Raw genomic sequence first — 48516 nt, forward strand, 5'->3', positions numbered from 1 at the left:
GCGCGTGATCGGACTGGGCGCCGTCGGTCCTACGTCCTTCCGGGCGCCCCCGACGCAGCACATCCCCGCCCCGGGGCGGGGGCGGGGATGTGGGCCGGTGTTCGTGTCGGTCAGGCGGTGACCGTCTCGCCCGGCAGGGCCAGGTCCAGGTCGATCGCGCGGTCGTCGCCCGCGTGGGTGGCCGAGGAGGCCAGGGGGCCGTGGCCGGTGGCGCGGGCGGCGAGGACGTAGGCGCCCTGGGCGGGGACGGTCAGGACGTACGTGCCGTCGTCACCGGACAGGGTCGCCCCCGCCTGCCGTCCGCGCCGGTCGATCAGCGTGACCTTGGCACGGGCGACCGGAGCGCCGGACGCGTCGAGGACACGGCCCCGGAAGCCCCGCAGAGCCTTCTCGGCCCGCTCCAGGTTCGTCTCCTCCTCGCTGCTCGCCCGCAGCTGCGGCGCGCGGTTCGGCTTCGGCAGGAACAGGGCCATCAGCAGCCCGACCGCCACCGCGCCGGTCGCGATCAGGAACGACACCCGGAAGCCGTGCATGGTCGGTACCGCGACGCCCCCGACGTTGTTCGCCGTGTTCGCCAGCACCATCCCGATCACGGCGCTCGACACGGACGTACCGATGGAGCGCATCAGCGTGTTGAGCCCGTTCGCCGCACCCGTCTCCGAGGCGGGGACCGCGCCGACGATCAGGGCGGGAAGAGAGGAGTACGCGAGACCGATGCCCGCGCCCAGCACCACCGCGATGACCAGGCTCTGCCAGGCGGCGCTCATGAGGCCGAGGCCCGCGCCGTAGCCGATCGCGATGATCAGCATGCCGAGGATGAGGGTGACCTTGGGGCCGTACTTCGCCGACAGCCGGGCGTACACGGGCGCGGTGAACATCATCGTCAGGCCCAGCGGCGCGACCAGCAGGCCGGCGACGACCATCGACTGGCCGAGGCCGTAGCCGGTCGCCTTCGGGAGCTGGAGCAGCTGGGGAAGGACGAGCGAGACGACGTAGAAGGAGACACCGACCATGATCGACGCCAGGTTGGTGAAGAGGACCGCCGGGCGGGCGGTGGTGCGCAGGTCGACCAGGGGGGCCTTCACGCGCAGCTCCATGACGCCCCACAGGAGGAGGACGACGGCCGACGCGGCGAACAGGCCGAGCGTGGTGCCCGAGGTCCAGCCCCAGTCGCTGCCCTTGGTGATCGGGAGGAGGAAGAGGACCAGGCCGATGGAGAGGCCGATCGCGCCCAGGACGTCGAAGGTGCCCTCGGCACGCGCCGGGGACTCGGGGACGACGACGAGGGTGAGGACGATGGCGAGCGCGCCGATGCCCGCGGCGCCGTAGAAGAGGGCGTGCCAGTCGGCGTGCTGGGCGATCAGTGCCGCGAGGGGCAGCGCGAGGCCGCCGCCGACGCCGATCGAGGAGCTCATCAGGGCCATGGCCGAGCCGAGCTTCTCGCGGGGCAGCATGTCGCGCATCAGGCCGATGCCGAGGGGGATCGCGCCCATCGCGAAGCCCTGGAGGGTGCGGCCGGCGATCATCGTGAGCAGGTCGCTGGTGAGGGCGCTGACCAGGGCGCCCACGACCATCACGGAGAGGCTGAAGATCAGCATCCGGCGCTTGCCGTACAGGTCGCCGAGGCGGCCCATGATCGGGGTGGCGACGGCGCCCGAGAGCAGGGTGGACGTCAGGACCCAGGTGGCGTTGCTCGGCGCGGTGTCCAGCAGTTGCGGCAGGTCCTTGATGACCGGGACGAGCAGGGTCTGCATCACCGCGACCACGATGCCCGCGAAGGCGAGCACCGGGACGACAGCGCCGGACGCTCTCCGGTTGGGCTGGTCGGTCGGCGTGTGCGTCATGTGAGGAAGGCCTCCGGGCCTGGAAGATCGGTTACGTGTGGCTTGAACTACGTATGCATGGGCAACTATTCCGATGCTTCGGCGTACTAACGATTTCTTTATATTCTCTTGGGGAAGCGGAGGCGGGTTGAGAGCATGGCAGCCATGCTCGAAGCCGCTGAAGTCGCCCGCAGACCCCGCAGACCCCGCAGACCCCGGTCGGCGCCTCCCGCCTGGCTGGTGGTGGCGCTGGCGTGCGCCGGCCAGTTCCTGGTCGTCCTCGACGTGTCCGTCGTCAACGTGGCACTGCCGTCCATGCGCGCCGACCTGGACATGAGCGAATCCGGACTCCAGTGGGTCGTGAACGCCTACTCCATCGCCTTCGCCGGGTTCATGCTCCTCGGCGGCCGGGCCGGCGACCTCTACGGCCGCAAGCGGATGTTCCTGGTCGGGCTCGGGCTGTTCACGGTGGCCTCGCTGGCCGGCGGGCTGGCCCAGGGAGACGCCCAGCTGCTGATCGCGCGGGCCGTGCAGGGGCTGGGCGCGGCGGTGCTGGCGCCCGCGACGCTGACCATCGTCACGTCGGCCGTCCCGGAGGGGGCCGCTCGGGCCCGGGCCATCGCCACCTGGACGGCCGTGGGAGCGGGGGGCGGCGCCGCGGGCGGATTCGTCGGCGGCCTCCTGGTGGACACCCTGTCCTGGCGCTGGGTGCTGCTGATCAACGTGCCCGTCGGCGCGCTGGTCCTGCTGGGCTCGCTGCTGTGGCTGACCGAGAGCCGCAGGGGGGACGGGCGGCGCCTCGACCTGCCGGGAGCGCTGCTGGTCACCGGGGGACTGGCGGTCTTGGCGTACGGCATCTCGCAGACCGAGGCCGAGGGGTGGACGGCGGCCGCGACCGTGGTCCCGCTGGCCGCCGGACTCGCGCTGGTGGGGGGCTTCCTCGTCGTCGAGTCCCGTACGGCCGCCCCGCTGATGCCGCTCGGACTGCTCAGGGTGCGGGCGGTGGCCTCGGCGAACGCGGGGATGTTCCTGAGCGGCTCCGCGATGTTCTCCATGTGGTTCTTCATGACGCTCTACGCCCAGAACGTCCTCGGCTACTCGCCCCTGGCCGCCGGAGCCGCGCTGATCCCGGCCTCGCTGGCGATCGTGGTCGGCTCGAAACTCGCCCCGCGTTTCATGCGCCGACTTGGAGCGCGGTGGGTGGCCGTCCTCGGTACGGCGGTCGCGGTCGCCGGGTTCGCCTGGCAGTCGACGATGACCGCGGACGGCGGCTATGTGACCGCGATCATGTGTCCCGGGATCCTGATGATGCTGGGCGCCGGTCTCGCCACGACCCCGCTCGCCTCGCTGGCCACGTCGGGGGCGGCGCCGGGGGAGGCCGGGCTGGTGTCGGGGCTGGTGAACACCTCGCGCACGATGGGGGGTTCGCTGGGGCTCGCCGTCCTGTCGACGCTGGCCGCGGCTCGAACGGGGGGAGTGGGTTCGCCGGAGGCCCTGACGGAGGGGTACGCGCTGGCGTTCCGGGTGGGGACGGGGGTGCTGCTCGGCGGGGTGGTCCTGATGTTGGCGTGGCTGCCGAGAAAGATCTCCGTGAACTGAGGCAACGGTCCGGGCTGCCCATGGACTCCTTTAGACATCTAGGAGGTGCCCATGGGGGATCGAAAAGAGGCTCGGGACGAGGAGTTCCAGAGCTTTGTCATCGGCCGCTGGCCGCGGCTGATGAGGACGGCATTTCTCCTCACGGGGGAGCAGCACGCCGCGGAGGACCTGGTCCAGACGACCCTCGAACAGGCCTATGTGGCCTGGCGGAGAGTTGGCTCGGCGGACGATCCGGAGGCGTATGTACGGCGCGTGATGATCAACGCGCATGCGCGCAGGCACCGCAGGAAGCTCAGGGAGTTCCTGGCACGGGGGGACGACTCCGGCCTGGTGCGCGAGGTCGCCGACACCGGTGACCGCATTGCCCAGGCCGACGACCGCAGCGCCCTGCTGACGGCGCTGGCCCAACTGCCGCCCCGGCAGCGGGAGGCGGTGGTCCTGCGGTACTGGGAGGACCTCACCGAGACACAGACGGCCGAGGCGATGGGCTGCTCGGTCGGCTCGGTGAAGAGCAACGCGGCCAAGGGGATCGCGAAACTTCGCGCCATACCCGGCCTGGCCGACATGGTGACCCAAGGAGGGCGGAACTGATGAGCGCGGACCGGGAGAAGAGCCACGACATGAGTGACAGCGACATCGCCCTCCTGCTGGCCGACGCCGCCGACGAGGTGGAGATCGGCATAGCCCCCTACCAGGCGGTGCTCCGCGGTGGCCGCAGGCGCCGGGCCCGCCGCTGGGCGGTGGCCACGGCCACGGCACTGGTCCTCGCGGGGTCTTCGGCGACGCTCGCGGTGGCGGGGCTGCCGGGCGGGGACGGCGGGCAGGTGGCGACCCGGCCGTCCGCTTCGGCTTCGGCCGACGCCGACCCGTCCAGGGCCCTGCGCACCACCCTGGCGACCGGTACCGACCAGGGCACCAAGTGGCGGGTTCTGCTCGACATGTGGCCGGCCCCGCGCGACGAGCGACAGGCCGAGTCCCAGCGTGCCGCCATGGCGCTGCGAGGTGAGACCCCGCCGGATGCCCACAAGGCCTCCGACCTGATCGGCAAGACCACCTACTTCGTCTACCGCGGCTACGGCGACCGGACGACGAAGGTCATGGAGAACACGGTCCCCAGGACGGACACCCTCACCGGCACGGATCTCATGTCCGGCTCCCTTCCCCTCGAACCGGGTGACACGAAGGACGTCCGCCTCGTCATCGGCTATGTCGCCAAGACCGCCCAGCGCGTCAACTGCGCCTGGACGAACGGGACGGCGACGGTGGTGGAGAAGGTCGGCTCCGCGACCGGCACCGATGACCCGGCGATCCGGTCGGCGGCGGGCTCCAACTACAACTGGTTCGTGTGCGTGGCACCGAAGGACACCGAGTACGAGACGGCGGAGGTGATCGAGTAGGGAAACCGCCGGGCTCACCTGATTCTTGCGAGGATGCCCCGGCGTTCACGCCGGGGAGGAATCGCATCCCGTGGATGGCGACGCGGAGCGTCGCCGTGTCCGGTCTTTGGGGCGCGGAGCGCCCGCAAGGCCACTGACGGAGACGGAGAGCGAACGGGTGTGCCCGTGTTCGCTGGTGGGGGTGGCTTCGCCGTAGTGGGGTACGGGTGTGCGCGTGTCGCACGTACGGTCTCTTAAGGGAAGCTGGGGCGATCGGGCGGGGTGTGGGGGGTGTCGTGTCGGGGGTGAAGGAGGGCGGGGCCACCGGGCATGCCCGGTGGACGTTCCGGCTGCGTGTGTCGTCGACCGCTGAGCGTGCGCTGCTGGCGGAGTGGGACCGGTGCCGGTGGGTCTGGAACGAGTGCGTCGCCAAGTCCCAGCAGACCGACCTGTGGAACAAGAACCGCCTGAAGACGCCGACAAGGCGACGTGCGGTCCGGCCCGGCTGGACACGATGCTGACCGAAGCCCGCGCGAAGACGCCGTGGCTGCGTGAGGGGTCATCGGTTCCCCAGCAGCAGATCATCCGCGACTTCGGCACGTCCCGCGCGAAGGCGCACAAGGACATCCGCGAACGTCTGCCGCAGCATCGCCGGGCCGGGATGCCGAAGTACAAGAGAAAGCGTGAGGCCGACCCGAGCCTGAACTACACCAGGCGCGGCTTCCGGCTGAAGGACGGCCGTCTGCACCTCGCAGGCAACATCGCCCTGACGGTCGTGTGGTCGCGGGATCTTCCCGCCGAACCGTCCTCGGTGCGCGTGTACCGTGACAGCCTGGGGCACTGGTACGCCTCGTTCGTCGTGCCCGCCGAAGCCCAGCCGCTGCCCGGGACCGGCCAGGTGATCGGGATCGACTGGGGCGTCAGTCAGACCGCGACCACCACCAGCGACACCCACGACCTCCCGCATGCCCAGTACGGGAAGAAAGCTCAGGCGAAGCTGTCGCGGTACGACCGCATGATGGCCCGCCGCAAACCCGCCACAGGACAGGCAGCCTCCAAGGGCTACCGCGAGGCGAAGAAGCTGAGGGCCAAGGCGTACAAGAAGCTGTCCCGGCAGCGGCAGGACACCGGACGCAAGTGGGCCAAGCGCGTGGTGGGCGACCACGACGCCATCGCCGTGGAGGACTTTCGGCCGAAGTTCCTCGCGAAGTCGACCATGGCGAGGAAGGCCGCCGATGCCGCCATCGGTGCCACCAAGAAGGCGCTGTTGGAGATGGCCCGCAAGCACGGCAGGATCGCGCACCTGGTCCATCCCGCGCACACCACGATGGACTGCGCCCAGTGCGGAGCGAGAACCAAGCACGCACTACCGCTGTCCGAACGAACCTATGCCTGCGCCGCGTGCGGAACCGTCTCGCCCAGAGACAAGAACTCCGCCCGCGTGATGCTGGTCCGGGCTGGTCTCAACCCGGCTGGTGCTGATGGCGCAAGACCCGGCGGGACGCTGTTCCGCCAGGCAGCCTGAGCCAGGAATCCCCCTCGTTTGCGAGGGGGAGGATTCAAAGCCACCCCTGCTGCCGGGCCGCCCGTACGGCCTCCATCCGGTTGCGGGTGCCCGTCTTGCCGATGGCGGAGGAGAGGTAGTTGCGGACGGTGGACTCGGAGAGGTGGAGCCTGCCGGCGATGTCGGCGACCGTCGCGCCGTCCGTGGACGCCTTGAGGACGTCGCACTCGCGGGCGGTGAGGGGGTTGGGGCCGGCGCTCAGGGCGGCCGCGGCGAGGGCGGGGTCGATCACGGTCTCGCCGGTCAGCACCCGGCGGATAGAGACCGCGAGCTCCTCCACGGGACCGTCCTTGACGAGGAAACCGGCGGCACCCGCCTCCATGGCCCGGCGCAGGTAGCCGGGTCGTCCGAAGGTGGTCAGGATCAGCACCCGGCAGCCAGGTGCCTGGTCGCGTAGTTCGGCGGCGGCGTCCAGGCCGCTCATCCCCGGCAGTTCGATGTCGAGCAGCGCCACGTCGGGGCGGTGGAGGAGTGCCGCGTCCACGATCGCGTCCCCGGCCGCGACCTGGGCCACGACCTCGATGTCCGCCTCCATCCCGAGCAGCAGCGCGAGCGCCCCGCGCATCATGCCCTGGTCCTCGGCGAGCAGCACGCGGATGGACTTGGCGGCCCGGTGCTCCCGGGGCATCTCGTTCACGGCCCAAGAGTAGGGCGCGTCGGGGGGAGCGGTGGGGGTGTGACGACGTTGCGCTGGAGCGCGCGGCTGACCGTCCTCATCGGCGACGGGCCGCCGCCCGAGCCGCCCGCCGCGCCGCGCGTCTCCCGCTCCCGCGCTGCGGTCACCGCCGCATCCTTGAGAACTGAAGAATCCTCGAGAACAGGAGGAGCGGAAGAGGGGACGGCCCCGTACGGCGTCACCCGGCCACCTCGTCGATCCGGGCCCCGCGCACCGCCCCCGCCGGCTCCCCGGACGGTCCCGGTGCCACCGACTCGACCGGCAGCTCGGCCCGCACCACGAACCCGCCCCGTGGCCCCGGACCTGCCTCCAACGACCCGCCGGCCGCGGCCAGCCGCTCGGCGAGCCCCTTGAGACCGGTGCCGCCGACGACCGGGATGGACACCGTGCCGGCGTTCTCACCCCGGCAGTCACCCCCGCACTCACCGCCGCACTCACCCCCGCGCTCACGCACGGTCGGCGCCGTGCCGGCCGCCGTCCCTCGGCCGTCGTCCCAGACACGCAGCAGCACCCGTTCCGCCGAGCCCCGCACGGAGATCTCGCAGCGCTCCGCCCCGCTGTGCCGGACCGCGTTGGTCACCGCCTCGCGGACCACCCAGCCCAGCAGGGTCTCGGTCTGGGCGGTGAGCGGATGTCCGGAGCGGTGGACGACGGGCTCGATGCCCGCGGCACGCAGAGCCGAGACGGCACGGTCGAGGTCCGTACTGAGGCTGCCCTCGCGGTAGCCGGTCACCGCCTCGCGGATCTCGGTGAGCGCCTGGCGGCCGACCGACTCGATGTCGCAGACCTGGACGAGCGCCGCGTCCAGATCGCGTGGGGCGAGCCGCCGGGCCGCCTCCGACTTCACCACGATCACCGACAGCGTGTGCCCGAGCAGGTCGTGCAGATCGCGGGAGAACCGCAGCCGCTCCTCCTCGACCGCACGCCGGGCCAGTTCCTCGCGGGCCTCCCGCAACTGCCGTACCGCTTCGGACAGGGACAGGATCGCGGCCGTCACCATCGTGGAGATCCAGGTGGCGTACGCGGTGTCGAGTCCGCCCCAGCCGTCGCGGAAGACGGAGGCCGCGCCGGCGACCACGGTCACGACCGCTCCCACCCACCGCAGGTGCGGCAGCCGCACGACCGCGCCCGTCGCGAGGCCGAGCAGGGGGAAGAAGAGCAGCCAGTTGCCGCCGTACCCCAGCGCGAGACCGCAGGTGACCAGTCCCATCAGCACCAGGGCCACCCGGGTGGAGACCGCGTCCCGGGTCTCCTGGTGGAAGGCGCGGAAGGCGACGTAGACGTAGAGCGAGTTGAACGTGAGCAGCCCCAGCGCGCCGATCCACGGGTTGGCGGCCTCGCCCTTGAAGAGGTTGGAGAAGGCGCCCATCCCCAGCAGCAGCCACGGCAGCAGACCGAACCCGCTGCCCAGGCCCGCCTTCGGGTGGATCTCGCCGGCCTCCTGCGCGGCCTTGTACTCGGCCTTGAAGCATGCTTTGTTCGCCTTCCAGTCCCGCTGGTGCTTCCGCGCTTCGCGGACCCCCTCGCGGACCTCGCCCACGCGGCGCGAGAGCTTGCGCGACCAGACCATGACCGTTCCCCCGAACCCGCTCGTGTCTCCTGTTGGCATACCGAAGACGCTACGGATCGCGGAGTCCGCCCGGCAGGTGTGCGTGTACGGACTTGGGCAGTACAAATGTCACGGTGCCGGAACCAGGACAGCCCACCCGGCACCGGCCCGACACTCACCTGACACACCGTCAGGAGCCTTCACAACTGCGGTGGGCTCGGCTATACAGAGGGCGCCGGACTGGAACGCGTTCTAGATCGGCCCGCGACGACCTCGGTGCGGCCGACGGTGCGGACGGCCGTACCGAGGTCTTGGCCGAGGTCTTGACCGAGCCCCTGTCAGGAGCCGTATGCCCATCGACGCAGCCAAGGCCCTCGCCGCCGAGCCCCGGACCGGCGAGATCTCCTGGAACTCCAAGGACGTCCAGCTCTACCACCTCGGCATCGGGGCGGGCTCGCATCCCGGCAAACCCAGCCCCGCCACCGACCCCGACGAACTGCGCTACACCCTCGAATCCCGGCTGCACGTCCTGCCGAGCTTCGCCACGGTCGCGGGCTCGGGATCGCCGGGAGTGATCGGCGGTCTGTCCATGCCGGGCATCGACGTCGACCTCGCCAAGGTCCTGCACGGCGGCCAGTCGCTGATCGTCCACCGCCCGCTCCCCGCCCAGGGCACCGCGACCGCCACCCACCGCATCGCCGCCGTGTACGACAAGGGCAAGGCGGCCGTCCTGGTCCTGCGCACCGAAGTCGCCGATGCCGAGGGCCCGTTGTGGACCAACGACGCCCAGATCTTCGTACGGGGAGAGGGCGGCTGGGGCGGCGACCGGGGCCCCTCCGCACGCCTCGAACCCCCCGCAGGCGAACCCGACCGGACCGTGGAGCGCCCCATCCGGGAGGACCAGGCGCTGCTCTACCGCCTGTCCGGCGACTGGAACCCGCTGCACGCCGACCCGGAGTTCGCCAAGGTCGCCGGCTTCGAGCGGCCCATCCTGCACGGACTGTGCACCTACGGCATCACGCTCAAGGCGGTCGTCGACACGCTGCTCGGCGGGGACGTGACCCGGGTGCGGTCGTACGTCACCCGGTTCGCCGGGGTCGTGTACCCGGGGGAGACCCTGCGGATCCGTATGTGGCACACACCGGAGTCCACCCGGGTCGCCGTCGGCGCCGTGGAGCGCGACGACGCACCCGTCCTCGCCGACACCATCGTCGAGCACTCCGATCACTCCGAGCACTCCGAGCACGCCCAGCACTGAGAACACTCCTGAACCAGAACGCCGTACGAGGGGAGCCCGCACCATGCGCGCAGCCGTACTGCACGAGATCGGCCAGGAAAAGCTCGACGTCCTCGATGACGTCGAGGCGGTGGGCTTCGGGCCCGGCAGGGTGCGGATCCGGATACGGGCCACCGGACTGTGCCACTCGGACCTGTCCGCCATGGGCGGGGTCCTGCCGCAGCCGGCGCCCTTCGTGCCCGGACACGAAGGTGCCGGGGAGATCGTCGAAGTCGGGGAAGGTGTCAGCCACTTGAAGGCGGGCGACCGGGTCGTCGTCTGCTGGCTGCCCGCCTGCGGCGTCTGTCCCGCCTGCAAGCGCGGCCAGACCGAACTGTGTCTGGCCGGGTTCATGAACGCGGGCACCCCGAACTTCCGGCGCCCCGGCGGTGATGTGTTCGGCTTCGCGGGCACCGGCACCTTCACCGAGGAGGTCGTCGTCGACGCGGGCTGCGCGGTGCCGATCCCCGACGACGTGCCCTTCGACATCGCGGCACTGATCGGCTGCGGGGTCACCACCGGACTCGGCGCCGCGCTCAACACCGCGGACGTGGAGGCCGGTTCCTCGGTCGCCGTCATCGGCTGCGGCGGCGTCGGCATCTCCGCCATCCAGGGCGCCCGCCTCAAGGGCGCCGCCGAGATCGTCGCCGTCGACCCGGTCGCCTCCCGCCGCGAGGCCGCCCTGGGATTCGGCGCCACCCGGGCCGTCTCCCCGGACGAACTGGCCGACGCCAAACAGCAGGTGACCGCGGGCGAGGGCTTCGACTACGTCTTCGAGGTCGTCGGCAAGTCCGCGACCGCAAGGACGGCGTACGAGACGACCCGGCGCGGCGGCACCCTCGTGATCGTCGGTGCGGGCGCCATGGACGACAACCTCCAGCTCAACATGTTCGAGCTGTTCTTCGACGAGAAGCGCATCCTGCCGTCCCTGTACGGCGGCGGCGACGTCCTGCGCTCCTACGAGCGGACCATCGCCCTGTGGCGGGCCGGCCGCATCGACCTGGACGGCCTGATCACCCACCGGGTGCCGCTGAGCGAGATCAACGAGGCGCTGGACCAGATGCGCTCGGGGACCTCACTCCGCACGTGCATCGAGATCTGAGGGCCCGCGATGACCCTGCCACTGCCACTCGAGGGACTCGCGGCGATCGTCACCGGCGCAGGCCGTGGGCTCGGCCGGGCTGAGGCGCTGGAGCTGGCCCGGCTCGGCGCGACCGTGGTCGTCAACGACTTCGGACAGCCCGGCCGGGACGGATCCGGCGAGGCCTCCGCGGGCCCCGCCGAGCAGGTCGCCGGGGAGATCCGGGCCGCGGGCGGACGGGCCGTCGCCCATACCGGGGACGTGGCCGACCACCAACAGGCGCGGCAGCTCGTGGAGTTGGCGATCGAGGAGTTCGGCAAGCTCGACATCCTCGTCAACAACGCGGGCATCCTGCGCGACCGCATGGTCTTCTCCATGACCGAGGGCGAGTGGGACGCGGTGATCCGGGTCCACCTCAAGGGCCACTTCAACACGACCCGGTTCGCTGCCGCGCACTGGCGCGAGCGGTCCAAGGCGGCGGGCGGGCCGGTGTACGGCCGTATCGTCAACACCTCCTCGGAGGCGTTCCTCGCCGGGTCCGCCGGACAGCCCAACTACGCGGCGGCCAAAGGCGGGATCGTCGGACTCACCACCTCGACGGCCCTCGCGCTCGCCAAGTACGGCGTCACCACCAACGCCATCTGCCCGCGCGCCCGCACCCGGATGACCGAGGACGTCTTCGCCGGCCTGGAGCAGCCCGAGTCGGGACTCGACCCCCTCGCCCCCGAGCATGTCGCCCCGCTCGTCGGCTACTTGGCCTCGCCCGCCGCCGAGCGCGTCAACGGCCAGCTGCTCGTCGTCCACGGAGGGATGGTCGTCGTCGTCGAACGGCCGCGGGTACAGGCGAAGTTCGACAGCAAGCAGGACACGTTCACCTACGACGAACTGGACGCGCTGCTCACCCCGCACTACGCGCGGCGGCCGGCGGGGGAGACCTTCGCGGCGGCCGAAGTGCTGGGACTCAAACGGGAGTAGACGCGCGACGGCCCTGTCTCCCGTAAGGGAGACAGGGCCGTGTGACGTCGTCTGCCCTCAGGCCGCGGCCTCGGACTGCTCGACCGACTTGCGGTGACGGCCGCGGGGGGCCGTGTCGCTGTCCTGGACCGAGACCGGACCCCGGTGTTTACCGTGGCCCGTGGACTCCTGGACGTCGGCGGTCGACTGGTTCGTGCTGGCGTCGCTCATGGAAGTAATTCACCCCGTCAACATGATCTTTCTTACAGCGGGGGGATTTTAACCGGCACACCACAGGGCGAATCCAGACGGCCGGACCAACCGGCACTACTTCGTTACAAGATTGCCCAACGGGGCCTGCTGCAGGGGCACAGGGCGTGCCACGACGGGCTCCGGAGGACCCGGTGCGGGCGACTGCGCGGCCGTAAGGCCACCGCTGGCGCCACCGCCTTCCGGATCCTCCGGGCCCGCGTCCCCCGCCCCCACTTCCCCCGCTCGCCCCACTTCCCCCGTGCCCTCCGCCTCCCCGGTGAGGGCCCCGTTCACCGATGCCGCCGCCCACCGCGCCACCCCGCACGGCGTGTCCGGCGTGGCGTACGGCAGGAGCAGTTCCCCCTCCTCGGTCCACAGCCCGGCACCCGCCAACCACCCCTCGGGCGCCGGAAGATGCAGGACCTGCCGGGCGGCGGGCCGCCACAGGCCCACCCAGCTGCCCATCGGGCCGTCGACGCGCAGCGCCACCCCGCAGCCCTCCGGCATCAGCACCTGCCCCGGCTGGATCGCGAACGGCGTCACCGCACAGCCCGGCACCCGCAGGCACTCCGGGAAACGCACCGGCAGCGTGCTGCCCAGCACCCCCCAGCCCAGCCGCGCACACCCCGGTGACGGTGCGTCCGAGGAGATCAGCAGCAGCCCGCTGTCCGGGTCGGCCAGCAGCAGCCGGTCGTCGCTGCCGTCGGCGATCTGCAGCAGCGGCGACACCTCCCCGCCCCGCTCCAGATCGACCACGACCGCCTTGGTCCGTCCGCCGGCCTCCCGGTCCAGGGCCAGCATCCGCCCGGCCCGGTCCAGCCACACCCCACCCGAGCAGCGCCCCGGGACCTCCGCGAGATGCTCGGGCCCGAAGGCGCCGCCCGCCACCAGCCACACCGCACTGGAGCGCGGGCCCACGGCGAGGGCGTACGCCTTCTCACCGCCCGGCGCCGGCGGCAGCAGCCGCAGGACCGTCCCTTCCTGGCACTCGACCGCGCCCAGCGGTAGCTCGCCGGTCTGCGGACCGGTCGGGTAGAGCAGCGAGAAGGCGTGCCGCCCGTCCGCGAACCGCCTGATCAGCACCCGTCCGTCGCCCATCGGCTGCACCTCGGTGCCGGGCTCCTCGGGCTGGTTGCCGGGCAGCGGCACCGCGTAGGGCTCGGGGCCGTCCAGCGTCCAGCGCTCGGGGAACCAGGAGTCGCCGTTGCGGGCGAGGCGGGCCGCGTAGGAGCCGTCGACAGTGATCACACACCCCGCCCGCGGGGTCTCTCCGCTCCCGCTCCACGGTGCCTGCCCGCCGTTCGCGCTCCACGGTGTCTGCCCGCCGTTCGTGCCACGCGGTGTCTGGCCGTCGTTCGCGCTCCACGGTGTCTGGCCGTCGTTCCCGCTCCGCGGTGTCTGCCCGTCCTCGGTGATCGCGTCCTCCGTCCGCGGGGTCTCCCCGTCCGCGCTGCCCGCGTTCTCGGGGTTCTCCGCGTACACGGGGTTCTCCTCGTTCGCCGCCGCGGGTTCGATGGCACAGGCCGTCATCGTCCGGTCACCTCCGGCCACGAAGGTAGTTTTCGCACGCACAGGCGTGGGACGGCCGCGCTTCCCCTTCACACAAAGGGGTGGCCCAGGAACGATTCGCCTGAGGAAACCGGGGCGACTGTGCTGAGCGGGACAGCCGTGGGCAGCTCGGGTTCGACGGGACGGACCAGGCAGGTAGCCTTTCCCCGTGCCCCGTCTGTCTGAAGTCATCGCCGCGCTGGAGAACCTGTGGCCCGCCGAGCGGGCCGAGTCCTGGGACGCGGTCGGCACCGTCGTGGGCGAACCCGACCAGGAGGTCACGCGGGTCCTCTTCGCCGTCGACCCGGTCCAGGAGATCGTCGACGAGGCGGTGAAGCTGGGCGCGGACCTGCTGGTCACCCACCACCCCCTCTACCTGCGCGGTACGACCACCGTGGCGGCCTCGCACTTCAAGGGCCGGGTCGTCCACACCCTCATCAAGAACGACATCGCGCTGCACGTCGCCCACACCAACGCGGACACCGCCGACCCGGGCGTCTCGGACGCGCTCGCCGGCGCGCTCGACCTCCGCGTCGTACGGCCGCTGGTGCCGGACCCGACGGACCCCTCGGGGTGCCGAGGTCTGGGCCGCGTGTGCGAGGTGGACCCCCCGACGACCGTCCGCGAGCTCGCCGCGCGAGCCGCCGCCCGCCTGCCGGCCACCGCCCAGGGCATCCGCGTCGCCGGCGACCCCGAGGCCACCGTCCGCACGGTCGCCGTCAGCGGCGGCTCCGGCGACAGCCTCTTCGACCAGGTCCGCGAGGCCGGCGTCGACGCCTTCCTCACCGCGGACCTGCGCCACCACCCCGTCGCAGAGTTCATCGCGGCTCGCACCCACAGTCCTCTCGCGCTGCTCGACGCGGCGCACTGGGCCACCGAGTGGCCCTGGTGCGAGCTGGCCGCCGCCCAGCTCGACGAGATCTCCGACCGCCACGGCTGGAACCTGCGCGTGCACGTCTCCAAGACGGTCACCGACCCATGGACCAGCCACTCCCCTTCACCTGGAGCCCCCAACTGAACGCCGCGCCCGCCGACCAGATCCGACTCCTCGACGTCCAGGACCTCGACGTCCGCCTCCAGCAGCTCGCCCACAAGCGCCGCTCGCTGCCCGAGCACGCCGAGATCGAGTCGCTCACGAAGGACGCCACCCAGCTGCGCGACCTCCTCGTGGCCGCGCAGACCGAGGCGAGCGACACCGCCCGCGAGCAGACCAAGGCCGAGCAGGACGTGGACCAGGTACGCCAGCGCGCCGCCCGCGACCAGCAGCGCCTGGACTCCGGGGCCGCGACCTCGCCCAAGGACCTGGAGAACCTCCAGCGCGAGATCACCTCCCTCGCCAAGCGCCAGGGAGACCTGGAGGACGTCGTCCTGGAGGTCATGGAGCGTCTGGAGTCCGCCCAGGAGCGGGTGGCCGAGCTGACCGAGCGGGTCGCCTCCGTCCAGTCGAAGATCGAGGACGCCACCGCCCGCCGGGACGCGGCCCTCCAGGTACTCGACGGCGACATCGCCTCCGCGACCAAGGAACGCGAGGTCATCGCGGCCTCCGTCCCTGCCGACCTCCTCAAGCTCTACGACAAGCTCCGCGCGCAGCAGGGCGGCATCGGCGCGGCCAAGCTGTACCAGCGCACCTGCCAGGGCTGCCGCCAGGAGCTCGCCATCACCGACATCAACGAGATCCGCGCGGCCGCGCCGGACACCGTGGTGCGCTGCGAGAACTGCCGCCGCATCCTGGTCCGCACGTCCGAGTCCGGCCTGTAAGGGGCACGGGCGTGCGGGAGTTCATCGTCGAGGCGGACGGCGGCTCGCGGGGCAACCCCGGGCCGGCCGGCTACGGCTCCGTGGTACTGGACGCGGCGACGGGGGAGACGCTGGTCGAGACGTACGAGTACCTCGGCGTCGTGACGAACAACGTCGCCGAGTACCGCGGGCTGCTGGCGGGCCTGCGTGCCGCACACGACCTCGACCCCTCCGCCCGCGTCCACGTCCGCATGGACTCCAAGCTGGTCGTCGAGCAGATGTCGGGCCGCTGGAAGATCAAGCACCCCGACATGAAGCCGCTCGCTCTGGAGGCGGGGAGGATCTTTCCGCCGGAGCGGGTGACGTACGAGTGGATCCCGAGGGAGCAGAACAAACACGCGGACCGGCTGGCGAACGAGGCGATGGACTCGGGGGCGTCGGCGAGTTCGGTACGGAAACTGTCGTCTTCGGCTGCTTCTTCTGGTTCTGCTGTTGATGCCAGGGCTGCGGCTGATGTGCGTGCCGCCAAGGCGGTCGCCAGCCCGGGGTGGGCGCCCGCCGACATGGGGGCTCCGGCCGCCTTCGTGCTTCTGCGCCACGGTGAGACGCCCCTGACCCCCCAGAAGCGGTTCTCGGGAAGTGGCGGTACCGATCCGTCCCTGTCCGACATCGGCAGGGAACAGGCCAGGAGAGCCGCCGAAGCCCTGGCCGAGCGGGGCACAATCCAGCACATCCTCGCCTCGCCGCTCACCCGGACCAGGCAGACCGCCGCCGCCGTGGCGGAGCGTCTGGGCATCGAGGTCACCGTCGAGGACGGCCTGATCGAGACCGACTTCGGCGCCTGGGAGGGCCTCACCTTCGGCGAGGTGCGCGAGCGCTACCCGGACGACCTCACCACCTGGCTGTCCGACCCGGAGGCCGAACCCACCGGCGGCGGAGAGAGCTTCGCGGCCACGGCGACCCGGATCGCGGCGACGAGGGACAAGCTCGTGGCGGCGTACGCGGGCCGTACGGTCCTGCTCGTCACCCACGTCACCCCGATCAAGACGTTCGTACGCCTCGCGCTGGGCGCCCCGCCCGAGTCCCTGTTCCGCATGGAACTCTCGGCGGCGTCCATGTCGGTGGTCGCGTACTACGCCGACGGCAACGCGAGCGTACGGCTCCTCAACGACACGTCACACCTGCGTCCGTAGTCCCGTCGCCGCGCGGGCCAGCTTCTCGACCCGTGCCCAGTCCCGTGCGGCGATCGCATCGGCCGGGAGCATCCAAGTTCCGCCCACGCAACCGACGTTGGGCAGCGACAGGTACTCGTGGGCGTTCTCGGCCCCGATCCCTCCCGTCGGACAGAACCGCGCCTGCGGCAACGGCCCCGACAGGGACTTCAGATACGCCGTCCCGCCGGCAGCCTCCGCCGGGAAGAACTTCATCTCCGTCACACCCCGCTCCAGCAGCGCCACGACCTCCGAAGTCGTCGACACCCCCGGCAGGAACGGCACCCCGGACCCCCGCATCGCAGACAGGACTACGTCCGTCCAGCCCGGGCTGACGAGAAAGCGCGCACCGGCGGCCACCGACTCCCTCACCTGCTCCGGCGTGATGACGGTCCCGGCCCCGACCACGGCCTCCGGCACCTCCCCGGCGATCGCCCGGATCGCGTCGAGCGCGACGGGCGTCCGCAGGGTCACCTCGATCGCGGACAGCCCGCCGGCGACCAGTGCCCGGGCGAGCGGTACGGCGTCGGAGGCGTCCTCGATGACGACCACGGGCACGACGGGGGCGAGGTCCAGGAGCGAGAGGGCCATGGCGTCATCCTGCCCGCGGTGTGCAGCATGCGCAAAGGTCGTTGCGCATGCTGCAATTCACTGTCCGGTGGCGGTGGCGGTGGCGGTGGCGGTGGCGGTGGCGGTGACGTGGCGGTGGCGGCTCAGTGAACCTCGTCCACCAGCACATCCAGCGACCAGGCCTGCCCCGCCTTCGCGGGCGCCGACACCTCCACCACGTACCCGAGCTCCCGCAGCACCTCGACCAACTCGGCGGGCCCGTTCGGCGTGACCCCGGCCGACAGCAGACTCCGCACCATCCGCCCCTTCGTCGCCTTGTTGAAGTGGCTGACGACCTTCCGGGTCGGCGCGTGCAGCACCCGTACGGTCGCCGTCCGCCCCGCGACCTCACCCTTCGGCTTCCACGCGGCCGCGTAGGCGGAGGAGCGAAGATCGAGCACGAGCCCCTTCCCGGCGGCCTCGGTGAGGACGGAGGCCATCGGCGCACGCCAGTGCGTACCCAGCGCCCCGAGCCCCGGCAGCCGCACCCCCATCGAGCAGCGGTACGACGGAATCCGGTCGGTCACCCGGACCGCTCCCCACAGCCCCGAGAACACGAGCAGCGAACGCCCGGCACGCCTCTTCGCGGCCGTATCCAGAGACGCCAGGTCGAGGGCGTCGTAGAGCACGCCCGTGTAGATCTCCCCGGCGGGCCGCGCCCCCGCGGTCCTCAGCTCGACGTTCTTCGCGACCTCGCCGGCCAGCCCCTCGCTCAGCCCCAGCACTTCCCGCGCCTTCTGCTCGTCGCCGGCGCACAGCTCGACGAGCGCGTCGAGAACCGCCTCGCGGCTCTCGTTGAGCCCCGGCAGCGACAGCGACTCCAGCTTCAGCGGGGCGCCACGACCGGAGGACGCCTTGCCTTCGGAGGGAGGCAGCAGGACAAGCACGGAACGTCTCCTTCTGTTGAGCTCCCGGACAGCGTACGGGGCCCGATCTGCTTACCCTCGCTGTATGCCCCGCCGTCGCATCCGCGTGACCGGCGCCTCGCTCCGGACCGCCTTCACCGCCCTGCGCACCGATCTCGGCGTGCCGTCCGACTTCCCGCCCGAGGTGACGGCGGAGGCGCGACGGGCGCCTGTGCCGAAGGGGTACGAGGACGCCACCGACCTCCCCCTCTTCACCATCGACCCGCCCGCCTCCACCGACCTCGACCAGGCGATGTACCTCTCCCGGCAGGGCACCGGCTACCGCCTCCGGTACGCCATCGCCGACGTCGCCGCCTTCGTCGTCCCGGGCGGCTCCCTCGACACGGAGGCGCACCGGCGGGTGATGACCCTGTACTTCCCGGACACCCGCGTTCCGCTCCACCCGCCGGTGCTGAGCGAGGGCGCCGCGAGCCTCCTCCCGGACCAGGTCCGCCCGGCCGCGCTGTGGACGATCGACCTCGACGCGGAAGGCCGTACGACCGCGGCCGACGTCCGCCGGGCCCTGGTCCGCAGCCGGGCCAAGCTGGATTACGAGGGCGTGCAGCGAGCGATCGACTCCGGCACGGCCGAGGAGCCGCTGGAGTTGCTTCGCGTCGTCGGCGAGCTGCGGGAGCGGCTGGAGGTCGAGCGCGGCGGGATCTCCCTGAGAACCCCCGAGCAGGAGATAGTCGAACGCGACGGCACGTACGAACTGTCGTACCGCGCTCCGCTGCCCGCCGACGGCTGGAACGCCCAGATCTCCCTGCTCACGGGCATGGCGGCGGCTGACCTGATGCTCGGATACGGCACGGGAGTGCTTCGCACCCTGCCCGCCGCCCCGGACGGCGCGGTGGGACGGTTGCGCCGTACAGCGCACGCCCTGCACATCGACTGGCCGCACCATGTGTCGTACGCGGCGCTGGTGCGCTCCCTGGACCCGCGGATCCCCCACCACGCGGCCTTCCTCCAGGAGTGCACGACGCTGCTGCGGGGCGCGGGCTACACGGTCTTCCGCGACGGCATCCTGCCCTCCCTCACCACCCACGCCGCGGTCGCCGCCCCCTACGCCCACTGCACGGCCCCGCTGCGGCGCCTGGTCGACCGGTACGCGTCGGAGATCTGCCTGGCCGCGGTGGCGGGTGCGCCCGTACCGGACTGGGTGCTCGAGGCTCTCGATGCGCTGCCTCGCGAGATGGCCGAGGGCGGTCGGCTCGCTGCCAAGGCGGAGCGCGAGTGCGTCGACCTCGTCGAGGCGGCTCTGCTGAAGGACCGGGTGGGGGAGGTGTTCGACGGCTGTGTGGTGGACGTCGACGAAGACCGACCGACGGTGGGGACCGTGCAACTGGAGACGCCGGCGGTCATGGGCCGGATCGACGGGGAGGATCTGCCGCTGTCTCTGGGCGAACGCCTCAGGGTGAAGGTCGTTCAGTCGGATCCGGGAACCTCGAAGGTGCGGTTCGCGCCCGCTTGATCGCAGGCCGGTGGGTGAGGGCGGCGTCGGTGACTGACGTCGCTCATCCTCATGTGCCACGATCGAGGGAACGGTTCCCGATCTCTCGGACAGGTGATCTTCCGATGTCCCAGTCTGGCGAGCGACAGAAGGAGGGGCGTGACATGACTGCCGTGGCTCATGAGCCGCTCACGCCGGCTGAGGGACTGCTGGAGATCTTCCTGGCCCTCGATACCCCGGAGGGCTTCCGGGCCGAGCTGATCGAGGGGGAGATCGTTGTGACGCCGCCGCCGGACGGGGAGCACGAGAAGTACATCAGCAGGCTCGTAAGGCAAGTGATCAAACAGTCCCGGACGGACATGGACTTCTCGGGGAACAAGGGTCTCCTACTGAAGAGCGGCGAGGCCTGTCCGAAGAATCACGTGGTTCCGGACGTCACGTTCGCGCCCCTTGACCTCGACCTATTCGCGCATGCCGGATCCTGGATGCGTTGCAACGGTGTCGCCATGGTCTTGGAAGTGACGTCCACGAAGCCCCAGGCAGACCGTGAGGCCAAGCGCCGCTGTTACGCGCGCGGAGGCATCCCCCTCTACCTCCTCGTCGACCGGGAGGCAGCCTCGGTCACGCTGTTCGGCGAGCCGGAGAAAGACGACTACCGAGAACACTGCACCCGCCCCTTCGGCAAGTCACTCACTCTCCCCGACCCCTTCTCCTTCGACCTGGAGACCGCGGACTTTCTCTGACCGCCACGGCGTTGCACTCTCTGAGCAGGACGGACAGGGGGACGGACCGTGGCGGAAGAGGCACTGTGGACCAGGACGCGGCTGGGCCGTTGCGGCCCCCCGCTCGACCTCCTGACCGCCCGCTTCGACAAGCACATCTACGCCCCGCACGCTCACGACGAGTACACGATCGGCGTCTGTGTGGGCGGCTTGGAACTCATCGACTACCGCGGCGGTCACATCCGCACGGGCCCGGGTTCGATCGTGGTGCTGGCCCCGGGCGAGATGCACACGGGCGGCCCGGGAAACACGACCGACGGCTACGCGTACCGCGCCCTGTACGCGGCACCGACCCTGCTGGCGGACGGTTCCGCGGAGACCCCGCATTTCCGCGAGCCACTCCTCGACGACCCGGAACTGGCCGCAGCCCTCCTCTCCGCCCACTCCGAACTCAGCGTCTGCCCGGACCCGTTGGAGACGGAGTCCCGCCTCCCCTGGCTCCTGACGGCCCTGACCGGCCGCCACTCCACGTCCCGCGTGACGACCTGTGTGATCCCGGGCGCGCAGGCCGTGGCGAGAGCGGTACGCGACCGCCTGGCGGACGAGTTGCAGTCACCCCCGTCCCTCTCCGACCTGGCCACCGACCTGGGCCTGTCCCGCTACCAACTCCTCAGAGCCTTCCGTACGACGATGGGGGTGCCGCCGTACGCCTGGTTGGCCCAGTACCGGGTCGGCAGGGCCCGAACCCTGCTGGAGTCCGGCCGGCGCCCGTCCGAGGTGGCCGCTCTGGTCGGCTTCGCGGACCAGGCACACCTGACGCGCTGGTTCCGCAGGGTGCTCGGGGTGACCCCGGCGGCGTACCGCAACAGCGTTCAAGACGCGGGCCGCTGACGCGCCGAGGATGGCCGCATGACTGCACGCGGCTGGTTCCTGTTCTCCCTGATGGGAGTGGTCTGGGGCATCCCCTACCTACTGATCAAGGTGGCGGTGGACGCCCCGCTGTCCCCGTCGATGGTGGTGTTCACGCGCTGCGCGCTGGGCGCGGCCCTGCTCCTGCCCTTCGCGATACGGCAGGGCGGCCTGCCCGCCACAGTTCGAACCCACTGGCGCCCGATGCTGGCCTTCGCGTGCATCGAGATCATCGGCCCCTGGTGGACCCTGACCGACGCGGAACGCCACCTGTCCAGCTCGACAGCGGGCCTGCTGATCGCGGGCGTCCCGATCGTGGGAGTGGCCCTGGCCCGTTTCTTCGGCGAGACGGAGAGGCTGGGAGTGCGGCGCGTCGTCGGGCTCGGCCTGGGCCTGGCCGGCGTAGGAGTCCTCACGGTCCCGCACCTGACAGGCGGGGACGCCCGCTCCCTGGCCGAGGTGCTGATAACGGTGATCGGCTACGCGACGGCCCCCTTGATCGCCGCGCGCTACCTCAAAGACATCCCCACCCTCCAGCTCATCGCCCCCTGCCTGGCCCTCGCGGCCCTGGTCTACGCCCCGGCGGCGGCGATGACCTGGCCGTCGGCGATGCCCTCTGCCTCGGTCCTGGCCGCGCTGGCCACCCTGGGCGTGGTCTGCACCGCGATCGCCTTCGTGGCCTTCCTGGAGCTGATCAAGGAGGCGGGCCCGACCAGGGCAACCGTCTTCACGTACGTCAACCCGGCGGTAGCGGTGGCAGCGGGCGCGATCTTCCTCTCCGAGCCACTGACGGCGACCATCGTCGTGGCCTTCACCCTGATCCTGGCGGGCTCGGTACTGGCGACCGCGTCCGGTGCGGAGGCCGCCGCCCGCCCGGCGCTGGGTCACCCGAGGGGCGAGGCCGCGGACGGGCCCCGGCCGGACAGAGGCGGGGCGCGCGCCCGGTAACATGGTCGACACGGCAGACGAGCCGGGCGGACGGCCGCGTGAAGTCCCTCAGGGGGCTTCCCGAGGAACGTCCGGGCTCCACAGGGCAGGGTGATGGCTAACGGCCACCCGGGGTGACCCGCGGGAAAGTGCCACAGAAAACAAACCGCCGGGGACTTCGGTCCTCGGTAAGGGTGAAACGGTGGTGTAAGAGACCACCAGTGCCCAGGGCGACCTGAGCAGCTAGGTAAACCCCACCCGGAGCAAGGTCAAAAGGAGCGCTGTAATAGGCACTCTGCGGGGACGTTCGAGGGCTGCCCGCCCGAGTCCCCGGGTAGACCGCACGAGACCGGCGGCAACGCCGGTCCTAGATGGATGGCCGTCTCCCCGACCGCCGCGAGGCGGCCGGGCGACAGAACCCGGCGTACAGCCCGACTCGTCTGCCGCTACCTGCGGTTTTGCCTTGGAAAGGGCCTCTGATCTGGGACGGAGGGCCTTTCCGGTCTTTCAACGGCTTGCCGTGTTAGGCGGCGGAAAGTCCCTCAGAAGTCCCTCGGACAGCACTGAAAGTCCCTGAAAAGTCCCTGGCGCAGAGATGCGGGGGACGCTTCTGACCTGGGGCAGGCCGTAGTTCCGTCGGTCTCGGCGCGCGGCACTGCGATCGTCCCGTGAGGCGGGAACCGATGTCGCTTACAGCGTGGACTCGAATGTGGCGGCAGCGGCCCTGCCGGACTCGCTGCGGGCCGCCGTGCCCGCTGCCCTGGCTGCTGGCGTTGTCGGGAAGCCCGGGACCGCGGTGGTGGCTTGCCCCCAGCTCGCGCCCGCATTGAAGGAGACCTGCCCGATACCGGACCGAGCGGCTTGGAACAACAGCCTCAGCCCGGTTCACGGAGGGCGACTGGCCTCGTCCGCCGCTTCACGGTGATCCCCCTCCAGACCGGTGCGGGAGGCAGCCCCTCCGCCCTTTACCATCCAGGCCCGAGGTGCACGCGAGTCCTTGGAGGATGAATATGAAGGGTGTCGGATCCGCACTTCAGGCATATAGATGGTTAAAGCGAACTTCGCGGCACGCAGGGCTTCCCTGGCTCAACCAGCGTGCTCGGCCAGGCGGCCAGGCACCACAACCGCAGCTCGTCGAGCACCTCCGTGGCGTCCATGTCGAGGCTTTGTTCCCCCTTCAATAGCCAGGTTGTCTCGCCAGTGGTGATCTATGAAGGCGTCGAAAGCTGCTGCCGCACTCGGTATCGCCGTCAGCCTCGGTCTCGGGGGCTGTACCCAGCACGCCGGCACCTCCCCGTCCTCGCCCCCGGCTACCTCCAGACCGCCACCCCCACCGTCCAGCACCCCGGCAACGCCCTCGACGCCAGCAACGCCTTCGACGGCGTCGGCTCCGACAACAGCTCCCAGCAGCAGTCCGGCGGATCCTGCGTCTGTCATCGAGAGCTTCTACGCCGCGATCAACGCCCATGACTACCAGCGGGCATGGGATCTAGGGGGAAGCAACCTCGGTCGGCCTTACGCCGACTTCGCGGGAGGCTTCGCCGACACCGCTGCCGATGTGATCAGCATCGACAACGTGAACGGCAACGAGGTCGACGTCCATCTCCACGCCGTGCACACCGATGGAAGCACCGCCGACTACGCCGGTTCATACGTCGTCGAGAACGGGACGATCACCCACGGCTCCCTGCACCTTGTGGCGACGAGCGGAGCGACGCACACTCCGGTGCCCACCACGCCGAGCGGCCCGGCAGGAGCTCTCAATCCGGCCGTAACGCATTCCACGATCCACTCGACTATCTGCGTGCCGGGCTGGACGGCGACGATTCGGCCGCCGGTCGACGAGACCGAGCATCTGAAGAAGCAGCAGCTCGCGGAGTCCAGTACGGCGGACAAGGACCCCTCGCACTACGAGGAAGACCACATCGTCCCCCTGGAACTGGGCGGAGCCCCTTCCGACCCGGCAAATCTGCGCCCGGTACGGCTCTCCCAGGCGCGTACGGATGACCAGTTGGAGAACTCCCTGCACCGTGACGTGTGCGACGGAAGCATGACGCTCACAGCCGCCCAGTCCCGGATCGAGCAGGCGAAAGCCGCGGAAGCATTGCCATGATCGACTCGGCCTCGCCGACGGAGCCACCGAGTCGAAATTGGGGATGCCCCTGCTTGGGTCCTTGGCCCCGCCTGGCTATCACAGGTGAGCAGTCCACAGATGCCGTGGGCCTTCCGGGGGCCCCTAGTACGCGCAACATCGGATGACCGCATGGCTCGCGGTCGATGAGGACCTGGATGGGGGGACGTTGCGGGCAAAGTAGTCGGCCTTCTTGTCGGCGGCGTGGCCATCTGCCGCGGACGCGGCGTCGGCGATGTGCCGCTGAGTTTGTGAAATCCCAGGACGGCGTCCACCGTCACCACCGCCTACCGTTTCGGCCGGCCGCGTATGGCGAGAGCAGCAAGACCGAGGAGAACGGGCTCGATGAGGCGGGAAGTCATCTCGGTGTAGGTGCCGGCAGTGGTGAGGTCTTGGCCGGAGGAGCGGAAGACGACCGAATTGATGACGACCCGGAGGGACTTGTCGAAGCGTGCGGTCGATAGCCGCTCGTGGTACGGCCCCTGCGGGTTGACGGGCTGGGGTGTGTCGGTGGTCATCGTGATGTTGTGGCCGTTCACGATGCCCGTCGTCTCGGGTTTCGGGGTGTCCTGCGGCAGGCCCCAGAGCATCATTGCCAGCACGGCGGCGGTCAGGGCCGCCAGCAGCTAGCCCAGCGCGCGGGATGCCCGTAGGCCATAGCCGGACAGCGCCCAGTACAGGGCAAGCAGGGCGCGTTCGGACCACGGTGATCGCAGAGAGCACTGCGCTCAGGAGTTCGCCGGTGATGCGGGTGCCGCAGTGGTCGATATGCGCGCCGGGCTGTAGGTCGGCCAGATATGACGAGCGGTCACCGGGGTTGAGGTGTTCCAGGCATGCGGTGTACGGCTCGACGCTGCGACCCCAGCAGCCGGCCCCACCCGGAGAGGCACCGTGTCCGCAGTACGGCCATTCAGGTGCCTCGACAGGTGTGCGGCCGGATGAGGTGGTCGTCATGTTTCCTGGTGACGCGCAGCCGTAAGGGACTGGTTGCACTGACCCCGAGCGACATCGCCTCACTGACCCTGTTTCATCCTGGGGTCTGAGGAGTGAAACGGGCTGGTCGATGGGGTGACGTGGCGAAGCCCCTCGTCGTTGGTGTGGTGATCTCATCAACACGCCGACGGCCGGGGGGCTTCGTTGGTTCCGTATCCATCCACGCTCGACATCCCGCACGAGCTGGTCGAGCATGTCTCCTGGCTCATCTACACCCCGAAGGCGTGAACTTCGCTCGGCGTGGCGGAAGTTGAGCTGCTTCAAGCAAGCCCTGCTGCAACGCCGCCACCGGCAAGAAGCCCACCCTTTTCCGCCCGCCCTACGGCGCGATCAACTCCACGGTCCGCTCCGCCACCGGGCTGTCCCCGGTGCGGTGGGACGTGGACACCGAGGACTGAAAGTACCGCGACGCCGCCACGGTCGCCCAGACTTTGATCGACAAGGCGCAGCGCAACGACGTCGTCCTGATGCACGACATCCACCCCACCTCCGTCGCGGCCGTCCCGCAGATCCTGCGCACGCTGACCGCACGCTGACCGCGCGCGGATTCCACTTCGCCACCGTCAGGCACCTGCGCGCCACGTTCTGACCGGCCGCCACGCCGACTGACACCCCCAACAGCGAAGCCCGGCAGGATCCTTGCTGAAGACATGGCCGCTCCAGCATCTGGTGCACCGGCCGGTTGACCGCAAGGTCGGCGGGCCGCGAAACTATCGGGGCGTTTGCGGGCCGCAGCCGGCAGGTCTGGTGACTCGCCGGTTCTGTCGAGGGAGCACAGCGGCGGGTGGTGGCCGAAGCTGTGGTTGAGAGCCGCGCGCTCCTCCTCGGAGTGGGCAGGTGACCGGGTCGCGTCGATTTCCAGTACCGCGCCCGGCAGTTCGTGTCCGCATGCCCGGGGAGCCGGTATGCGGCGGGACCGACTGCCCCGCAACCGTCGGCCCATACGACGAGCTTGCGATGCAACAACTCCCGTCCTGTGTTCAACCGCTGCGCTGCGTCGGTTGAACGGCGCCGGCCCGCAGAGCTGCGGTTTGTCTTGAGAGTGCCGGCGGCACATCGGATCCGAACCCGAAGCGAATGCGTTACCGACCCTCCCTGCTCGATGGATTGATCGCGAAGAGCGGCCTTGTTGGACAGTTCCAGTGAGAACTTGCGATGCTTCGGCAGGTCTGGGTGCTCAATCCTGGAAAGGACTACAGGCCATGAACCCGTTCGAAGATCCCGACAGCAACTATCTGGTCCTTGTCAATGATGAGGGTCAGCACTCGCTCTGGCCGGTCTTCGCCGATGTGCCCGAGGGATGGGAAACCGTATTCGGTGAGGCAGGGCGCCAGGAATGCCTCGACTACATCGAGACGAACTGGACCGACCTGCGGCCGAAGAGCCTGATTCGTGCCATGGAGCAGAATCGGACCTGAGTGCGCCCCGACCTGCCGGTGTCTGTGGATTGGAGTGGGGAAGCGATGATGTCTGCTTCAAGTGGGCAGGGTGGCACGACCGCAGTGGAGAATATCGTCATCGTCGGTGGTGGTACGGCGGGTTGGATGACGGCTGCGTACCTGACCGCCGCTTTCGGTGACCGGGTGAAGATCACGTTGGTGGAATCCGCAGACGTCGGCACGATCGGCGTGGGAGAAGCCACGTTCAGCGATATCAGGCATTTCTTCGAGTTCCTCGGCCTGGCCGAACGCGACTGGATGCCTGCGTGCAATGCCACGTACAAGCTGGCCGTCCGATTCGAGAACTGGCGCGAGCCGGGTCACCATTTCTACCACCCGTTCGAGCAACTGCAGTCGGTCAAGGGATTTCCCCTCACCGACTGGTGGCTGCGCTACCCCACAACCAGCCGCTTCGACGTCGACTGCTTCGTCATGGCATCGCTGTGCGACGCCGGGCGCAGCCCGCGGTATCTCAACGGCGTGCTGCTGGAACAGGAATTCGTGGAGCATGAGGAAAGCCCGTCCACGATCGCCCAGTATCAAGGCGCGCAGTTTCCGTACGCGTACCACTTCGAGGCGCACCTGCTGGCCAGATATCTCACGAAGTACGCCACGCTCCGCGGTGTCAGGCACGTGGTCGACAATGTGCTGGACGTCGGGCTCGACGAACGTGGCTGGGTGTCGCACGTCGAGACCGCCGAGCACGGCCGGCTCGGCGGCGACCTCTTCATCGACTGCACCGGATTCCGGGCGCTGCTGCTCAACAAGGCACTGGGCGAGCCGTTCGAGTCCTACCAGGACACCCTGCCCAACGACAGCGCGGTCGCGCTGCAAGTACCGCTCGAAATGGACAAGGAACCGATCCGGCCCTGCACCACGGCCACGGCCCAGGACGCCGGATGGATCTGGACCATCCCGCTGATCAGCCGAATAGGCACCGGCTACGTCTACTCAAGTGAGTATCTCGAGCCGGAAGACGCCGAGCGCACGCTCCGTGAGTTCGTGGGCCCGGCAGCGGATGACGCGACCGCCAACCACATCAGGATGCGGATCGGGCGCAGCCGACGGTCCTGGGTGAACAACTGCGTGGCCATCGGACTCTCCAGCGGCTTCGTCGAACCGCTCGAGTCGACCGGAATCTTCTTCATCCACTACGCGATCGAGCAGCTCGTCAAGTACTACCCCGCGGCGGACTGGGACTCCTCGCTGCGCGAGCAGTACAACAACGCGGTCATGAACGTCATGGACGGTGTGCGGGAGTTCCTCGTTCTGCACTACCGCAGGGCGAAGCGGCAGGACAACCAGTACTGGCGGGACACCAACACCAGGGTCGTCCCCGACTCGCTGGCCGAACGCCTCGAGCTGTGGGAGAGCAAAGTTCCGGACAGCGGCACGGTGTACCCGCGCTATCACGGTCTGCCGCCCTACTCGTACAACTGCATCCTGCTCGGCACCGGCGGAATCAAGGTCAGGCCCTCGCCTGCTCTCGACCTGGTCGACGAGAAGGCTGCGCTGGCGGAATTCCAGTCGATCCGAGACAAGGCTCGCACGCTGGTGCAGAAACTGCCGACGCAAAACGAGTACTTCAAGAAGATGAGAGATGGACAGTGACTTTCGCGACATGATGTCGTCGTTCCCGACGGGCGTATCCGTGGTCACGGCCCAGGAACGCGGAACGGCACCCTACGGCATGACGTGTTCCGCACTCTGCAGCCTCAGCGTGAATCCGCCGTCCCTGCTCATCTGCCTTCGTACCGAGAGCCCGACTCTGCGGGCGGTCGTGGACAGCGGTGCATTCGCGGTGAATCTGCTGCACGGTGAGGCGGAGTGGGTGGCCGCGCTGTTCGCCTCGGGAGCGCCGGACCGGTTCGACCGGGTGACGTGGCGGCCGTCCCGCCACACAAACAGTCCGGCCCTCGTCGATGCGGCACACGCCATCGCGGAGTGCACCGTCGACCGTGCCCATCCTGCCGGGGACCATGTGATCGTCGTCGGGGCGGTGCGCTCCGTCGAGCGCTTCCGCCAGGAAAGTGCCCTGCTGTACGGCTTCCGGCGCTACAACGAGTGGTCGCAGACAGAGCCGGCAGCACGTCGATGACCGAACACCGGGCGCCTGCTCGTCCCGGGTGTGCCTCTGCACCGTCCGCCAGGCGCCCTCACGGAATGGATGTCGCCCGTTATGCACACGGCCGTTGTGATCGGCACAGGGCTGATCGGCACATCTGTGGCGCTGGCGCTCAGCGCGCGAGACGTGGAGGTGTACCTCCGGGACAGCGACCCGGCCGCTGTGCGCACGGCGGCGGCCCTGGGCGCCGGAACCATGGCGCAGCCGGCGGGCACGGTGGATCTGGCGATCGTGGCCGTCCCGCCGGGGCTGGTCGGACCCGTGCTGGCCGATGCCCAGAAAGAGGGGACGGCGCGGCACTACACCGACGTCGCCAGCGTGAAAGGAGGGCCGCTGCACGACATCGTCGCCCTCGACTGCGACACCCGCCGTTACATCGGCGGCCATCCGATGGCCGGAGCGGAACGCGCGGGCCCGCTGGCAGCGCGGGCGGATCTTTTCGAAGGACGTGTCTGGGCGCTCACACCGACCGCTGACACAGACACGGACACGCTCAACATGGCGCTCGAACTCGTCGCGTTGTGCGCTGCCGTGCCGACTGTGATCGAGGCCGGCGTGCACGACAGGGCGGTGGGACTCGTGTCGCACATGCCCCATCTCGTGGCGAGTCTGGTGGCGATGCGGTTGGAGCACGCCGACGAACGGGCCGTCCGACTGGCCGGGCCGGGCATCCGTGACGTCACTCGGATCGCAGCCGCCGAGACTCGGCTGTGGGTGGACATTCTGAGTGCCAACGCTGCAGTGGTGGCGGACATACTGGACGAACTGGCCGCGGACCTCGACCATGCCGTCGCGGGCCTGCGCGCGATGGCCGCGACGGACGAGCACAAGCGCAGCGGCGGCGCACGCACCGTCGAGAGCCTGCTGCGGAGAGGGAGGACGGGACGTGCCCGTATTCCCGGCAAGCACGGGTCCCGCCCGACGCGGTACGAAGAGGTCGGGGTGCTGATCGGTGATCAACCCGGCGAGCTGGCCAAGCTGTTCATGGATGCCAGTGGCGCCGGCGTGAACATCGAGGACGTACATCTGGAGCATTCGACCGGCAAGCCGACAGGTGTGGTGAGAGTGAGTGTGTCCCAGGGCGGCTCCGCCGCTCTGGAGGAGACGCTCCGGGGGCGGGGCTGGCGGTTACAGTGAGTGTCGATTGATTGTGATGATGCTGGGGGTTGGTGTGGCTGTCGGTCGTGTGGTGAGGTTCGACGGAGTTCGAGGTTATGGGTTCATCGCCCCGGAATCCGGTGGGGAAGACGTCTTTCTGCATGTGAACGACCTTTTGATTCCTGAGTCATATGTGCGCGCGGGGCTCGGGGTCGAATTCGACGTCGAGGAAGGGGACCGGGGCCTCAAGGCGTCGGGTGTCCGGCTTGCTCCCGGAGTGGAGGCGCCCCCGGTGGTGCCGGCCCAGCCGCGTCCGGCTGAGGGGGGCGACGGCATGTGCGATGTGCTCAGCGCGGAGGAGTACACCAGGGAGATGACAGAGGTCCTCCTGGAGTCGGTGCAGTCCCTGACGGCACAGCAGATCCTCCAAGTCCGCAGTGCTCTGGTCCAGTTCGGAAAGAGCCACGGCTGGGTCGAGGGCTGAGCCCGCGCTCTTCTTGGCCGGAACGCCGTCGCCGGATGATTGCACCGACACGGCCGCGGTATGGCCTGATCAGCAATGTCTTATCGGGGCTCGCGTGATCATTTCAGGTGAATCACCGGAGAGGCGAAGTTCCGCTTTGGCCTGGCCAGAGATCCAGGACGCGGTCCGGGTCATATCCTTGCAATGAACTTCTTGGGGCGGCCTTTACTGGCGGCACGATGACAGTTCGAACGCGAGCGACAAGAATAGGACACCTGGTGCTGGTGAGAACGCTGGCGGCAGGGTGTTCGTGGTGTCGCACGCGAGGTAACTGAGCAGTAACTGCGGATGGAATGAAGATCTTGGAACGCCGGCTCGGGTCGCGTGCCGGCGGGTCCAAATCCAGTACGAATCCAATCCGGCGGGGGATGGAATGAGTCTGCTATACGCTGAATCGCGCGAGCATGAAAACAACGGCAAGGTCGCGGATGTTGTGGCAGTTCCGATTGCATTGTTGCTGCCCGGTGAATCTCCGCGCTTGGAAGGGCAGGACAGAGAGCACGTCGCACGGTTGGCCGAGATCGAGACGCCGTTACCGGCGGTCCTGGTCAATCGGGGCACCATGCAGGTCATCGATGGAATGCACCGTATTCTTGCCGCCCTGTCGAGGGGGCAGGAGACGATCGACGTCCAGTTCTTCGACGGCACCGCGGAGGACGCGTTCCTCCGGGCGGTCGAAGCCAATGTGACGCACGGACTACCGCTGTCGCTGGTCGAGCGACGAGCCGCGGCCGCGAGGATCATCGAGTCGCACCCGCACATGTCCGACCGGGCGATCGCGCGGGCCGCAGGACTGGGCGCCAAGGCAGTGGCGGCCGTGCGCCGCCGTTCAATTGACGCGACGCCGCAGTTGAACGCCCGCATCGGCAGGGACGGCAAAGTCCGGCCGCTGAACAGCGTCGAAGGCCGACGCCGGGCAGCCGATGTGCTTGCGGAGCGACCGCAGGCGTCACTGCGCGAGGTGGCACGCCTCGCGGGGATATCGCCGGCGACGGTCAGCGACGTCCGTAGGCGGCTGGTGTCCGGCGAGTCGCCCCTGCCGGCGGCGCTCAGCGCGGCCGAGGACAGCGAGGACGCCGGGCCGTCGCCCGAACACGCCCGCGCCCGCGGCGCCGTCCAGGTGCGACTGGCCCAACTGAACCCCGATTCGGTCCTCGAAAAACTGCTGCGAGATCCGTCCCTGCGGCACAAGCAGGACGGCCGGCAGCTCCTGCGCCTGCTCCAGCAGAATGCAATCGGTATGCGGGCGTGCGTTGAATTGGCTGCGGTGGTTCCGCCGCATTGCGGAGAACTGGTCGTACATCTCGCCCGGCAATATGCCGAGACATGGCGGGGATTCGCGCAGGAACTGGATGAACGTGTGCAGTCCGCAACTCGTGGACCAGTGATCGGCTGAACGTCCGCAGCTGGAGTGTGCAACGCAGAATCTTGTTGGACTGCAGGGCGCCGCGGCATAGTGAATTACATATCCGCTGGCCGTTCTGCAGGAGGTATCTCCATGGCTGTGCGAGAAATCGAGTACGTCGAGTTGTATGCACGGGACAAGCAGGCCATGGCCGACTATTTCGCGTCCTCTCTGGGATTCGCGCGGGTGGCGGATTCCGTGGGCGCGGACAGGAGTTCCGTTCTGCTGCGTCAGGGCGATGTTCAGCTTCTCGTCACCTCGGGTCCAGGCACATGGAAATTTCTGGACCAGCACGGGGACGGGGTCGCTGACATCGCCCTGACTTGTGACGACGTCACCAAGACACGCAATGCCGTGGAGGCGGCGGGCGGTCGGCTGGCGGGAACGATCCAGGGAAATCCGATAGTGCAGGGATTCGGCGGTGTCTCCCATACGCTGCTGCCCGACGGCGGTGGCGACGGTCCGGGGGCGAGGCTGCCGGGCGGCCGCACCTGGGCCGCCTTCCCGGGAGCATCGACCCGTCCGTCCGGCCGGATCCGCCAGCTCGACCACGTCGCCGTCTGCCTGGAGGGCGGCAGCCTTTCGGAGTATGCGGACTACTACGGTGACGCCTTCGGGCTCTCCCGCTACTCGTCCGAATATGTCGACACCGGCGAGCAGGGCATGGATTCGATCGTTGTCCGCAGCGCGTCCGGGCGCATCACCTTCACCCTGGTTGCTCCGGACCCCGCGAAGAGCCCGGGCCAACTCGACGCCTTCCTCGACAGGAACGGCGGTCCGGGCGTCCAGCACCTTGCGTTCCTGGTCGACGACATCATCCCGGCAGTGAGCGAACTCCGGGGCCGCGGTGTGGAGTTCCTGAGCACCCCCTCGACGTACTACGACATGCTCGCCGAGAGGTTCGCCGACATGCGGGAGGAAATCACGGGGCTGCGGGCGGCGCACGTGCTCGCCGATCGCGACGAATGGGGCTACCTTCTGCAGCTGTTCAGCCGGTCCCCGTACGAGCGCAACACGCTCTTCTACGAGCTCATACAGCGCCAGGGCTCCCGCGGATTCGGCAGCGCGAACATCCGGGCGCTGTACGAAGCGGTGGAGCGCGACCGGCTGGCCGCCACGTGAGCGGCGGCGGCTCTCGCGCCGCCCGGGCCGCACTCACCCTTGCCGACTACGCCTCCCTGGCGCGAGCCGGTATGGCGGCCGACATCTGGGACTTCCTGGCCGGGGGTGCCGGCGAGGAGCGGACGCTCCAGGCGAACCTGGCGGCCTTCGACCGGGCCTGGCTGCGGCCGCGCGTTCTCGCCGGTGCCGTCCGGCCGTCCACCGACACCTCGATCCTCGGCCGCACTTGGGCGGCGCCGGTGGCCGTCGCGCCGATGGCCTACCACGGCCTGGCCCACCCGGACGGCGAGGTCGCCACAGCACGGGGCGCGGGGTCGGCCGGTGTCCCGCTCGTGGTGAGCACCTTCGCCGGGCGGGCTTTCGAGGACATCGCCGCGGCCGCCACGTCGCCACTGTGGCTTCAGGTGTACTGCTTCCGGGACCGGTCGGTGACCCGGGATCTGATCGCCCGCGCTGAGTCGGCCGGCTTCGAGGCACTGGTACTGACGGTGGACGCCCCCGTCCTGGGTCGCCGACTGCGCGATCTGCGCAACGACTTCGGGCTGCCCCCGGGGATCAGCCCCGCCAACCTCCCCTTCTCCGACTTCTCCTCTCCCGGCGCTCACGCCCGGGCGGATTTCGATCCCGCCCTCGACTGGTCGGTGGTCGAGTGGCTGCGCTCGGTCAGCTCCTTGCCGATCCTGCTCAAGGGAGTCCTGACCGGCACAGACGCCGAAAGGGCCGTCGAGGCGGGGGTGGACGGGCTCGTCGTGTCCAACCACGGCGGCCGGCAGCTGGACGGCGCGACGGCCAGCCTGCAGGCACTGCCGGAGATCGCGTCGGCTGTGGCGGGCGCCTGCCCAGTGCTCATCGACGGAGGGATCCGCCGTGGGCGGGACGTGCTGGCCTCGCTGGCCCTGGGGGCCGACGCCGTCCTCGTGGGGCGTCCGGTGCTGCACGGGCTGGCCGTGGAGGGGACGGACGGTGTGGCCCGGGTACTGGGCATCCTCATCGGCGAGTTGGCGGACGCCATGACGCTGAGCGGCACCCGCACGGTCGCGGACACGGGACCTGATCTGGTGCATACGGGCGAACGGCTCCCGGCGCCTTCAAAACGCCCCGCGCCGGCCGCGATCCCCGCAGCCGCAGGCCCTTGCGAGGTGCGGAAGGAGGAACTGCACGGCAGTGTCTCCGATCCCGTACTCGACACGATGACCTTCCTCAACGAGATCACCCACCGCTACCCGAAGGCGATCTCCTTCGCTCCCGGCCGCCCGTACGACGGCTTCTTCGAAACCGAGCAGATATTCACCCACATACGCCGCTACCTCGATCACCTGGCCGAGTCCGGAAGCACGCCCGAGCAGATCCGCGACGCGCTCTTCCAGTACGGACCGACCAGCGGCCGGATCCGGGAGCTGATCGCCGACTCGCTGCGCAAGGACGAGGCCATCCAAGTGCCGCCGGAAGCCATCGTGGTCACCGTCGGCTGCCAGGAGGCGATGTTCCTCGCGCTGAGGGCGCTGATCCCCGGACCCGACGACGTCCTGCTCGTCTCCAGCCCCTGCTATGTGGGCATCACGGGTGCCGCCAGGCTGCTCGACATCGAACCGACCGCGGTCGAGGAGCGGGAGGACGGGTTCGACTGCGCCGACCTCGAGGCGGCGATCCGGGCGGAACGGCTGCGTGGGCGCCGTCCCCGTGTGTTCTACACGGTGCCCGACCACGCGAACCCCTCGGGGGCGACCATGCCACTCCAGGCACGCCACGCGCTGCTCGAACTGGCGGCTCGCGAGGACATCCTGATCCTGGAGGACAGCCCCTACCGGCTGGTCAGCCCCGGACGGCAGCTGCCGACGCTCAAGTCCCTCGACACCCGGCGCCGCGTCGTTCACCTCGGCTCATTCTCCAAGTCCCTCTTTCCCGGCGCCCGCGTCGGCTTCGCCGTCGCGGACCAGCAGGTCGTCGACAGGACGGGTGCCACCGGCCTGCTGGCCGACGAACTCACCAAGATCAAGAGCATGGTGACGGTGAACACCTCACCCCTGAGTCAGGCCGCCGTGGCCGGCATGCTGCTCGCGTCCGGGGGACACACCTCCGAACTCAACAAAGAGACGGCGGCGTACTACGGGCGGGCGATGCAGGCCACCCTCGAGCAACTCGAGAAGTGCTTCCCGCCCGAGGACCGAGCGGCCGCATCTGTTCGCTGGAACAAGCCCACCGGCGGCTTCTTCCTGACCCTGAACGTTCCCTTCCGGGCGGACAACGCCGCGCTCATACGCTCGGCGGAGGAGTTCGGCGTCATCTGGACGCCGATGTCCTACTTCTATCCGCAGGGCGGCGGAGAGCACACGCTCCGGCTGTCCGTCAGTTATCTGACCCAGGACGAGATCGCGGAGGGAATCGCGCGGCTCGCGCAGTTCGTCATCTCCGAGTCAGGGCCCCGGCACTGACCACTACGCACCGGAAGGTGGATCGGCATGCTCACAGCAGTGCCCCTTGTCCGCAGTAAGTGCCGTATGTGGGGGTGGACTTTCCGATGACCGTCAGTCTGAGCCCGGTACGCCCCCTGCTGATCGAACCGCCGGTGTCCCCGCGCAGGGACACCCCGAACGTCCCCAGGATCATGGGCGTCGGCACGGCCGTCACCGAGCATTCGTACACCCAGCGAGAACTGCTCGACACATTCCGGATCACCGACCACAGGGTCCGGTCGCTCTTCCTCAACAGCGCGATAGAGCGGCGGTTCCTCTCGCTGCCTCCTCGGGACGAGGACGGCACCTGCGTCCAGGAGACGCAGGGAGAACTGCTCGCCAAACACAAGAAGGTCGCCCTCGACATGGGCGCGCGGGCCGTACGCAGCTGCCTGCGGAACGCCGGGATCGAACTCGCCGACATCGCCTATCTGTGCTGCGTGACCACCACCGGATTCCTCACCCCCGGCCTGAGCGCGCTGCTCATCCGGGAGATGGGCATCGACCCCGGCTGCAGCCGCCTGGACGTCGTGGGCATGGGCTGCAACGCGGGCCTCAACGCCCTCAATCCGGTCGCCGGCTGGGCCGCGGCACACCCGGGGCAGGTCGCGGTCATGCTGTGTGCGGAGGCCTGCTCGGCCGCATACGTCATGGACGCGTCGATGCGCACCGCGGTGGTGAACAGTCTCTTCGGCGACGGTGCCGCCGCCGTCGCGCTGGTGGCCGAAGCACCCGCCGCCACCGACGGGCCGTACGGCCGCGACGGCAGGCCGGCCGTGGCGAGCGGCCCGCGCGTGCTGTCGTTCGCCAGCCACCTCATCACCGACGCGGTCGGCGCCATGCGCTACGACTGGGACGACGCGCAGGGCAAGTTCAGCTTCTACCTCGATCCCGACATCCCGTACGTGGTCGGGGCGCACGCGGAATCGGTCATCGGCCGCCTGCTGGCCGGCACGGGCCTGCGGCGCAGCGACATCAGGCACTGGCTGGTGCATTCCGGCGGCAAGAAGGTCATCGACGCGGTCCGGGTGAACCTGGGCCTCACCCGGCACGACGTGCGCCACACCAGCGCGGTGCTGCGCGACTTCGGCAACCTGTCCAGCGGCTCGTTCCTGTTCTCCTACGAGCGGCTGCTGCAGGAACGGGTCGCCGTCCCCGGCGACTACGGCGTTCTGATGACGATGGGACCCGGCTCGACCATCGAGACGGCGCTGGTCCAATGGTGACGGGGGAGCGGATGAACGACGAGCTGGTCCTGCGGATAGACGGAACCCGCCCCCTGTCGGCCGAGACCGTCGCGGCGGTCGTCGCCGTCTGCGACACGGCCGAGGATCTGGGCGGGCACGGCAGGGTGATCGTGCACGTGTCCGGTGCGCCCCGGGTGCCCGGCGCCGGCGGGCTGACCGTGTCTCTGGTCAGCAAGTGGGAAAGGGCACTGCGCCGGCTGGAACGCCTTCCGTCGAGCACGGTCGCCGTCGCCGAGGGCGACTGCGGAGGTGCCGCCCTGGAGGCGCTGCTGACCACCGACTACCGGATCGCGACCGCCTCCGTACGCCTCATGGTGCCGCTGGCAGCGGGTGCCACCTGGCCGGGCATGGCGCTGTACCGGCTGGCCCGCCAGGCGGCGCGGGCCGCCGCGGTACGCCGGGCGGCGCTCTTCGGCACCCCGATCGAGGCGGAGGAGGCGCTGCAGCTGCACCTCGTCGACGAGTTGACGGACGACACGGCCAACGCCCTGACCACGGCGGCCGAACGGGGCGGCGCGCTGGACGGTCCGGAGCTGGCCATCAGACGACAGCTGCTGATCGAGGCGCCCACCACCAGCTTCGAGGAGGCCCTGGGCGTGCATCTGGCGGCCTGCGACCGGGTGTTGCGCCACACGTCGGCCGGCACGGCGTCATGACCGTACGCATGCCGGTGGAGCTGGAGCGGGCCCGCCTGACGCTCGCCGAGGTCGCCCGGCGCGGCCGCGGCACGGCGGCCACCGAAGCCGCGCGGGCGCTGCGCTCGGCCTTCATGGCCGCCCACACGGATGCCGTCTACGACGAGCTCACCGCAGGCCGTTCCCGTGACCTGCGGCTGGCAGAGCTGGCGCAAGCTGCCTCCACGGCGTTTCCCGGGCTGGTGCCCACCCGCGAGCAGCTCGCCCGCGAACGGGCCCTGCCACAGGCGGACAAGGACGGCCACGAGATCGACCAGGGCATCTTCTTCCGCCACGTGCTGCGGTCACCGTCGGCCGGACCTCATCTGCTCGATGCGATGCTGCGGCCCACTCCCCGGGCCCTGAGCCTGCTGCCCGACTTCCTCGCGACCGGAGACGTCGACCTCGGGTCCGTGCGGCTGGAGCGGCGCGGCGGCGCGGCGCGGCTCACCATGTGCCGCGACGACTGCCTGAACGCCGAGGACGACCGGCAGGTGGACGACATGGAGACCGCGGTCGACCTGGCACTCCTCGACCCGGGCGTGGAGGTCGGACTGCTGCGCGGGGGTGAGATGACCCATCCCCGGTACCGGGGAAAACGGGTGTTCAGCGCAGGCATCAATCTCAAGGCCCTGCACGGCGGCGGCATCTCCCTCGTCGACTTCCTGCTGCGCCGCGAACTCGGCTACATCCACAAGCTCCAGCGGGGAGTGCTCGTCGAGGACGGCGCGAGCTGGCGTACCCCCACGCTCGCAAAACCCTGGGTGGCCGCCGTGGACACGTTCGCCATCGGCGGCGGCGCCCAGCTGCTGCTCGTCTTCGATCAGGTGCTGGCCGCCTCCGACGCCTACTTCAGCCTCCCGGCCGCAGCGGAGGGAATCGTTCCCGGCGCCGCCAACTTCCGGCTCACCCGGCACGCCGGCCCTCGCCTCGCCCGGCAGATCATCCTCGGGGGCCGCCGGATCCGCGCGGACGAGCCGGCCGCCGCGCTGCTCGTCGACGAGGTTCACGAACCGGACAGGCTGGACCGTGCCGTCGAGCGGAGCCTCGAGCGCATGCGGGGGCCGGCGGTGACCGCCAACCGGCACATGCTGAACCTGGCCGAGGAGTCCCCGGACGAGTTCCGCCGCTACCTGGCCGAATTCGCGCTGCAACAGGCCCTGAGGATGTACAGCACGGATGTGCTCGACAAGGTCGGCCGCTTCTCAGCCGAGAAGCGGGTCCAGCCGCGCTGAAACGCGGCGAGAAGAAACCCAAGGAGCCCAGGTGTTGACTGCTGCCCCGGTACCGCCGATACCCGCCCACCAGCTACTGGTCTTCCTGCTCCAGGTCGGCCTGCTGCTGCTCCTGGCCATCCTGCTGGGCCGGGCGGCGACAAGGATCGGACTGCCCGCCATCGTCGGTGAACTGAGCGCGGGCGTCCTCCTCGGCCCGTCACTGTTCGGCTGGCTGGCGCCGAGGGCCACCGGGTGGCTGCTGCCGTCCCGTCCCGACCAGATGCATCTGCTCGACGCGGTCGGCCAGCTCGGCGTACTGCTGCTGGTGGGACTCACCGGCATCGAGATGGACCTGCGCATGCTGCGCCGCCGCCGCGCCACCGCGGTACGGATCAGTCTCGCCGGACTGATCATCCCCTTCCTCGCCGGGGTCGGCCTCGGCTATCCGCTGACCAGGCTGCTGCACACCGGCACAGCCGACGGTGCCGTGTTCGCACTGTTCATGGGCGTCGCAATGTGCGTCAGCGCCATCCCCGTGATCGCGAAGACCCTGATCGACATGAACCTGATCCACCGCAACATCGGTCAGCTGACCCTGGCCGCGGGCAGCATCGACGACGCCATCGGGTGGTTCCTGCTGTCGGTCGTCTCCGCGATGGCCGTCGGCGGACTGACCGCCCACAAGGTGGTGGTGTCGATCGGCGCCCTGCTGCTCGTCGTCCTGGCCGCGGTGGTGGTGGGCCGTCCCCTGGTGCGGCAGGCGCTGCGGCTGAGCGGGGGGTCCGCGACCCACACGGTCGCCGCCGCGGTCGCGATGATCCTCCTCGCCGCCGCCGGCACCCAGGCACTCGGTCTCGAGGCGGTCTTCGGCGCCTTCGTCTGCGGTGCCCTCATCGGGTCCAGCGGAGAGTTCGAGCGCTCGCGCACCGCCTCCCTGCGCACGGTCGTGGTGGCCTTCCTCGCCCCGGTCTTCTTCGCCACCGCCGGGCTGCGGATCGATCTGCGGGCGCTGGCGGAGCCGGCGGTCCTCGCGGCGGCCCTGATCGTCCTCACCGTCGCGATCCTGGGCAAGTTCGCAGGCGCCTACCTCGGCGCCCGGCTGAGCCGGCTCAGCCGGTGGGAAGCGCTGGCCCTGGGCGCCGGAATGAACGCCCGGGGTGTCATCGAGGTCATCGTGGCCACGGTCGGCCTGCGGGTGGGGGTCCTGGACACCGACACGTACACCATCGTCGTCCTGGTCGCCGTGGTGACCTCGGTGATGGCGCCGCCGCTGCTGCGGCTCGCCATGAAGCGGGTCGAGTGCACCGCCGAGGAGGAACTGCGGCTGGCCGCGGGCCTCGAGGCCGGCGCGCGGCACGACGAGGAGCCGCAGCCACGGGCGGGCGAGGCCTCCTCCCGCTACTGAGGGACCTGGGTGACGGGCTCCGCGCCGGAGGCCTGCCGCGCGAACTGGGTGCGGTACAGCTCGGCGTAGAGCCCCTGCCCGGCCAGCAGCTCTTCGTGGGTTCCGCGCTCGGTGATCCGTCCCGCGTCGACCACCAGGATCTGGTCGGCCTCGCGGATGGTGGAGAGCCGATGCGCGATCACCAGCGACGTCCGGTCGGCCAGAGCCGTCTTGAGGGCGCGCTGGACGGCAGCCTCCGACTCGGAGTCGAGATGCGCCGTGGCCTCGTCCAGCACGACGACGGCCGGAGCCTTCAACAGCAGCCTGGCCAGGGCGATCCGCTGCCTTTCACCGCCCGAGAGGCGGTATCCGCGATCTCCTACGACGGTGTCGAGACCGTCGGGCAGGCCGGCGAGCGCATCCCAGATCTGCGCACCCCTGCACGCCTCCTCCAGGTCCCGCTCACTCGCGTCGGGGCGTGCGTAGAGGAGGTTCGTCCGGATCGTGTCGTGGAAGAGGTGCGCGTCCTGAGTGACGACGCCGACGGTCGTCCGCAGGGACTCCAGGGTGACGTCGCGCAGGTCCTGCCCCGCGATCCGCACCTCACCGGAGTTCGGGTCGTAGAGCCGCGACACCAGCTGGGAGATCGTCGTCTTGCCGGCGCCCGAGGGTCCGACCAGTGCGGTGAGCGTGCCGGGTGGAACGGTGAAACTCAGGGACTGCAGCGTCCACGCCTCCTGGGCCCGCTCGGGCATACGGCGCGCGATCGACTCGAGGGAACCGAGGGAGACCTCCTCGGCGGCGGGGTAGCGGAAGCAGACCCGGTCGAACTCGATGGCCGGCGTGGCGTCGCCCACCGCACCCGGACGAGGCAGCGCGGTCGCTCCCGGGCGTTCGGTGATGAGCGGCTCGAGGTCGAGGATCTCGAACACCCTGCTGAAGCTGACCAGTGCCTTGGTGACGTTGACCGACAGGCTCGACAGCTGGTTGACCGGGCCGTACAGGCGCAGCAGGAGGGTGACCATCGCCACCAGGGTGCCGATCTCCAGGGTGCCGTCGATGGCGAGATGGCCGCCCAGGCCGTAGACCGCGGCCGTGGTCAGCGTCGTGAGCAGGGTGGCGATGATGAAGAGCAGCCGTCCCTGGACGGCGGTGGTGACCGAGACGTCCCGCACCTGGCCGGCCCGGGCGGCGAACGCGTCCGCGTCGCTGTCGGGTTGTCCGTAGAGCTTGGTGAGCATGGCCCCGGAGGCATTGAACCGTTCGTTCATCATGGAGCTCATCTCCGCGTTGAGCTGCATGACCTCCCTGGTGAGGTGCTTCAGCCTGCGGCCGACGAACCTCCCCGGAAGGACGATGAACAGGGGGATCGTCACCACCGAGACGACGGCGATCTGCCAGGACAACAGGAACATCGAGGTCAGGACGAAGGCGACGGTCAGGACAGTGGTGAAGGTCTGGGTCAGCACGGTGGTGAGCGCCTGCTGAGCGCCGACGATGTCGGAGTTGAGGCGGCTGATCAGGGCGCCGGTCTGGGCACGGGCGAAGAAGGCCAGCGGCTGCTGCTGGACATGGCCGTAGACCTTGGTGCGCAGGTCGTAGACGAGTCCCTCGCCTATCCGGCCGGAGAACCAGGTCTGGACGTAGACGACGAGTGTGTCGACGAGCGCCAGTGCCGCGATGACCAGGGACAGCGTCACCACCACGGACAGCCGCCGGGGCACGATGCCCTCGTCGATCACCGACTTGAGGATCATCGGGCTCGCCGCCGCGATGGCGGCGTCCACCGCGGTGGTGAGCAGCATCAGGGCCATGGGCCCGCGATACCGGCGGGCGTAGGGGAGGATGCGCCTCAGCGTTCCGCGTTCAACGCGCGGGCGGGTCGGTTTCGTTGCCATGCGCCCAGTCATCGCCATGCTCGTGTCCCTGTCCCTGCCTAGTCGTGTCCCGGTCCGTGCCGTGCCGCCTGCTAGCCCTGGCCCTCGGACGACGAGGCCAGCACCTCCGCTTCCGCGGCCAGGGCCAGCCGGTCGACCTTGCCGTTGGTGAGCCGGGGGAGAGGCCGCCCGGTCACGAAGATGCGATCGGGGACCATGTAGCCGGGCAGCAGGCGACGCAGCGCCACGCGCAGGCCCGCCTCGTCCGTGCCGCCGTCCTCGCTCACGGCGAACGCGAGGATCCGCCGGCCGGCCGCGCCGTCGGGAATCGCCACGACGGCGCACTCCGAGACGGCGGGCAGGGACCCCAACGCGTGGTCGATCTCGACCAGTTCGATCCGGTAGCCCCGGGATTTGATCTGCGTGTCGTTCCTGCCGAGGTAGTCCAGGCAACCTCCGGAGCCGGAACGAACCTGGTCCCCGGTCGCGTACCACTCCTTGCCGTCAGGTGTGGTGACGAAGGGGAGCAGCTTCTCGGCGGAGCCCTTCCAGTAGCCGGTCATCAAGGTGCTGCCGCGCACCAGCAGTTCTCCGGTCCGACCCTCACCGACGGCCTGGAGCCGGTCGTCGACCACGGTGATCTCCACACCGGGCAGCGGCCGCCCGATCGGGATCGCCTCGTGGGCGGGCGGCCGTTCGACGATCTCGTGGTAGGTGCAGACGTTGGTCTCCGTCGGGCCGTAGAGATTGAAGACACGGACCGCCGGATGGGCGTCCATCAGCTTCCCGACGTCGTCCGGGCGCAGGACCTCGCCGGCGAGGGCCGCGATCCGCAATGACGTGAAGGTCCGCAGCAGCGAGTCGCCCCGCTGGACCAGGCGGGAGAGGGCAGACGGCACCGTGTACCAGACGCTGCCGCCGACGCGGGCCACGAAGTCCGCGTAACTCGCGGGGAAACGGGAGTCCTCGCGGCTCATGACCGCGACCGCGGCGCCGGTGAGCGCGGCGCCGAACAGGTCGAGCGTGGACAGGTCGAAGTGCAAGGGCGCCGTGTTGACCAGGACGTCGGCCTCGGTGAGAGCGAGCTCCTCCGCGGCCCAGCAGACGAAGGCGGCGGCGCTGCTGTGCGTGTGAACGACTCCCTTTGGCGAGCCGCTGCTGCCGGATGTGTGCAGGACGTACGAGACGGCGGGATGGCCGCTGGGCCGGGACCGGCTCAACGCGGCGAGCCAGAGCTCGTCCGCAGTGCCCGCGAAAGGCTTGAGCGGCTCCCAGGAAAGGCCCGGTCCCGCCGCTTCCCACTGGCGGCGAGTGGCGGTGTCGGCCAGGACGGCGCTCGGCCGGCCGTTGGCGACGATCCGGTGGTTGCGCGCGAACGGGGCTTCCGGATCCAGCGGAACATACGCCGCGCCCGCCTCGAGAATGCCGTGGACGGCGGTGACGGCCGCCGCGTTCCTCCGGCCGTGCCAGGCGACGCAGTCGCCGGACCGGACCCCCGCCGACAACAGCTGATCCGCCACGTCCCGCGCCGCGGCCGCCAGTTGGGCGTACGTCAGATCGACTGTGTCGTCGATGACGGCCCGGCGGCCGCCCCAGCGATCGGCCGCCGTCCGGAGATGGTCGCGCAGCAGCAACTCCTGGGCCATCAGCGGCCTTTCCCGGCCAGCAGGGCGTGGATCGAGCGGATGCTCCCGAAATTGCGCGCCACGAGCTCCGAGTCGTCGACCCAGATGCCGAGTCGTGCATTCACCGCGGCGACCATCTCCATCAAGGAGAGCGAGTCGACGATGCCCAGCTGGATGATGTCGTCGTCATCGCCGAGATCATCGGGTGGCGTTGCGGAAGCGCAGTCGGTGACGATGGCACGGATCTCACGCAGCAGCTTTTCGTCCAACGCAGTCATCACAGTCCCAATCCCTGGGCGACGATCTTCCTGTTCAGGTCGGAGGTGCCGGAATAGAAGCGGCTTGCCACCGCGTCGTCCAGCAGCAGGCCGGCGCCGGTCTCCGGCAGGAGGGCGTAACCGCCGTAGACATCGACCAGGTTGTTGCAGAACTCGTTGAAGCAGCGGCTGACATGAACCTTCGTCAGGGCCGACCTGGCATGGTCGAGACGGCCGGAATCCGCCTGACGCGCCGTTGCCTGCAGCATTTCCCGGGCACTCACCAGATTGATCTTCATGGTGACCAGGCGGTCCCGGACGGAGTCGAAGTCCGCCAGTCGCTGTCCGAACTGCCGGCGCATTCGGGCGTGTTCGACGGCCGATTGGAGAGCACGCTCCATCAGCCCCAGCGTCGGTGCCAGAATCAAAGCGCGTTCAATTCGCATCGTGTGGGTCAGCACCGCATAGCCGGCTCCCGCCCCGCCGAGGCAGGCGCTGTCCGGGAGTTCGCAGTCGTCGAGTCGCAGCGTGCCCAGTGAAGACCCTTGCAGCCCGGCCTTCTCGAGGGGCGGCCCGACGCTCAGACCGGGGGTCCCGCGCGGAACGAGAAACGAGGTGAGGCCCGCCAGCGGACTTCCCGGCGCGGTCCTGGCCAACACCAGGAAGACGTCGGCGATCGGCCCGTTGGTCACAAAGGACTTGCTGCCGTTCAGCGTCCAGGCACCGTCCGCGGCATGCGTGGCGGCGGTCCGGACGGACAGCACGTCGGAACCGGCCTCGTACTCCGTGCTGGCATGCGCGCCGATCACATCGCCGGTCATCATGCCGGGAAGGAACCGCTGTTGCTGCTCGCTGTCGCCGAATGCGACAAGGGGTTCCTGACAGGCCAGCAGATGCGCGCAGACCGCGAACCACAGCCCCCCGGGCCCACAGCCGGCGGCAGCCGTCTCCAGCGCGGTCGACACCGCTTCGAAGCCGGCACCGGCACCGCCGAGATGTTCCGGAACGGTCAGCGAGAGCAGTCCGGTTGCGGCGACATCCCGCCATTCGACAGTGCCGTCCCGATGCTTTCGAGCCCAGTCGGCCAAAGTGCCGAGCCATTGCGAGAAACCCTCGGCGATGTCCGCCCTCGGGAGCCCATTCACAGGATCTCCTATCGTGCGTGCGAGTAATTGCCGCATATCCTGGCCGAGGGGCGCTGCTGAGAACAGCCGGGAACACTATGACGCAGAAGTCGGCGGCCTATCAACACACGTCGGTCTGCCGGGCGGTGGAGTGTTCAACCGTGTCCCGTCATCAGGTGAACCACCGGGTGTGCGCCGAACTGTCGCCTCTCCACTGGTCAGGCCGTTCACATGTGTTCAACTGCCGCGGCGCACCGGTTGAACGGCCCCTGAATCCGGGGCGTTCGTTGATCGGCCGCCTGCTGCTGGGGCATAGTGCGGCAGAGGATCGTCACTCCCCGGCGTATGTGAAATTTAATTCCGGCGCATGTGAGATACGGCGGACAAGCGCCAACTACCAGTCACAGCTTCAGTCACGATTGGAGTGGGCGCATATGCCCGCAGGTGAGGGTGGACTTCAGGACCTGATGGCAGGACAGCTGGGCGTCTGGCATGCCCAGCAAATGGCCCCGGAGAATCCGGCCTTCAACGCCGCCGAGTACCTTGAAATCCACGGCGATCTGGACGTGGAACTCTTCGTCGGGGCGCTGCGTCATTCCCTCGACGAAGCGGACTCCTATCGTCTGCGCTTTCACATGGACGGCGAGACGCCTCGGCAGTATGTGAGCGAATCCCGCGACTACCCGATCCACGTCCTCGACGTCAGCGGTGAACCGGAACCGCGAGCAGCGGCCGAGGACTGGATGCGCGCGGACCTGACCGGACCGGTCGACCTCATGGACGGGCCGCTGTTCGCCTTCGCCGTGTTCACGCTCGGAGCCGGTCACTTCATCTGGTACCACCGCGTCCACCACATCGCGGCGGACGGCCACAGCCTGTCGGTGATGGCCGCCCGCGTCGCCCGGATCTACACCGCGCTACGGGTGGGACAGGCCCCCGGGAACACCGCCATGGAACCGGTGTCCACCCTGATCGAGGCCGACCGCGCCTACCGGACGTCACCGGCCTTCGAACGCGACCGCGCATTCTGGCTCGACACACTCTCGGGACTCTCGGACGGCGAAGGACCCCGGGCAGGCGGGAGCCGTCGGCCGCTTCGTGTGCCGCAGCGAACCGCGGCGGACATCGGCCCTGAAGCGACCGCCGACCTCCGAGCGGACGTCCGGCGGCTGGGGACAAGTCTGGCCGTCCTCTCGATCGCCGCCGGTGCGCTCCACCACCACCGCGCAACCGGCGAGCGGGAGGTCGTCGTCGGGGTCCCGGTGCGCGCCAGGGCCGGGGAGCGCGAGCTCGCGACACCCGGCATGATGAGCAACAACGTGCCCGTACGGCTCGGTCTCGCCCCCGGGACGAGCGTCGCGGAACTCCTTCGGCAGACCTCCGCAGCCGTCCGTGAGGCGCTGCGCCACCAGCGCTACCGCTACGAGGACATCCTCCGGGATCTGAAGCTCCTCGACCGTGGACCGCTCTGCGATCTGTTCGTCAATCTCATGAGCTTCGACTACTCGATGCCGTTCGGCGACTGCGTGGCCACCGCCCACAACCTCGCCAACGGTCCAGTCGACGGCGTGCGCATCGACATCTTCGACCGCTCGGCCGACACCGGCCTTCGGATAGACGTGGTGACGAATCCGGCAGAGCAGACCGAGCCGACGACCGGAGTCACACCGGGAGCCGAGATCTCCCGGCGCTTCCTGCGGACCCTCAACTGGCTGGCGGCGGCCGCCCCGACAGACACGATCGGCCGGGCCGACCTCCTCGACGACGCCGAGCGCCGCAGGGTCCTGGTCGAGTGGAACGACACCGGGCTCGAGGTGGCACCCGCCACGGTGCCCGAACTCTTCGAGGCGCAGGCGGCCCGCACACCCGACGCGGTCGCGGTGGCCGACGACGACGTCGAGATGTCGTACGCCCAACTCGACGCCCGCGCCGACCGGTTGGCGCGGCTGCTCGTGCGCCGCGGCGTGGGACCCGAGTCGGTGGTCGGCGTACTGATGGAGCGGGGCGTCGATCTGGTGGTGGCGCTGCTCGCGGTGTGGAAGACGGGGGCGGCATATCTGCCCATCGACCCGGACTACCTCGCGGAACGGGTGGCCTTCACGCTCCAGGACGCGGGCGCGGTGTGCGTGGTGACGTCGATGGACTGCGCCTCTCGGGTTCCAACCCAGTGTGCGCTGCTGATCGCCGATGAGCCTTCCGTGGAGGCCGAGTTGGTGGTTGCGGATGTCGGCGTATCAGCCGGAGCAGAACGCAGGAGCGCTGCGCTGCCGGAGCACGCGGCATACGTGATCTACACCTCGGGGTCCACCGGGACACCCAAGGGCGTGGTGGTCTCGCACGCGGCCGCGGTGAACCTGGTGGCCGCGCAGAGGGAGCGCCTCGGGGTGGCCGAAGACAGCCGGATGCTGCAGTTCTCGTCGATCGGCTTCGACGCGGCCACGTTCGAGCTGCTGGTGCTGTGCTCGGGCGGACGCCTGGTGGTGGCGCCCGCGGCCCGGCTGCTGCCGGGTGCGGGGCTGGCGGAGGTCGTGGCCCGCCATGGAGTGACGCACGCGACGCTGCCGCCGGCCGTGCTGGAGGTGCTGGAACCGGAGGATCTCGCCCCGGTGACGACGCTCGTGTCCGTGGGCGAGGCCATGGGCGCGGAGCTGGTGGCCAGGTGGGCGCCGGGACGGCGGTTCATCAACGGCTACGGGCCGACCGAGAACACCGTCGCCTCCACGGCGACCCGTCCGCTGCAGCCCGGCGACGAGCCGCACATCGGCCGACCCATGGTCAACGTGCGCGCCTATGTGCTCGATGACGCCTTGATGCCGGTGGCGCCTGGTGCGGTGGGCGAGTTGTACGTCGCGGGCGCGGGGCTGGCCCGCGGATACCTCGGCCGCCCGGGGCTGAGCGCGCGGCGGTTCGTGGCGGACCCGTTCGCCGCGGACGGGTCGCGGATGTACCAGACTGGCGACCGTGCCAGGTGGACCGAGGACGGTCAGCTGGTCTATGTCGGCCGTGCGGACGAGCAGGTGAAGGTACGCGGCTTCCGTATCGAGCCGGGCGAGATACGGGCGGCACTGTTGGCCCACCCGCAGGTGGCGCAGGCCGCGGTGGTCGTACGGGAGGACGCGCCCGGTGACCGGCGTCTGATCGCCTACGCGGTCCCGGTCGCCGGCAGCGAACCGCTCACGCAGGTCAGGGAGTTCCTCGGAGAACGGCTCCCCGCGTACATGGTCCCGACCGCTGTGGTGGTCCTGGATGCGCTGCCGCTGACCGTCAACGGAAAACTGGACCGCGAGGCGCTGCCCGCACCGGACTACGAGTCGGGCGCGGGCGCGGGTCGCGCTCCCGCGACGGCACAGGAGGAGATCCTGCGCGCAGCCTTCGCCGAAGTCCTGGGCGTACCGGGCCTCGGCGTCGAGGACGACTTCTTCGCCCTGGGTGGACATTCGCTGCTGGCGACGCGCCTGGTGAGCCGGATACGCACCCTGCTGGGCCTCGAGATCCAGATCGCGGACGTCTTCGAGGCACCGACCGTGGCCGGCCTTGCGGCCCGGCTGACCGACGCGGGCGACGCCAAGCCGGCGCTGGTGGTCGGGGAGCGGCCCGAACGGGTGCCGTTGTCGTTCGGGCAGCAGCGGTTGTGGTTCCTGGGCCAGCTCGAGG

General features: G+C 69.8%; 38 protein-coding genes, 1 other RNA gene and 3 pseudogenes. 30 read left to right on the forward strand and 12 right to left on the reverse strand.

What is annotated here, in order from left to right; all coding sequences use genetic code 11:
- Positions 1–110: 110 nt before the first annotated feature.
- Complete coding sequence (locus tag ACFVYN_RS25945) at positions 111–1844, reverse strand: MFS transporter (RefSeq protein WP_390002300.1); 1734 nt, start codon at positions 1842–1844, stop codon at positions 111–113.
- 135 nt (positions 1845–1979) lie between these two features.
- Between ACFVYN_RS25945 and ACFVYN_RS25950 the strand changes: the two genes are divergently transcribed.
- From ACFVYN_RS25950 to ACFVYN_RS25965, 4 genes and pseudogenes are all read left to right on the forward strand, one after another.
- A complete protein-coding gene (locus ACFVYN_RS25950; RefSeq protein WP_390002302.1) occupies positions 1980–3422 on the forward strand; it encodes an MFS transporter in 1443 nt (480 codons plus the stop codon).
- Between the two features lie 51 nt (positions 3423–3473).
- Complete coding sequence (locus ACFVYN_RS25955) at positions 3474–4013, forward strand: SigE family RNA polymerase sigma factor (protein WP_390002303.1); 540 nt, start codon at positions 3474–3476, stop codon at positions 4011–4013.
- Positions 4013–4819, forward strand: a complete 807-nt coding sequence (locus tag ACFVYN_RS25960) for a hypothetical protein (RefSeq protein WP_390002305.1) — start codon at positions 4013–4015, stop codon at positions 4817–4819. Before ACFVYN_RS25955 ends, ACFVYN_RS25960 begins: the two co-directional genes overlap by 1 nt.
- A gap of 275 nt (positions 4820–5094) precedes the next feature.
- Positions 5095–6323 (forward strand): annotated as a pseudogene (locus ACFVYN_RS25965) (RNA-guided endonuclease InsQ/TnpB family protein).
- A 34-nt stretch (positions 6324–6357) separates the two neighbouring features.
- Here the strand turns inward: ACFVYN_RS25965 and ACFVYN_RS25970 are convergent.
- Both ACFVYN_RS25970 and ACFVYN_RS25975 read right to left on the reverse strand, forming a co-directional pair.
- Positions 6358–6990 carry a response regulator gene (locus ACFVYN_RS25970; RefSeq protein WP_390002354.1) on the reverse strand — a complete coding sequence of 211 codons (633 nt, stop codon included), beginning with the start codon at positions 6988–6990 and terminating at the stop codon, positions 6358–6360.
- A 226-nt stretch (positions 6991–7216) separates the two neighbouring features.
- Positions 7217–8608, reverse strand: a complete 1392-nt coding sequence (locus tag ACFVYN_RS25975; RefSeq protein ID WP_390002355.1) for a sensor histidine kinase — start codon at positions 8606–8608, stop codon at positions 7217–7219.
- Between the two features lie 328 nt (positions 8609–8936).
- On the opposite strand from ACFVYN_RS25975, the gene ACFVYN_RS25980 reads away from it, so the two are divergent.
- The 3 genes from ACFVYN_RS25980 to ACFVYN_RS25990 are packed head-to-tail and all read left to right on the forward strand — an operon-like array spanning position 8937 to position 11919.
- On the forward strand, positions 8937–9845 hold the full coding sequence (locus ACFVYN_RS25980; protein ID WP_390002307.1) for a MaoC/PaaZ C-terminal domain-containing protein: 909 nt from the start codon (positions 8937–8939) through the stop codon (positions 9843–9845).
- A gap of 43 nt (positions 9846–9888) precedes the next feature.
- Positions 9889–10965, forward strand: a complete 1077-nt coding sequence (locus ACFVYN_RS25985; RefSeq protein ID WP_390002308.1) for a Zn-dependent alcohol dehydrogenase — start codon at positions 9889–9891, stop codon at positions 10963–10965.
- 15 nt (positions 10966–10980) lie between these two features.
- Entirely contained in the window at positions 10981–11919 is a 939-nt protein-coding gene (locus ACFVYN_RS25990; RefSeq protein WP_390002357.1) for a 3-oxoacyl-ACP reductase, read from the forward strand.
- A 57-nt stretch (positions 11920–11976) separates the two neighbouring features.
- Here ACFVYN_RS25990 and ACFVYN_RS25995 read toward each other — a convergent pair whose 3' ends face one another.
- Both ACFVYN_RS25995 and ACFVYN_RS26000 read right to left on the reverse strand, forming a co-directional pair.
- Positions 11977–12129 (reverse strand): hypothetical protein, encoded by a 153-nt coding sequence (locus ACFVYN_RS25995; RefSeq protein ID WP_390002310.1) that lies wholly within the window; start codon positions 12127–12129, stop codon positions 11977–11979.
- A gap of 96 nt (positions 12130–12225) precedes the next feature.
- A complete protein-coding gene (locus ACFVYN_RS26000; RefSeq protein ID WP_390002311.1) occupies positions 12226–13680 on the reverse strand; it encodes a hypothetical protein in 1455 nt (484 codons plus the stop codon).
- A gap of 187 nt (positions 13681–13867) precedes the next feature.
- Between ACFVYN_RS26000 and ACFVYN_RS26005 the strand changes: the two genes are divergently transcribed.
- The 3 genes from ACFVYN_RS26005 to ACFVYN_RS26015 are packed head-to-tail and all read left to right on the forward strand — an operon-like array spanning position 13868 to position 16628.
- The gene (locus tag ACFVYN_RS26005) at positions 13868–14716 is read left to right on the forward strand and encodes a Nif3-like dinuclear metal center hexameric protein (RefSeq protein WP_390002313.1); all 849 of its coding nucleotides are present in this window, start codon (positions 13868–13870) and stop codon (positions 14714–14716) included.
- Positions 14713–15456: a zinc ribbon domain-containing protein gene (locus ACFVYN_RS26010; RefSeq protein ID WP_390002359.1), complete on the forward strand. Its 744-nt coding sequence runs from the start codon at positions 14713–14715 to the stop codon at positions 15454–15456. Before ACFVYN_RS26005 ends, ACFVYN_RS26010 begins: the two co-directional genes overlap by 4 nt.
- Positions 15457–15467: 11 nt before the next feature.
- Positions 15468–16628 (forward strand): bifunctional RNase H/acid phosphatase, encoded by a 1161-nt coding sequence (locus ACFVYN_RS26015; RefSeq protein WP_390002315.1) that lies wholly within the window; start codon positions 15468–15470, stop codon positions 16626–16628.
- On the opposite strand, the gene ACFVYN_RS26020 is transcribed toward ACFVYN_RS26015, so the two are convergent.
- Together ACFVYN_RS26020 and yaaA are read right to left on the reverse strand one after the other, a co-directional pair.
- A complete protein-coding gene (locus tag ACFVYN_RS26020) occupies positions 16611–17237 on the reverse strand; it encodes a bifunctional 4-hydroxy-2-oxoglutarate aldolase/2-dehydro-3-deoxy-phosphogluconate aldolase (RefSeq protein WP_390002317.1) in 627 nt (208 codons plus the stop codon). The genes ACFVYN_RS26015 and ACFVYN_RS26020 overlap by 18 nt on opposite strands.
- A 122-nt stretch (positions 17238–17359) precedes the next feature.
- Entirely contained in the window at positions 17360–18142 is a 783-nt protein-coding gene (gene yaaA, locus ACFVYN_RS26025) for a peroxide stress protein YaaA (protein WP_390002318.1), read from the reverse strand.
- 64 nt (positions 18143–18206) lie between these two features.
- Between yaaA and ACFVYN_RS26030 the strand changes: the two genes are divergently transcribed.
- From ACFVYN_RS26030 to ACFVYN_RS26055, 6 genes are all read left to right on the forward strand, one after another.
- Positions 18207–19631: an RNB domain-containing ribonuclease gene (locus ACFVYN_RS26030; protein ID WP_390002319.1), complete on the forward strand. Its 1425-nt coding sequence runs from the start codon at positions 18207–18209 to the stop codon at positions 19629–19631.
- Positions 19632–19774: 143 nt separating this feature from the next.
- On the forward strand, positions 19775–20353 hold the full coding sequence (locus ACFVYN_RS26035) for a Uma2 family endonuclease (RefSeq protein WP_390002321.1): 579 nt from the start codon (positions 19775–19777) through the stop codon (positions 20351–20353).
- A gap of 48 nt (positions 20354–20401) precedes the next feature.
- Positions 20402–21223 carry a helix-turn-helix domain-containing protein gene (locus ACFVYN_RS26040; RefSeq protein ID WP_390002323.1) on the forward strand — a complete coding sequence of 274 codons (822 nt, stop codon included), beginning with the start codon at positions 20402–20404 and terminating at the stop codon, positions 21221–21223.
- Between the two features lie 18 nt (positions 21224–21241).
- Positions 21242–22189: a DMT family transporter gene (locus ACFVYN_RS26045; RefSeq protein WP_390002324.1), complete on the forward strand. Its 948-nt coding sequence runs from the start codon at positions 21242–21244 to the stop codon at positions 22187–22189.
- Between the two features lie 18 nt (positions 22190–22207).
- Positions 22208–22611, forward strand: an RNA gene (gene rnpB / locus ACFVYN_RS26050) — RNase P RNA component class A.
- A 1115-nt stretch (positions 22612–23726) separates the two neighbouring features.
- On the forward strand, positions 23727–24281 hold the full coding sequence (locus ACFVYN_RS26055) for a hypothetical protein (RefSeq protein WP_390002326.1): 555 nt from the start codon (positions 23727–23729) through the stop codon (positions 24279–24281).
- A gap of 305 nt (positions 24282–24586) precedes the next feature.
- Here the strand turns inward: ACFVYN_RS26055 and ACFVYN_RS26060 are convergent.
- Positions 24587–25006 (reverse strand): annotated as a pseudogene (locus tag ACFVYN_RS26060) (pentapeptide repeat-containing protein); the annotation flags it as partial.
- Between the two features lie 561 nt (positions 25007–25567).
- Between ACFVYN_RS26060 and ACFVYN_RS26065 the strand changes: the two are divergent.
- The 13 genes and pseudogenes from ACFVYN_RS26065 to ACFVYN_RS26125 all read left to right on the forward strand — a co-directional run.
- Positions 25568–25690 (forward strand): annotated as a pseudogene (locus tag ACFVYN_RS26065) (polysaccharide deacetylase family protein); the annotation flags it as partial.
- A gap of 804 nt (positions 25691–26494) precedes the next feature.
- Positions 26495–26710, forward strand: a complete 216-nt coding sequence (locus ACFVYN_RS26070) for an MbtH family protein (RefSeq protein WP_275770380.1) — start codon at positions 26495–26497, stop codon at positions 26708–26710.
- An 84-nt stretch (positions 26711–26794) separates the two neighbouring features.
- Positions 26795–28342, forward strand: a complete 1548-nt coding sequence (locus tag ACFVYN_RS26075; protein WP_390002328.1) for a tryptophan halogenase family protein — start codon at positions 26795–26797, stop codon at positions 28340–28342.
- A 13-nt stretch (positions 28343–28355) separates the two neighbouring features.
- A complete protein-coding gene (locus ACFVYN_RS26080) occupies positions 28356–28829 on the forward strand; it encodes a flavin reductase family protein (RefSeq protein WP_390002360.1) in 474 nt (157 codons plus the stop codon).
- A gap of 81 nt (positions 28830–28910) precedes the next feature.
- The gene (locus tag ACFVYN_RS26085; RefSeq protein WP_390002362.1) at positions 28911–29993 is read left to right on the forward strand and encodes a prephenate dehydrogenase; all 1083 of its coding nucleotides are present in this window, start codon (positions 28911–28913) and stop codon (positions 29991–29993) included.
- Between the two features lie 16 nt (positions 29994–30009).
- Positions 30010–30438 (forward strand): cold shock domain-containing protein, encoded by a 429-nt coding sequence (locus tag ACFVYN_RS26090; RefSeq protein WP_390002364.1) that lies wholly within the window; start codon positions 30010–30012, stop codon positions 30436–30438.
- Between the two features lie 412 nt (positions 30439–30850).
- Entirely contained in the window at positions 30851–31873 is a 1023-nt protein-coding gene (locus ACFVYN_RS26095) for a transcriptional regulator (RefSeq protein ID WP_390002330.1), read from the forward strand.
- A gap of 60 nt (positions 31874–31933) precedes the next feature.
- Positions 31934–33004: a 4-hydroxyphenylpyruvate dioxygenase gene (gene hppD / locus ACFVYN_RS26100; RefSeq protein ID WP_390002331.1), complete on the forward strand. Its 1071-nt coding sequence runs from the start codon at positions 31934–31936 to the stop codon at positions 33002–33004.
- Between the two features lie 71 nt (positions 33005–33075).
- A complete protein-coding gene (locus ACFVYN_RS26105) occupies positions 33076–35436 on the forward strand; it encodes an aminotransferase class I/II-fold pyridoxal phosphate-dependent enzyme (RefSeq protein WP_390002366.1) in 2361 nt (786 codons plus the stop codon).
- Positions 35437–35522: 86 nt separating this feature from the next.
- Positions 35523–36683 carry a 3,5-dihydroxyphenylacetyl-CoA synthase DpgA gene (dpgA, locus tag ACFVYN_RS26110; protein WP_390002333.1) on the forward strand — a complete coding sequence of 387 codons (1161 nt, stop codon included), beginning with the start codon at positions 35523–35525 and terminating at the stop codon, positions 36681–36683.
- A gap of 11 nt (positions 36684–36694) precedes the next feature.
- Positions 36695–37360 (forward strand): enoyl-CoA-hydratase DpgB, encoded by a 666-nt coding sequence (gene dpgB / locus ACFVYN_RS26115; RefSeq protein ID WP_390002335.1) that lies wholly within the window; start codon positions 36695–36697, stop codon positions 37358–37360.
- A complete protein-coding gene (gene dpgC, locus ACFVYN_RS26120) occupies positions 37357–38613 on the forward strand; it encodes a (3,5-dihydroxyphenyl)acetyl-CoA 1,2-dioxygenase DpgC (RefSeq protein WP_390002337.1) in 1257 nt (418 codons plus the stop codon). Before dpgB ends, dpgC begins: the two co-directional genes overlap by 4 nt.
- 31 nt (positions 38614–38644) lie before the next feature.
- A complete protein-coding gene (locus tag ACFVYN_RS26125) occupies positions 38645–40000 on the forward strand; it encodes a cation:proton antiporter (protein WP_390002339.1) in 1356 nt (451 codons plus the stop codon).
- Here ACFVYN_RS26125 and ACFVYN_RS26130 read toward each other — a convergent pair.
- From ACFVYN_RS26130 to ACFVYN_RS26145, 4 genes are all read right to left on the reverse strand, one after another.
- Complete coding sequence (locus ACFVYN_RS26130; RefSeq protein WP_390002341.1) at positions 39994–41793, reverse strand: ABC transporter ATP-binding protein; 1800 nt, start codon at positions 41791–41793, stop codon at positions 39994–39996. The two genes, ACFVYN_RS26125 and ACFVYN_RS26130, sit on opposite strands and share 7 nt — an antisense overlap.
- 155 nt (positions 41794–41948) lie before the next feature.
- Positions 41949–43502, reverse strand: coding sequence for an amino acid adenylation domain-containing protein (locus tag ACFVYN_RS26135; RefSeq protein ID WP_390002342.1), 1554 nt, complete (start codon positions 43500–43502; stop codon positions 41949–41951).
- Positions 43502–43759, reverse strand: a complete 258-nt coding sequence (locus ACFVYN_RS26140) for a phosphopantetheine-binding protein (RefSeq protein ID WP_390002344.1) — start codon at positions 43757–43759, stop codon at positions 43502–43504. The genes ACFVYN_RS26135 and ACFVYN_RS26140 overlap by 1 nt, the downstream gene beginning before the upstream one ends.
- Complete coding sequence (locus ACFVYN_RS26145; RefSeq protein WP_390002346.1) at positions 43759–44883, reverse strand: acyl-CoA dehydrogenase family protein; 1125 nt, start codon at positions 44881–44883, stop codon at positions 43759–43761. The genes ACFVYN_RS26140 and ACFVYN_RS26145 overlap by 1 nt, the downstream gene beginning before the upstream one ends.
- Before the next feature lie 413 nt (positions 44884–45296).
- Between ACFVYN_RS26145 and ACFVYN_RS26150 the strand changes: the two genes are divergently transcribed.
- Positions 45297–48516, forward strand: a 3220-nt coding sequence (locus ACFVYN_RS26150) for an amino acid adenylation domain-containing protein (protein ID WP_390002348.1), incomplete at its 3' end; no start/stop codon positions are given.

It is taken from the genome of Streptomyces sp. NPDC058307, from assembly GCF_042880295.1.
Taxonomy (GTDB): domain Bacteria; phylum Actinomycetota; class Actinomycetes; order Streptomycetales; family Streptomycetaceae; genus Streptomyces.

Bases quoted from the DNA above. Each gene is read 5' to 3' on its own strand.
- ACFVYN_RS25945 (WP_390002300.1), bottom strand. From the start codon at position 1,844: ATGACGCACACGCCGACCGACCAGCCCAACCGGAGAGCGTCCGGCGCT.
- ACFVYN_RS25950 (WP_390002302.1), top strand. From the start codon at position 1,980: ATGGCAGCCATGCTCGAAGCCGCTGAAGTCGCCCGCAGACCCCGCAGA.
- ACFVYN_RS25955 (WP_390002303.1), top strand. From the start codon at position 3,474: ATGGGGGATCGAAAAGAGGCTCGGGACGAGGAGTTCCAGAGCTTTGTC.
- ACFVYN_RS25960 (WP_390002305.1), top strand. From the start codon at position 4,013: ATGAGCGCGGACCGGGAGAAGAGCCACGACATGAGTGACAGCGACATC.
- ACFVYN_RS25970 (WP_390002354.1), bottom strand. From the start codon at position 6,990: ATGCCCCGGGAGCACCGGGCCGCCAAGTCCATCCGCGTGCTGCTCGCC.
- ACFVYN_RS25975 (WP_390002355.1), bottom strand. From the start codon at position 8,608: ATGGTCTGGTCGCGCAAGCTCTCGCGCCGCGTGGGCGAGGTCCGCGAG.
- ACFVYN_RS25980 (WP_390002307.1), top strand. From the start codon at position 8,937: ATGCCCATCGACGCAGCCAAGGCCCTCGCCGCCGAGCCCCGGACCGGC.
- ACFVYN_RS25985 (WP_390002308.1), top strand. From the start codon at position 9,889: ATGCGCGCAGCCGTACTGCACGAGATCGGCCAGGAAAAGCTCGACGTC.
- ACFVYN_RS25995 (WP_390002310.1), bottom strand. From the start codon at position 12,129: ATGAGCGACGCCAGCACGAACCAGTCGACCGCCGACGTCCAGGAGTCC.
- ACFVYN_RS26000 (WP_390002311.1), bottom strand. From the start codon at position 13,680: ATGACGGCCTGTGCCATCGAACCCGCGGCGGCGAACGAGGAGAACCCC.
- ACFVYN_RS26020 (WP_390002317.1), bottom strand. From the start codon at position 17,237: ATGGCCCTCTCGCTCCTGGACCTCGCCCCCGTCGTGCCCGTGGTCGTC.
- ACFVYN_RS26030 (WP_390002319.1), top strand. From the start codon at position 18,207: ATGCCCCGCCGTCGCATCCGCGTGACCGGCGCCTCGCTCCGGACCGCC.
- ACFVYN_RS26035 (WP_390002321.1), top strand. From the start codon at position 19,775: ATGACTGCCGTGGCTCATGAGCCGCTCACGCCGGCTGAGGGACTGCTG.
- ACFVYN_RS26045 (WP_390002324.1), top strand. From the start codon at position 21,242: ATGACTGCACGCGGCTGGTTCCTGTTCTCCCTGATGGGAGTGGTCTGG.
- ACFVYN_RS26070 (WP_275770380.1), top strand. From the start codon at position 26,495: ATGAACCCGTTCGAAGATCCCGACAGCAACTATCTGGTCCTTGTCAAT.
- ACFVYN_RS26080 (WP_390002360.1), top strand. From the start codon at position 28,356: ATGTCGTCGTTCCCGACGGGCGTATCCGTGGTCACGGCCCAGGAACGC.
- ACFVYN_RS26085 (WP_390002362.1), top strand. From the start codon at position 28,911: ATGCACACGGCCGTTGTGATCGGCACAGGGCTGATCGGCACATCTGTG.
- ACFVYN_RS26090 (WP_390002364.1), top strand. From the start codon at position 30,010: ATGATGCTGGGGGTTGGTGTGGCTGTCGGTCGTGTGGTGAGGTTCGAC.
- ACFVYN_RS26095 (WP_390002330.1), top strand. From the start codon at position 30,851: ATGAGTCTGCTATACGCTGAATCGCGCGAGCATGAAAACAACGGCAAG.
- ACFVYN_RS26105 (WP_390002366.1), top strand. From the start codon at position 33,076: ATGGCGGCCGACATCTGGGACTTCCTGGCCGGGGGTGCCGGCGAGGAG.
- dpgA (WP_390002333.1), top strand. From the start codon at position 35,523: ATGACCGTCAGTCTGAGCCCGGTACGCCCCCTGCTGATCGAACCGCCG.
- dpgB (WP_390002335.1), top strand. From the start codon at position 36,695: ATGAACGACGAGCTGGTCCTGCGGATAGACGGAACCCGCCCCCTGTCG.
- dpgC (WP_390002337.1), top strand. From the start codon at position 37,357: ATGACCGTACGCATGCCGGTGGAGCTGGAGCGGGCCCGCCTGACGCTC.
- ACFVYN_RS26130 (WP_390002341.1), bottom strand. From the start codon at position 41,793: ATGGCCCTGATGCTGCTCACCACCGCGGTGGACGCCGCCATCGCGGCG.
- ACFVYN_RS26135 (WP_390002342.1), bottom strand. From the start codon at position 43,502: ATGGCCCAGGAGTTGCTGCTGCGCGACCATCTCCGGACGGCGGCCGAT.
- ACFVYN_RS26140 (WP_390002344.1), bottom strand. From the start codon at position 43,759: ATGACTGCGTTGGACGAAAAGCTGCTGCGTGAGATCCGTGCCATCGTC.